45 protein-coding genes, 1 rRNA gene and 1 pseudogene (1 of these 47 running past the window's edge) are annotated in these 57671 nt (G+C 66.5%); 25 read left to right on the forward strand and 22 right to left on the reverse strand.

The annotated features are described in order from the left end of the window. Window positions 1-210: 210 nt before the first annotated feature. Together rrf and mrdA are read left to right on the forward strand one after the other, a co-directional pair. Window positions 211-326: ribosomal RNA gene (gene rrf, locus BLS75_RS31030) — 5S ribosomal RNA — on the forward strand. 221 nt (window positions 327-547) lie between these two features. Then, a complete protein-coding gene (gene mrdA / locus BLS75_RS31035; protein ID WP_011062421.1) occupies window positions 548-2440 on the forward strand; it encodes a penicillin-binding protein 2 in 1893 nt (630 codons plus the stop codon). Window position 2441: 1 nt separating this feature from the next. Here mrdA and BLS75_RS31040 read toward each other — a convergent pair whose 3' ends face one another. Beyond that, window positions 2442-3407, reverse strand: coding sequence for a LysR family transcriptional regulator (locus BLS75_RS31040; RefSeq protein ID WP_072453108.1), 966 nt, complete (start codon window positions 3405-3407; stop codon window positions 2442-2444). A gap of 178 nt (window positions 3408-3585) precedes the next feature. On the opposite strand from BLS75_RS31040, the gene BLS75_RS31045 reads away from it, so the two are divergent. From BLS75_RS31045 to BLS75_RS31075, 7 genes are all read left to right on the forward strand, one after another. After that, entirely contained in the window at window positions 3586-4899 is a 1314-nt protein-coding gene (locus tag BLS75_RS31045) for an MFS transporter (RefSeq protein WP_072453106.1), read from the forward strand. Between the two features lie 19 nt (window positions 4900-4918). Continuing rightward, a complete protein-coding gene (locus tag BLS75_RS31050) occupies window positions 4919-6148 on the forward strand; it encodes a Zn-dependent hydrolase (protein WP_072453111.1) in 1230 nt (409 codons plus the stop codon). A gap of 10 nt (window positions 6149-6158) precedes the next feature. Beyond that, window positions 6159-7184: a histone deacetylase family protein gene (locus BLS75_RS31055; protein WP_072453103.1), complete on the forward strand. Its 1026-nt coding sequence runs from the start codon at window positions 6159-6161 to the stop codon at window positions 7182-7184. A gap of 455 nt (window positions 7185-7639) precedes the next feature. Next, window positions 7640-9544: a sigma-54-dependent Fis family transcriptional regulator gene (locus BLS75_RS31060; RefSeq protein WP_072453101.1), complete on the forward strand. Its 1905-nt coding sequence runs from the start codon at window positions 7640-7642 to the stop codon at window positions 9542-9544. Beyond that, window positions 9544-11262, forward strand: coding sequence for an ABC transporter ATP-binding protein (locus tag BLS75_RS31065; protein ID WP_072453099.1), 1719 nt, complete (start codon window positions 9544-9546; stop codon window positions 11260-11262). The genes BLS75_RS31060 and BLS75_RS31065 overlap by 1 nt, the downstream gene beginning before the upstream one ends. Then, entirely contained in the window at window positions 11252-11935 is a 684-nt protein-coding gene (locus BLS75_RS31070; RefSeq protein ID WP_072453096.1) for a subtilisin-like serine protease QhpE, read from the forward strand. Before BLS75_RS31065 ends, BLS75_RS31070 begins: the two co-directional genes overlap by 11 nt. After that, window positions 11920-13239 (forward strand): flavin-dependent monooxygenase QhpG, encoded by a 1320-nt coding sequence (locus tag BLS75_RS31075; RefSeq protein WP_072453094.1) that lies wholly within the window; start codon window positions 11920-11922, stop codon window positions 13237-13239. The genes BLS75_RS31070 and BLS75_RS31075 overlap by 16 nt, the downstream gene beginning before the upstream one ends. A 137-nt stretch (window positions 13240-13376) precedes the next feature. On the opposite strand, the gene BLS75_RS31080 is transcribed toward BLS75_RS31075, so the two are convergent. From BLS75_RS31080 to BLS75_RS31090, 3 genes are all read right to left on the reverse strand, one after another. Further along, complete coding sequence (locus BLS75_RS31080; protein WP_072453091.1) at window positions 13377-15296, reverse strand: amidohydrolase; 1920 nt, start codon at window positions 15294-15296, stop codon at window positions 13377-13379. 184 nt (window positions 15297-15480) lie between these two features. Next, on the reverse strand, window positions 15481-16971 hold the full coding sequence (locus BLS75_RS31085) for an aldehyde dehydrogenase family protein (protein WP_072453089.1): 1491 nt from the start codon (window positions 16969-16971) through the stop codon (window positions 15481-15483). Window positions 16972-17171: 200 nt separating this feature from the next. Then, window positions 17172-17750 carry a DUF4337 domain-containing protein gene (locus BLS75_RS31090; protein WP_041774389.1) on the reverse strand — a complete coding sequence of 193 codons (579 nt, stop codon included), beginning with the start codon at window positions 17748-17750 and terminating at the stop codon, window positions 17172-17174. A gap of 236 nt (window positions 17751-17986) precedes the next feature. On the opposite strand from BLS75_RS31090, the gene BLS75_RS31095 reads away from it, so the two are divergent. The 3 genes from BLS75_RS31095 to BLS75_RS31105 are packed head-to-tail and all read left to right on the forward strand — an operon-like array spanning window position 17987 to window position 22153. Next, window positions 17987-19465, forward strand: a complete 1479-nt coding sequence (locus tag BLS75_RS31095; protein ID WP_072453086.1) for an efflux transporter outer membrane subunit — start codon at window positions 17987-17989, stop codon at window positions 19463-19465. Next, window positions 19462-20571, forward strand: a complete 1110-nt coding sequence (locus BLS75_RS31100) for an HlyD family secretion protein (protein WP_015636447.1) — start codon at window positions 19462-19464, stop codon at window positions 20569-20571. Before BLS75_RS31095 ends, BLS75_RS31100 begins: the two co-directional genes overlap by 4 nt. Next, complete coding sequence (locus BLS75_RS31105; RefSeq protein ID WP_072453084.1) at window positions 20564-22153, forward strand: DHA2 family efflux MFS transporter permease subunit; 1590 nt, start codon at window positions 20564-20566, stop codon at window positions 22151-22153. The genes BLS75_RS31100 and BLS75_RS31105 overlap by 8 nt, the downstream gene beginning before the upstream one ends. Window positions 22154-22157: 4 nt before the next feature. Here the strand turns inward: BLS75_RS31105 and BLS75_RS31110 are convergent, their stop codons facing one another. Then, on the reverse strand, window positions 22158-22988 hold the full coding sequence (locus BLS75_RS31110) for an AraC family transcriptional regulator (RefSeq protein ID WP_011062405.1): 831 nt from the start codon (window positions 22986-22988) through the stop codon (window positions 22158-22160). 275 nt (window positions 22989-23263) lie between these two features. Between BLS75_RS31110 and BLS75_RS31115 the strand changes: the two genes are divergently transcribed. Beyond that, entirely contained in the window at window positions 23264-24979 is a 1716-nt protein-coding gene (locus BLS75_RS31115) for a 2-isopropylmalate synthase (protein ID WP_072453081.1), read from the forward strand. Window positions 24980-25367: 388 nt separating this feature from the next. Here BLS75_RS31115 and BLS75_RS31120 read toward each other — a convergent pair whose 3' ends face one another. Both BLS75_RS31120 and BLS75_RS31125 read right to left on the reverse strand, forming a co-directional pair. Further along, window positions 25368-26033: an HAD family hydrolase gene (locus tag BLS75_RS31120; RefSeq protein WP_072453079.1), complete on the reverse strand. Its 666-nt coding sequence runs from the start codon at window positions 26031-26033 to the stop codon at window positions 25368-25370. Window positions 26034-26134: 101 nt separating this feature from the next. Beyond that, window positions 26135-27790 carry a WG repeat-containing protein gene (locus BLS75_RS31125; protein ID WP_065363161.1) on the reverse strand — a complete coding sequence of 552 codons (1656 nt, stop codon included), beginning with the start codon at window positions 27788-27790 and terminating at the stop codon, window positions 26135-26137. Between the two features lie 412 nt (window positions 27791-28202). On the opposite strand from BLS75_RS31125, the gene peaA reads away from it, so the two are divergent. The 4 genes from peaA to peaD all read left to right on the forward strand — a co-directional run bounded on the left by peaA (window position 28203) and on the right by peaD (window position 32763). Continuing rightward, window positions 28203-29783: a quinohemoprotein amine dehydrogenase subunit alpha gene (gene peaA / locus BLS75_RS31130; RefSeq protein ID WP_072453076.1), complete on the forward strand. Its 1581-nt coding sequence runs from the start codon at window positions 28203-28205 to the stop codon at window positions 29781-29783. Window positions 29784-29862: 79 nt separating this feature from the next. After that, window positions 29863-31296, forward strand: coding sequence for a quinohemoprotein amine dehydrogenase maturation protein (gene peaB / locus BLS75_RS31135; protein ID WP_015636440.1), 1434 nt, complete (start codon window positions 29863-29865; stop codon window positions 31294-31296). A 1-nt stretch (window position 31297) separates the two neighbouring features. Then, window positions 31298-31621 (forward strand): quinohemoprotein amine dehydrogenase subunit gamma, encoded by a 324-nt coding sequence (qhpC, locus tag BLS75_RS31140; protein WP_011062399.1) that lies wholly within the window; start codon window positions 31298-31300, stop codon window positions 31619-31621. 23 nt (window positions 31622-31644) lie between these two features. Beyond that, window positions 31645-32763: a quinohemoprotein amine dehydrogenase subunit beta gene (gene peaD / locus BLS75_RS31145; protein WP_065363163.1), complete on the forward strand. Its 1119-nt coding sequence runs from the start codon at window positions 31645-31647 to the stop codon at window positions 32761-32763. Between the two features lie 102 nt (window positions 32764-32865). Here peaD and BLS75_RS31150 read toward each other — a convergent pair whose 3' ends face one another. The 3 genes and pseudogenes from BLS75_RS31150 to BLS75_RS31155 all read right to left on the reverse strand — a co-directional run. After that, entirely contained in the window at window positions 32866-33264 is a 399-nt protein-coding gene (locus tag BLS75_RS31150) for a lysozyme inhibitor LprI family protein (protein ID WP_072453073.1), read from the reverse strand. A 37-nt stretch (window positions 33265-33301) separates the two neighbouring features. Next, window positions 33302-33751 (reverse strand): GFA family protein, encoded by a 450-nt coding sequence (locus tag BLS75_RS32675; protein ID WP_239690439.1) that lies wholly within the window; start codon window positions 33749-33751, stop codon window positions 33302-33304. Further along, window positions 33725-34624: pseudogene (locus BLS75_RS31155) on the reverse strand (ADP-ribosylglycohydrolase family protein); the annotation flags it as partial. The pseudogene BLS75_RS31155 and the gene BLS75_RS32675, both read right to left, overlap by 27 nt. A 133-nt stretch (window positions 34625-34757) precedes the next feature. On the opposite strand from BLS75_RS31155, the gene BLS75_RS31160 reads away from it, so the two are divergent. Next, a complete protein-coding gene (locus BLS75_RS31160) occupies window positions 34758-35216 on the forward strand; it encodes an SRPBCC family protein (protein WP_011062395.1) in 459 nt (152 codons plus the stop codon). A 78-nt stretch (window positions 35217-35294) separates the two neighbouring features. After that, window positions 35295-36098 carry an aminoglycoside phosphotransferase family protein gene (locus BLS75_RS31165; RefSeq protein ID WP_011062394.1) on the forward strand — a complete coding sequence of 268 codons (804 nt, stop codon included), beginning with the start codon at window positions 35295-35297 and terminating at the stop codon, window positions 36096-36098. Between the two features lie 334 nt (window positions 36099-36432). On the opposite strand, the gene BLS75_RS31170 is transcribed toward BLS75_RS31165, so the two are convergent. After that, window positions 36433-37758 carry an aminotransferase-like domain-containing protein gene (locus tag BLS75_RS31170; protein WP_072453070.1) on the reverse strand — a complete coding sequence of 442 codons (1326 nt, stop codon included), beginning with the start codon at window positions 37756-37758 and terminating at the stop codon, window positions 36433-36435. An 87-nt stretch (window positions 37759-37845) separates the two neighbouring features. Between BLS75_RS31170 and BLS75_RS31175 the strand changes: the two genes are divergently transcribed. Continuing rightward, window positions 37846-38478, forward strand: coding sequence for a LysE family translocator (locus BLS75_RS31175; RefSeq protein ID WP_072453067.1), 633 nt, complete (start codon window positions 37846-37848; stop codon window positions 38476-38478). Window positions 38479-38502: 24 nt separating this feature from the next. Continuing rightward, a complete protein-coding gene (locus tag BLS75_RS31180; protein ID WP_011062391.1) occupies window positions 38503-38847 on the forward strand; it encodes an antibiotic biosynthesis monooxygenase family protein in 345 nt (114 codons plus the stop codon). A gap of 4 nt (window positions 38848-38851) precedes the next feature. On the opposite strand, the gene inhA is transcribed toward BLS75_RS31180, so the two are convergent. Further along, on the reverse strand, window positions 38852-39538 hold the full coding sequence (inhA, locus tag BLS75_RS31185; RefSeq protein WP_072453065.1) for an isonitrile hydratase: 687 nt from the start codon (window positions 39536-39538) through the stop codon (window positions 38852-38854). 92 nt (window positions 39539-39630) lie between these two features. Here inhA and BLS75_RS31190 point away from each other — a divergent pair, with 92 nt between their 5' ends. Next, complete coding sequence (locus BLS75_RS31190) at window positions 39631-40614, forward strand: GlxA family transcriptional regulator (protein WP_072453064.1); 984 nt, start codon at window positions 39631-39633, stop codon at window positions 40612-40614. Between the two features lie 9 nt (window positions 40615-40623). Here the strand turns inward: BLS75_RS31190 and BLS75_RS31195 are convergent, their stop codons facing one another. From BLS75_RS31195 to BLS75_RS31235, 9 genes are all read right to left on the reverse strand, one after another. Beyond that, window positions 40624-43062, reverse strand: coding sequence for an alpha/beta fold hydrolase (locus BLS75_RS31195; protein WP_072453061.1), 2439 nt, complete (start codon window positions 43060-43062; stop codon window positions 40624-40626). A 14-nt stretch (window positions 43063-43076) separates the two neighbouring features. Beyond that, window positions 43077-44519 (reverse strand): TIGR01777 family oxidoreductase, encoded by a 1443-nt coding sequence (locus tag BLS75_RS31200; RefSeq protein WP_072453059.1) that lies wholly within the window; start codon window positions 44517-44519, stop codon window positions 43077-43079. 15 nt (window positions 44520-44534) lie between these two features. Beyond that, window positions 44535-45008: a hypothetical protein gene (locus tag BLS75_RS31205; RefSeq protein ID WP_065363168.1), complete on the reverse strand. Its 474-nt coding sequence runs from the start codon at window positions 45006-45008 to the stop codon at window positions 44535-44537. A 76-nt stretch (window positions 45009-45084) separates the two neighbouring features. After that, window positions 45085-45990 (reverse strand): alpha/beta fold hydrolase, encoded by a 906-nt coding sequence (locus BLS75_RS31210; protein WP_072453056.1) that lies wholly within the window; start codon window positions 45988-45990, stop codon window positions 45085-45087. Between the two features lie 263 nt (window positions 45991-46253). Continuing rightward, window positions 46254-46715, reverse strand: a complete 462-nt coding sequence (locus BLS75_RS31215) for a cysteine hydrolase family protein (RefSeq protein ID WP_011062384.1) — start codon at window positions 46713-46715, stop codon at window positions 46254-46256. Further along, on the reverse strand, window positions 46712-47089 hold the full coding sequence (locus tag BLS75_RS31220; protein WP_011062383.1) for a VOC family protein: 378 nt from the start codon (window positions 47087-47089) through the stop codon (window positions 46712-46714). Before BLS75_RS31220 ends, BLS75_RS31215 begins: the two co-directional genes overlap by 4 nt. Before the next feature lie 66 nt (window positions 47090-47155). Next, window positions 47156-48982 carry a glycoside hydrolase family 15 protein gene (locus BLS75_RS31225; RefSeq protein WP_065363171.1) on the reverse strand — a complete coding sequence of 609 codons (1827 nt, stop codon included), beginning with the start codon at window positions 48980-48982 and terminating at the stop codon, window positions 47156-47158. Next, window positions 48975-49775, reverse strand: coding sequence for a glucose 1-dehydrogenase (locus tag BLS75_RS31230; RefSeq protein ID WP_011062381.1), 801 nt, complete (start codon window positions 49773-49775; stop codon window positions 48975-48977). The genes BLS75_RS31225 and BLS75_RS31230 overlap by 8 nt, the downstream gene beginning before the upstream one ends. A 112-nt stretch (window positions 49776-49887) precedes the next feature. After that, window positions 49888-50475, reverse strand: coding sequence for a TetR/AcrR family transcriptional regulator (locus tag BLS75_RS31235; RefSeq protein ID WP_011062380.1), 588 nt, complete (start codon window positions 50473-50475; stop codon window positions 49888-49890). 135 nt (window positions 50476-50610) lie between these two features. On the opposite strand from BLS75_RS31235, the gene BLS75_RS31240 reads away from it, so the two are divergent. Both BLS75_RS31240 and BLS75_RS31245 read left to right on the forward strand, forming a co-directional pair. Continuing rightward, window positions 50611-51783 (forward strand): MFS transporter, encoded by a 1173-nt coding sequence (locus BLS75_RS31240; RefSeq protein WP_011062379.1) that lies wholly within the window; start codon window positions 50611-50613, stop codon window positions 51781-51783. Between the two features lie 70 nt (window positions 51784-51853). Further along, window positions 51854-52594 carry a thioesterase II family protein gene (locus tag BLS75_RS31245; protein WP_015636428.1) on the forward strand — a complete coding sequence of 247 codons (741 nt, stop codon included), beginning with the start codon at window positions 51854-51856 and terminating at the stop codon, window positions 52592-52594. Between the two features lie 181 nt (window positions 52595-52775). On the opposite strand, the gene BLS75_RS31250 is transcribed toward BLS75_RS31245, so the two are convergent. Next, window positions 52776-53744, reverse strand: a complete 969-nt coding sequence (locus tag BLS75_RS31250; protein WP_011062377.1) for a siderophore-interacting protein — start codon at window positions 53742-53744, stop codon at window positions 52776-52778. 212 nt (window positions 53745-53956) lie between these two features. On the opposite strand from BLS75_RS31250, the gene BLS75_RS31255 reads away from it, so the two are divergent. Then, the coding region annotated (locus tag BLS75_RS31255) for a non-ribosomal peptide synthetase (RefSeq protein WP_143031449.1) crosses the window boundary (this coding region is incomplete at its 3' end): on the forward strand, window positions 53957-57671 show 3715 of its 6232 nt. The annotated region continues 2517 nt past the right edge of the window.

Genomic DNA, 57671 nt, shown 5'->3' on the forward strand with positions numbered 1-57671 from the left:
TGATAGGTTGGGTGTGTAAGCGCTGTGAGGCGTTGAGCTAACCAATACTAATTGCCCGTGAGGCTTGACCATATAACACCCAAGCAATTTGCTTAAGAAGCGAGTTGCGGTGTGTGAAGACGATACAAACCGAAAGTTTGCGAACACACAAACCTATTACATACCCATTCGCTGGCACGTTGCACAAGCAACGGACTGGCTACCGAATTTCTTGACGACCATAGAGCGTTGGAACCACCTGATCCCATCCCGAACTCAGAAGTGAAACGATGCATCGCCGATGGTAGTGTGGGGTTTCCCCATGTGAGAGTAGGTCATCGTCAAGATTAAATTCCGAAACCCCAACTGCACATGCAGTTGGGGTTTTGTTTTTGCGCGTTGAAAAACTTGCGGTATACAAGTAGCCGCCAAGTCGCCATTGATCAGCCGCGATGGAAATCCCCTCAAAGTCCGTGGGTGGTTTTTGGTATGGTGCAGCTCTTTTTAAAGGACTTGAGTTCATCCGCACGGAACAGCGTCGACCTCTATTCATCGAGAAGCTGTAGCAATGCCCGAAGCGATTCCGATCAAGGACCACGAGAAAGAAAGCCGCCTGGTCAACAAACGGCTGCTGGCCTGTGCCGTATTGGTGGTGGCCATCACCTGCGCCCTGGTGGCGCGGATGTATTTTCTGCAAGTGGTGGAGTTCGACTACCACTCCACCGTTTCCGAGAACAACCGCGTTCATGTGCTGCCGATCACTCCCACCCGTGGGTTGATCTACGACCGCAATGGCGTGGTCCTGGCGGACAACCGCCCCAGCTTCAACCTGACGATCACCCGCGAACGCACCACCGACCTCAAGGGCGAGCTGGACACCGTGGTCGATCTGCTGCACTTGCCCCCGGAAGACCGCACGCTGTTCGACAAGGAGATGAAGCAGGCCCGTCATCCCTTCGTCCCTGTGACCCTGTTCTACGAGCTCACCGAAGAGCAGATCGCCGTGCTCGCGGTCAACGAATACCGGTTGCCCGGCCTGGACGTGGAGGCCCAGTTCGTCCGCCACTATCCCCTAGGCGCACACTTTGCCCACTCCATCGGTTACGTCGGGCGGATCAACGAGAAAGAAGCCAAGACCCTGGACTCGGTGGAGTACCGTGGCACCCAATCCATCGGCAAGACCGGCATCGAGAAATTCTACGAAGCCGAACTGCACGGTCATGTCGGCTATGAGGAAGTAGAAACCAACGCCCAGGGCCGGGTGATGAGAGTACTCAAGCACACCGATCCGATCCCTGGAAAGAGCATCGTCCTGAGCCTGGATATCAAGCTCCAGGAAGCTGCTGAGGAGGCCCTGGGCGATCGCCGTGGTTCCGTGGTGGCTCTGGACCCGGCCACCGGCGAAGTTCTGGCCATGGTCAGCAAGCCAAGTTTCGACCCCAACCTGTTCGTCACCGGCATCAGCTTTAAGGAATACGCTGCGCTGCACGACTCCATCGACCGGCCCCTGTTCAACCGAGTGCTGCGGGGCCTCTACGCGCCGGGCTCCACCATCAAGCCGGAAGTGGCGATTGCCGGCCTCGATAGCGGCGTGGTTACCGCTTCGACCCGAGTCTTCGATCCGGGCTATTACCAACTGCCGGACTTCGACCACAAGTACCGCAACTGGAACCACAGCGGCGATGGCTGGGTGGACATGGACGCAGCGATCATGCGTTCCAACGACACCTACTTCTATGACCTGGCGCACAAGCTCGGCATCGACCGCCTGCACGACTACATGGCGATGTTCGGTCTGGGCGAGAAGGTCTCTCTGGACATGTTCGAAGAGTCTCCCGGCCTGATGCCCTCCCAGGCCTGGAAACGCGCCACCCGTCGCCAGCCATGGTTCCCGGGGGAAACCGTGATCCTCGGCATCGGCCAGGGCTATATGCAAGTCACGCCGCTGCAACTGGCCCAGGCCACCGCGCTGATTGCCAACAAGGGCGTGTGGAACCGTCCGCACCTGGCCAAGACCATCGATGGCGTGGCCCCGGTGGACGAGCATCCGATGCCCAACATCCTGCTGAAGAATCCCCGTGACTGGGATCAGGTCAACCACGGCATGCAGATGGTGATGCACGATCCCCGCGGTATCGCCCGCGCCGCGGCAGCCGGGGCGCAGTACCGCATCGCCGGCAAGAGTGGTACGGCCCAGGTGGTGGCGATCAAGCAGGGCGAGCGCTATGACCGTCTCAAGACCCGCGAGCGCAACCGTGACAACGCCCTGTTCGTGGGCTTCGCCCCGGCGGAGCATCCACAGATCGTGATTTCGGTGATGATCGAGAACGGCGAAGCCGGTGGTCGGGTGGCCGGCCCCGTAGTGCGGCAGATCATGGACGCCTGGCTACTGGACCAGAACGGCCACCTCAAGCCGCAGTACGCAGCCCCGGCCAAGGCCCCTGGCGATCCCCACGTCTGAATCATTTCAACATCAGGCTACCCGGCGCCGGCTCATGCTGACTGAGCATGTGCTGGATGCTCTGCAGAAACAGTACCTCGGCCCGGCTCATGCGCTGCTCGCGGTTCCACAGCAGGTGAATGTCGACATCGGCAGTGCCTTCGTGTGGCGGCAGGCGCCACAGCAGCCCGGCTTCGGTATCGGCGGCCACCACATGTTCCGGCAGGCAGCCGATGCCGAAGCCGGCGATCACCAGGCGTCGTACTTCCTCCAGGCTCGGCGAGGAGGCGACGATGCGTCCGCTGAAGCCCTGCTGGTCACGGAAGATGGTCAGCGGCGAGAGCATGCCGCCGATCTGGTCGCTGGTGAAACTGACGAAGTTCTCCCGTTGCAGATCGCCCTCGGCCACATCCCCACGGCCGAACAGCGGGTGGTGCTTGCCGCAGAAAAACGCATAGCGCTGACGCAGGAACAGCCGCTGTTCCAGGCGCGGCTGTGGCCGGCGGTTAAGGCTCAAGCCCAGGGTCGCGGTCTTTTCCTGCAGGGCGCTGACGATGTCCGAGCTGCGCATCACTTCCACCTCCAGATCGACCCGCGGGTGCTGACGATGGAAGTCGGCCAGGAAGTCATCGAAGCGTTCGCTGAAGATCCGGCTGATGATCAACAGCCGCACTTTGCCGATCACCTCGTCGGCGGGCTGTTCCAGCATGCTGCTGACCTGGGACATCTGGCCGTAGATCTCTCCGGCCAGTGCGAAGATCTGCTCACCCACTTCGGTCAGGGCAAAGCGTGGGCCGCGCCGGGCGATCAACTGCCGGCCCAGTTGTTCTTCCAGGCGCTTGAGGGCCTGGCTGACCGCCGGCTGGGTCAAGTGCAGGCGCGCCGCTGCACGGCTGATGCTCAGCTCCTGGCCAATCACCCGAAAGGTGCGCAACAGGTTCCAGTCGAGGCGGTCGTTGAGCAGGCGGCGGGCATCGCGGTCGGACATGGCAGGGGCTCTGGTTCGGGCGGTAGCTGAATAATAAGCCAGGATAATAATCGAGATAACCAATAGAAAATTGACTAATTATCCCCCGGAACGGATAAATCCACCCCAGACAGGTGCCAGCAGAAGCCCCTGCGCCCGACCCTTCCTCCTGCCAAAAAAATAATCAAGGGAGCCAACCATGAAGCCTTCCGCTTCGCCTCAGCCTCGCCGGGCTGCGGCCGCCGCCTTTATCGGCACCATGATCGAATGGTACGACTTTTACATCTACGCCACTGCCGCGGCGCTGGTGTTCGGTACCTTGTTCTTCCCCTCCGACGACAAGCTGTTCAGCACCATGGCCGCCTTCGGCACCTTTGCCGTGGGCTTCTTCGCCCGACCTTTAGGGGGCATCATCTTTGGCCATATCGGCGACCGCATCGGCCGCAAGAAATCCCTGGTCATCACCCTGCTGATGATGGGCGTGGTCACGGTCTGCATCGGCCTGCTGCCAACTTATGCACAGATCGGTGCCCTGGCGCCGGTGCTGCTGATCCTGCTGCGCATCGTCCAGGGCATTGCCGTGGGCGGTGAGTGGGGCGGGGCGGTGTTGATGGCCGGCGAGCACGCGCCCAAGGGCCGGCGCAACTTCTTCGCGTCTTTCGCCCAACTGGGCAGCCCCGCGGGGCTGATCCTTTCGCTGCTGGCCTTCAGCGCCGTGACCCGCCTGCCCGAGGACGCCCTGATGAGCTGGGGCTGGCGCCTGCCGTTCCTGGCCAGTGCGCTGTTGCTGCTGGTGGGCCTGGCGATTCGCCTGGGGGTCAACGAGTCGCCGGAGTTCCTCGCCAGTCGCGAGCTGGCGGCCAGGTCGCTACGCAAGGAGCAGGCTCCGGTAATGGAGGTGCTGCGCACCGCCTGGCGTCCCTTGCTACTGTGCATCGGCGCCAACACCCTGGGGATTGCCGGGGTGTATTTCACCAACACCTTCATGATTGCCTACACCACCCAGCAGTTGGAGATACCCCGTTCACTGATCCTTGAATGCCTGTTCGTGGTGGCGCTCATCCAGTTCTGCATTCAGCCCCTGGCCGCCTGGACCGCCGAGAAAATCGGCGCCACGCGCTTTCTCTGCCTGGTGTCGCTGCTGGCCATGGCATCGCCCTATCCGATGTTCGTGCTGGTGAGTTCCGGGCAGGCGCCGCTGATGATCCTCGGCATTGCCCTGGCGGTGGTGTGCATGGCTTCCTTCTATGCGGTGATCGCCGGTTACGTCAGCGGCATGTTCGAGACCCGGGTGCGCTACACCGCGATCTCCCTGGCCTATCAGGTATGCGGTGCCCTGGCCGGAGGCCTGACCCCGCTGATCGGCACCTGGCTGGCCCATCGGTTCATTGGCCAATGGTGGCCGATGGCAGTGTTCTACAGCCTGATCGCTGCCGTTTCGCTGATCTGCGTGCTGGCCCTGGCACGCCGGCACGCTCACGCCCATCGCCTGGAAATGGCATCCCACGCCTGATTGTCTGGAGAATCTGATGATGTTGAAAATCAATGGCCAGCGCCTCTGGACGAGCCTGATGGCCATGGCCGAAATCGGTGCCACGGCCCGTGGCGGCAGCTGCCGCCTGGCCTTGAGCGATGAAGACCGGGCCGGTCGCGAACTGTTTGCCCACTGGTGCACCGAGGCCGGCATGAGCCTGAGCGTCGACCCCATTGGCAACCTGTTTGCCCGGCGCCCAGGTAGCGACCCGGACGCTGCCCCGGTAATGATGGGCAGCCATCTGGACACCCAGCCCGAAGGCGGGCGCTTTGATGGGGTCTACGGTGTGCTGGCCGGATTGGAAGTGGTACGCACGCTCAATGACCTAGGGATCCAGACCCGCAAGCCCCTGGAAGTGGCGGTCTGGACCAACGAGGAGGGCGCGCGTTTCACCCCGGCGATGTTCGGCTCGGCGGTGTTCACCGGGGTCATGGCCCTGGACGCCGCCCTGGCGGTGCGTGACGCCGATGGCATCAGCGTCGCCCAGGCCCTGCAGCGCACCGGTTATGCCGGCAGCCGGCCCCTGGGCGCAGCGGTGGATGCCTACTTCGAAGCCCATATCGAACAGGGCCCGATCCTTGAAGACAACGCCAAGAGCATCGGCGTGGTCAGCGGCGGCCAGGCCATCCGCTGGCTCGATGTGCAGGTCGAAGGCCTGGCGGCTCACGCCGGCACCACGCCGATGCCGCTACGCAAGGATGCGCTGTACGGCGCGGCGCAGATGATTCTTGCAGTGGAGCAGTTGGCAGCGGATTTTGCCCCCCAGGGCCTGACCACCGTGGGTGAGCTGAGCATCGCCAAGTCGTCGCGCAATACCATTCCCGGCCTGTTGAGCTTCACCGTCGACCTGCGCCACCACCAGGATCGGCAGATCGCCGCCATGGAGCAGCAGGTCGAGGAACGCCTGCAGGCCATCGCCGGCCAGCGCGGGCTCAAGGTCAGTATCAGCCGGCACTGGGTCAGCCCGGCCACGCCATTTGATGCCGAGTGCGTGGCGGCGGTGCAGCAGGCGGTGGATGGCCTGGGCTACGCTCAGCAGTCCATCGTCAGCGGCGCTGGCCACGACGCCATCTTGCTGGCCCGCTATTGCCCGACGGCCATGGTGTTCATTCCCTGTGTCGGTGGCCTGAGCCACAACGAAGCCGAAGACGTGTTGCCCGAGGACGTGCGCCAGGGCGCCGATGTATTGCTTAACGCCGTGCTGGCCCGTGCCGGCCAGGTTGAATAAGGAGAAGGTCATGCGCAGTTTTTTCCACCCCGAACAGTTGCTCCACCATCCACGCAGCTACTACTCGCGCGGCCAGATGCGCATACCCCAGGAGGTGCCGGAGCGCGCCCAGCGCCTGGTGCAGGCCGCACACTCCCTGGGTTTTGCCGTCGAGCAGCCACGGGATGCCGGGATGGCACCGTTGCTGGCGGTACACGGCGCACCGTACTTGGCGTTCCTGCAGGATGCGCACCAGGGCTGGAAGGACATCCCCGAAGACTGGGGCGATGAGGTGATGTCCAACATCTTCGTGCGTGAGCCCAATGCCCTGCGCGGGGTCCTGGCCCAGGCCGCGTGCTACCTGGCCGACGGCAGTTGCCCGGTGGGTGAGTCGACTTGGCGTGCAGCCTACTGGTCGGCGCAAAGTGCCGTCGCCGGGGCCCAGGCGTTGCTCGACGGTGAGCCGGCGGCCTACGCCTTGTGCCGCCCGCCGGGCCACCACGCCCGGTCCGAGGCGGCCGGGGGCTTCTGCTACCTGAACAATGCGGCGATCGCCGCCCAGGTCCTGCGGGACAAATACGCCCGGGTGGCGGTGCTGGACACCGACATGCACCACGGCCAGGGCATCCAGGAAATCTTCTACGAGCGTGCCGATGTGCTGTATGTCTCGGTGCACGGCGACCCGACCAACTTCTACCCGGGGGTGGCCGGGTTCGCCGAAGAGCGTGGCGCCGGGGCGGGGGAGGGCTACAACCTCAACCTGCCGATGGCCCATGGCGCCAGCGAAGGGGATTTCCTCGCCCTTCTGGAACAGGCCCTGGAGGCGGTGAAGGCGTTCGATGCCGAGGTGCTGGTGCTGTCTTTGGGGTTCGATATCTATGAACTCGACCCGCAGAGCAAGGTGGCAGTGACCCGGGACGGCTTCGCCATCCTTGGCCAGCGAATCCGCAGCCTGGGCCTGCCGTGCCTGATCGTCCAGGAAGGCGGCTATCACCTGGAAAGCCTGGAAGACAACGCCCGCGCCTTCTTCGCAGACTCTGGCGCCTGGGCCCTGTAGGCACCACCAGCCCCGCCCGCTCGCAGGAGCCGGCTTGCCCGCGAAAGGGTCCTTACGTCTTGCACCCGACTAAAGGCCCTCGTTCGCTGGCAAGCCAGCTCCTGCACAAGCTGGCATGCATTCGTCTTAGGAGCCGGCCTGCCGGCATAGGGGGCTCAAGCCCTGCGCTCGTCTCGGGGCCTCTTCGCTGGCAGGCCAGTGCCAACGGGAGGGGGCGTGCGGTACTTGCCATTTGCTTTACGTTAACGTCAAGATGCTCGAGCGCCCGTTCCACTGGCGCAGGTTTTGCTTGATCTCCAATGACAGGGTAAGCAATTCAGGGCTGCCCGATGATCCGGGCAAAGCCCCTTTACTGCCCCCTGAACCCGGTGTAGACATTGACCACGGCTTGCGTGCTTCGCGCAATCCAAGGGAGTGGAGCGGGATGCAGCGGGCGGACCGATTCGGAGCGCTTGATGACTCTTATAAAAACAATAAAGGGTGAGCAGCAACACGAAGCCCGGCTGGCCCGGGAACGGCTGCACCTGGAAGGCCAGATCCCCGACGGGGTTCTGCGTGCGGAAATCGATGCCTCATGGCGGCGCAGCCTCAGCCATGGCGTGCACTTTGGCAGCCAGCACCAACTGACCCTGGAATCCAGCGCCAGCCTCGAAGTGCTGCTGGCCAGCAACCGCCTGTTGCTGGACGCGGCGATCCCGGCCATCGACTACCTGAGCCAGCATCAGGGCAAGGACGGGATGATCATCCTGGCCAATGCCGACGCCACCATCCTGGCCATCGAAGGCCGCGCCGACCGTCTCAAGGACAGCGGCGTGCAGGACATCACCCTTGGCGCCTGCTGGAGCGAAGCCACCCGCGGCACCAACGCCCTGGGCACGGCCCTGGTGGAGGCCCGGCCGACCCTGATCGACTGCGGCGAGCACTACCTGGACCGTCTCAGCCATTTCTCCTGCACCTCGGTGCCCATCCAGTGCCCCCAGGGCGAGATTCTGGGCGTGCTCGACCTGACCCGCGAAGGCCCCCTGGGCCGGGCCCAGGACAGCACCGCGCTGCTGGCCATGGCGGTCAGCCAGATCGAAGCCCGGGTGTTCCATGCCACCTACCCGGAGCAGATCGTCCTGGCCTTCCACAGCCGCCGGCAATACCTCGAATCACCGTGGCAGGGGCTGCTGGCCCTGAGCCTGGGCGGGCAGATCCTCGCGGTCAGCGGCCAGGCCTGCCAGTTGCTCAACACCCCGCGCGCAGCCCTGGTGGGCCGGCGCTGCGAAGAGTTCCTCGGGGTCGATGGCCTGCAACTGCTCGCACGCCTGCAACAGGGCGCCGTGGGCAGCCTGCAAACCGCCAAGGGCGAGCTGTTCTACAAGGCCCTGCGGGCGCCGCAGCCAGCGCTCAACCTGCATCGTGCGCCACGCAGCGCTCCGAAAGCCGCAGCCATGCCCCAGGACCTGGAAGCCCTGGCCGGGGGCAACAGCCGTTACGCCCGCACCTTGCGCATGGCCCGTCAGGGCCTGGCCAATGACCTGCCGGTGTTGCTACTGGGAGAAACCGGCACCGGCAAGGAAGTCCTGGCCCGGGCCCTGCACCGCGCCGGCAGCCGCGCCGAGAAACCCTTTGTCGCGGTCAACTGCGCGGCGATCCCCGAAGGCCTGATCGAGTCGGAACTGTTCGGCTATCGCGAAGGCGCCTTCACCGGCTCGCGTCGTGGCGGCATGATCGGGCGCCTGCAACAGGCCCACGGTGGCACCCTGTTCCTCGATGAGATCGGCGACATGCCCCTGGCCCTGCAAGCCCGCCTGCTGCGCGTGCTGCAGGACCGCAAGGTGGCGCCCCTGGGGGCCGGCGAAGAACAGGACATCGACATCGCCCTGATCTGCGCCACCCACCGCGACCTCAAGCAGCAGGTGCAGGACAAGGCTTTTCGCGAAGACCTGTACTACCGGGTCAACGGCATCAGCGTGCTGTTGCCGGCCCTGCGCGAACGCGAAGACCTGCAGCCCCTGGTGGACAGCTTGCTGGCCAAGCTCGGTGGCGCCCAGGTGATCCTCAGCGATGAGCTGCGTCGGCTGCTGGCGGACTACCACTGGCCGGGCAATATCCGCCAGCTGGAGATGGTCCTGCGCACAGCCCTGGCCCTGCGCGAAGACGGTGAGTGCCACATCGGCCTGGAGCACCTGCCCGACAGCATGCTCGATGACCTCAATGCCAGTGCCCGACCGCAGACCGGGAGCATCCGCGAGAACGAGCTGGAGCTGATCCGCAGTGCCCTGGACACCCACCAGGGCAATGTCTCGGCGGCAGCGGACGCTCTGGGCATCAGCCGCGCGACCCTGTACCGCAAGCTCAAACAGTTGCGCGCCTGATGCGGCGCCTGATCACCCGGCTGGTGGACAGCCGCGACCCCCAGGCCCTGAGTGCCGCCCTGGGCTGGCTCTACAGTTTCGTGCGGCCCCACCGGCTGGCCATCGGCGGCCTGCTGGGGCTGTCGGTGTGCGCTTCCCTGCTGGTGCTGGTGCAGCCCTGGCTGACCAAGCTGCTGATCGACGACGGCCTGCTGGCCCGGGACTTCTCGCGGCTGGTGCTGATCGCCGCGCTGATGATCGGTGCCGGGCTGCTGGGCACCGTGCTCTCCGGGGTCAACCGCTACCTGCATACGCGGCTGTCCGGGCGCATCCTGTTCGCCCTGCGCGACGACCTCTATCGGCATCTGCAGCGCCTGTCGCCGAGCTTCTACGGCCAGCGGCGGATCGGCGACCTGATGTCGCGCCTGGATGGCGATGTGGCGGAGATCCAGCGCTTTGCCGTGGATTCATTGTTCTCCGCCGTGTCCAGCGTGATCGGCCTGGTGGTGGCCCTGGCCATGCTCCTGACCCTGTCCTGGCAACTCTCGCTGCTGGCCCTGGTGCTGATTCCCCTGGACGTGCTCTGGCTGCGCTGGATGCGGCGCAAGGTGGAGCGCGATGTGCGCCAGTTGCGCGAGCGTTCGGCGGACATGTCCTCGTTCATGGTGGAAACCCTGCCGGTGATGAAGTTCATCCAGAGCGCCGGCCAGCAGCAGCGCGAGGCCCGGCGCCTGGATGGCCTTGGCCAGGGCTACCTGCAACAGCTGCTGAAACTGCAAGTCACCGAGTTCTTCACCCAGGCGGTGCCCGGTACCCTGACCTCCTTGTCCCGGGCCTGCGCCTTCCTGATTGGCGGTTACTGGGTGGTGCAGGGCACCTGGCAACTGGGGGCGCTGATTGCCTTTTCCACCTACCTGGGCATGGCGGTGGGCCCGGTGCAGAGCCTGTTGGGCCTGTATGTGGCAATCCAGCGCATGACCGTGAGCCTCGGCCGGGTCATGGAACTGCGTGGCGAGGAACCGGGCATCAGCAACCCCGAGGCGCCGCTGCCGGTGCCGGAGCAGGGCGAGCTGCATTTTCACGCAGTGCACTTTTGCCACCCGGGCCGCGGCTCGACCCTGCAGGGCATCGAGGCGCGTATTCCCTACGGCCGCAAAGTGGCCCTCAGCGGCACCTCGGGCGCAGGCAAAAGCACGCTCATCGACCTGTTGCAGCGCCATCACGATCCGCAGTCCGGGCAGGTGCTGCTGGGCGGCGTCGACCTGCGCCAGCTGGACCTGGCGCAGTTGCGCCGGCGGGTGGCGGTGGTCAGCCAGGATATCGTGCTGTTTCGCGGCAGCCTGGCGGACAACCTGGCCTACAGCGTGCCCGATGCCAGCCGCGAAGCCGTGGCCGAAGTGGCGCGGCTGGCGCAGTTGCAAGGGCTGATCGAGTCCCTGCCCGAAGGCCTGGACAGCCCCCTGGGGGAACGCGGCCAGCAATTGTCCGGCGGGCAGAAACAACGCATCGCCATTGCCCGGGCCCTGCTCCAGGACCCGATGATCCTGGTGCTGGACGAAGCCACTTCGGCGGTGGACGAGGCCACCGAGCGCGAGGTGATCGAGGCCATCGACCACCTGTTCGCCGGGCGCACGCGGATCCTCATCAGCCACCGACCCTCGACCCTGGCCGATGCCGAACTGCGCTTCGAATTGCGCGATGGCGTACTGCATGCGCTGGAGGTGGCCCATGAAGCCTGAGCTGCGCATCGGCGTGATCGACAGCGGCCATGCCGCCCATCAGCGGGTGGCGGGCGGACGACGCTTCTTCCTGCAGCCCGAAGGGATAGGCCAGGGCCCCTTGCAGGAAGACGCCCTGGGCCATGGCAGCGCGATCATCGAGGCCATCGGCCAGCGCGCGCCGACGGCGCAGGTTTATGTGGCCCAGGTGTTCGACCGGCGCGCAGTCACCAGCGCCGCGCAAGTCAGCGCCGCGCTGCACTGGTTGCTTGCGCAGGACGTGCGCCTGATCAACCTGAGCCTGGGCCTGCGCCAGGATCGCGACCTGCTGCGCCAGGCCTGTGCCGCGGCCGAGGCCCGCGGGGTGCTGTTGTGCGCATCCAGCCCGGCCCAGGGCGAGGCGGTGTTTCCGGCCAGTTACCCCGGGGTGCTGCGCGTCACCGGCGATGCGCGATGCAGCGCGCAGCAGTGGTCATGGCTGAACACCGCCCAGGCTGATTTCGCCGCCTGCGTGCGCGGCAGCAGCCCGGGGCAATCCGGCGCCAGCCTGGGGTGCGCGTCCCTGAGCGGGCATATCGCGGCCTACCTGGGTGCCCACCCGCAAGCCGACAAGGCACAGGTCCGGCAGTGGCTGCAGGACAACGCCCACTACCAGGGGCCGGAACGCCGGCAACAGCCATGCACACCATCCTGATCCTCGGCGCGGGGCCGGCCGGGGCCGCAGTGGCCCTGGGGCTGCGCCGCCTCGGCTACCCGGTGACCCTGGTCAGCGACTGGCGACGCTTTCCGGCCCTGGAAGGGGTCTCGCTGCGGGTGCTTGAAGCCTTGCGCGGTGCCGGCCTGGAACAGGCGCTGGCTCAGGCCCTGCAACCGTCCCAGCGGCAGGTGGCATGGAACGGTACAGAACATGCGCAGAATATCGAATACCTGCTGGATCGCCCGGCCTTCGACCGCGGCCTGCGGGAGGCCTTGCGCGAAGCGCAGGTCAAGCTGATCGAGGGCCGGGTGCTGGGGGTGCAGTCCAGCGAGGCCGGGCATCGGGTCCAGGTGCAAGGGCAGGGCGAGGTGCGCGGCGAGTTCCTGGTGGAGGCCCGTGGCCGGCAGGCGCCGGTGCTGGACAAAGCCTTGCGCCAGGGGGGCGGTAAGGGCCTGCGCGGCCCGGAAACCGTCAGCCTGCTCAACCGCTGGCAGGGCCCTGGCGGCAGCGCCGCCAGCGCGGTGCACAGCCTGGAGGACGGCTGGGCCTGGATGGCCCGGCGCGAGGACGGCCAGTGCTACTGGCAGCTGACCCTGGATGTGGAGAGCGCCGGGCTGCCGGGCAAGGCGCAGTTGCTGGAGTACTGTCGCCAGCGCCGCCTGGGCTCGGCCATGGCCCGGGAATTCTTTGCCGGTGGCCAGGAGCAGCAATTGCACCTGCATGCCCGCAGCAGCACGGCGATCCTCAACCCCCAGGCCTGTGGCGCGAACTGGCTGCGGGTCGGCGATGCGGCCATGGCCGTGGACCCTTTATCCGGCAACGGCATTTTCCAATCCCTGTCCTCGGCGTTGCAGGCCCCGGCGGTGATCAACACCTTGCTGCAGCAGCCGCAACGTGCAGCGCTGGCGCAGCGTTTTCACGGGCAGCGGGTGGAACAGTTGTTCCTGCGTTTTGCGCGCATCGGCCGGGACTTCTACGCCGACGAGCAACGCTGGCCCGAGCAGTCGTTCTGGCAGGCCCGCCGGCAGTGGCCGGATTGCCAGCCGGCGCACCATGCCGTGGACTTTTCGGCCTTGCGCATCGAGCGCGCCCCGGTGCTGCGCGACGGCCTGGTGGATGAAGCCGAAGTGGTGATCACCCCGGACCAGCCCCTGGGCATCTGGCATGTACAGGGCGTGGAACTGGCGCCGCTGTTGCGCCGTTTGCGCAGCCAGGGGGCGGCCCAGGCCCTGGCGCAACTGAGCCCGGACCAGAATCGGCTGATACGCAGCTGGTTGCTGGCCCAAGGCTACCGCCCCTGAACGGGGATCGTAGGAGCGAGCTTGCTCGCGAACCGCGCAGCGGCCATCCACCGGAGTGAACCTGCGGTCTTTTTCGCCGGCAAGCCGGCTCCTACAGGGGGCACCGGGAGCTGGCGCAGCCCCCGGGCTTGCACTGGTCAGCTACGGGGGTTGAGGTACACCCGCTGGCCGCCTTTCCAGGTTTCGCAGACCTTGATGTCGCGAATCCGGGTGGCCGGGAACTTCTCGTCCAGTGGGTCCTGCTCGAGGATCACGAAGTCGGCGAAGTTCTGGTCCTGCAGGGAGCCGGTCCAGGCCTCGGCATGGCACTGCCAGGCAGCGTCGTAGGTGATGGCTTTCAGCGCCTGCTTGCGGGTCAGGCACTGGCCCTCATTGAGGATGGGTTGCAGGCGCGGGTCATGGACGAACAGGTTGTCATGATTGCGGATGCCTTCCATCTTGCGGGTCACCGCCTGCTCCATCGAACGCAGGGGCCCCAGTGGGGTCACCGAATAGTCGCTGTGCAGGGAAATCCGCAGCTCGTGGTCCAGGGCCGACTTGCAGAGGTCGAGCATGTTGTGTGCCTTCTTTTCGAAAATGGCTTTATCGAAGGCGTAGCCCCAGTAGCCGACATGGCCAATCAAAAAGCTCGGTGACAGGCCCAGGCGCTGCATGGTTTCCAGGGTGCTTTTGCTCAGCAGCGAGCAGTGTTCGATGCGATGGCGCTTGCCCAGGCCGCTCTGGCCCTGCAGGGCCAGGTCATAGGCCTGCAGAGTGAATTCGATGGCCTGGTCGCCGTTGGCATGGATCATCAGCGGCCAGCCTTTTTTCACCGCCGCGTGGATAAATTCCTGGTATTTGACCGGGAGTGTTTTCGGGGTGTCCTCGCCCTCGTCGCACAGATTGAAGTTGCCCACCGGGCGGGCGGTCTCGCAGCAGTAGGGCGCGACCTGATAGCCGGTCAACCCCTGGTTGGACCCGTCCGAGATCACCTTGATCGAGCCCTGATACATGTGCCTGGCCTCTTCCCGCGTGGCCGGCCGATAGTCCGGCAGCAGCTTGAGGGCTTCGAGCGAGTTGTTGCAGGCGGCGGCGTAGCCGATCCGCAGCGTTCTGGGGTGGGACAGGAAGTAGGCGTTCAATACCAGCTTCGACAAGGGGTCCATCATCGCGTCGTACAGCAGGGTGATCCCGCGGCTGGCCGCGGTGGTGAAGAAGGTGTCCAGGCGCTCGAAGATCTTCAGCATTGCAAGCTTCTGCCTGGCGGGAATCGACAGGATCCCGGCCACTATCTGGGTTTCCTGCAGCACGCCATTCTCGACCATGACCCCGGTTCTTTCATGCACCAGATCCCGGGCCGCCGTGTTCATGTAGGCGGTGTGCATGGAGGCACTGATCAGCAGCATCGGCCGCTTGGCCTCGATGGTGTCCAGGTAGCCCTCTTCGGGCGTGTCGCCACATTGCAGGGTCATGAGTTGGTTCAGGCCGCCCGGCATCACCTTGAACGGCATCAGCGCCGGGTCGACCAGGTGCCCGAGGACCCAGCTCGTGCTGTCTTCGGGGAGGTTGTTCTGGATGGTTTCCTTCAGCCAGCCCCAGGTATAGAGCGGCCGCAGGCGCTGGCTGTTTTTCTCTGGCGCCTGCTGGGTATCGCCGTCGTCGGGCTCGATGGCGCCCAGGTTCAGCCAGCCATCCATGGCGCAGCTCTGCACGATGTGGGCGTGGGGCTCGACCAGGCCGGGCAGCAGGGTCTTGCCGTGCAGCGACTGCTTCTTGTAGTCGATGCCCAGGGCCTGCATGCGGGCTTCGACGGCGGCCAGGGTGCCCGCGGCGACCACGTCGCCGGCATGGATGCCCAGGGCTTCGACCCGCTCATCCATGTTGCCGTCGCGCAAGGGGTAGATGATGCCGTCATGAAACACCAGGGACTCGCCGTTCGCGTCCCTGGCCGGGCCCTGTGCCGCGTTGGGGTGGCTGGCGATATAGCTGGCGGGGTCGAGGGTGTCTTTCAAGGCTTCCCAGACGGGGTTGTGGCAGCCGCACTGGATGTAATCGTGATCATTTCCATTTGATCCCATGATGCTTTCCTCGGGTTTTCGGTGGTGATGAGGCGTTGTGGGGGGATGAGCCCAGGCTCTTCAAACGAGGTGGCCAGCCGGCTCGGGCTGAGCGTAGCAGCGCTTTGCACGGCGAACAGGACGGTCGTCGGGGGGCGCCGGACCACCTCCGGCGCCCCGGGTGGGGCGGTTGGCGCGGGGCGGATCAGAGCTTGATCAGCACTGATTTCAACTCGGTGTAGTGCTCGATGGCCGCGTGCCCCATTTCCCGACCAAGCCCGGACATCTTGTAGCCGCCAAACGGCAGTGCCGGGTCCAGGGCACTGTGGCAGTTGACCCACACCGAACCGGACTTGATCCGCGGAATCATCCGGTGCACCGCCGCCAGGTCGTTGGACCAGATGCTCGCGCCCAGGCCGTAGGGGCTGTCGTTGGCCATGCGCAGGGCGTCGGCCTCATCGTCGAAAGGAATGGCCACCAGCACCGGGCCGAAGATCTCTTCCTGCACCAGCGAATGCTTCTGGTCCACATCCACTATCACCGTCGGCTTGACGAAATACCCCGGGCCGAACTGTTCGCCGCCGCAGGCGATGGTGGCGCCGCTTTCGCGGCCCATCTCGATGTAGCGATAGACCCGCTCCTGCTGGCGCGCGGAAATCAGCGGGCCCATCTCGACGCTGGTGTCCAGGCCATTGCCCAGCTTCATGGCATTGGCGATGCCGGCGATGTCGGCTACCACCTTGTCGAAATGCTTGCGCTGCACATACAGCCGGGAGCCGGCGCAGCAGACCTGGCCCTGGTTGAAGAAGATCGCGCTGGCAGCCCCGGCCGCGGCGCTGGCCAGATCGGCGTCGGCCATGACGATGGTTGGCGACTTGCCCCCCAGTTCCAGGGTTACCCGGGTCATGGAGTCCATGGCGATCTTGCCGATTTCCTTGCCCACGGCGGTGGAGCCGGTGAAGGTCAGCTTGTCCACCAGGGGGTTGCGGGTCAGGGCACTGCCGGCGGTGATGCCGGTGCCGGTGACTACGTTGAACACGCCGTCGGGGTAGCCGGCTTCCTGCACCAGCTCGGCCAGTTTCAGGGCGCTGAGCGGAGTTTCATCGGCGGGCTTGAGCACCAGGGTGCAACCGGTGGCCAGGGCCGGGCCGAGTTTCCAGCAGGCCAGCAGCAGCGGGAAGTTCCAGGCGACGATGGCGCCGACCACGCCCACGGCTTCGCGGCGGATAAAACTGTGGAACTGATCGTCAGGCATCAGGGGCAGCGAGACCTCGACGCTTGAACCCTCGATCTTGGTCGCCCAGCCGGCCATGTAGCGCAAGAAATCGATGGACAGTTGCACGTCCATGGCCTGGGCCACGGCGGCGCTCTTGCCGTTGTTCAGGCATTCCAGCTGGGCCAGCAGTTCGGCGTCGCGCTGCATCAGGTCGGCGAGTTTCCACAGCAGGTTCTGCCGCTCCCGGGGGCGGGTGCGGGTCCAGGGCGAATCGTCGAAGGCCTGGCGCGCTGCCAGCACCGCGCGGTCCACATCGTCCACCGTGGCCCGGGGCACCAGGCACAGCTGTTCGCCGGTGGCGGGGTTGCGCAGGGGCATGGTCTGGCCGTCGCCGGCCTCGGTCCAGTGAGCACCGATCAGCATGCGCGGGGCGCGCTGGATAAAGGCCGTGGTAGCGGCGAGCAGTGGGGCAATAGCCATGGCGAAGCCTCTTGTTGTAGGTGAGGCAGGGGCTTTCGCAATGGCTGTGCCAGTTCCACCCAGGCGCCGCGGCCCCGCTATGGCGGGGCCTGGGGCGCAGCACCGGGGCTTGCGCGGCGGCAGTTTTTCGCAAACTGCGACAGCCCGGTGAGATTCAAGAGACGCATCGGCTGGCAGGTTCCGGGGGCCGGTAGGGGGCTCTAGATGTGCAGCCAGGCCAGGGTGCCCAGCAGCACGCTGCCGCCGGCCGCGCCGTAGGCGAGCTTCTTCAGCCATTCCTTGCGGGTCAGCAGGGTGATGGCCGCCATCGAGATGGCGATCTGGATCGCCATCATCGCCTGGGCCCAGCGATGGTGCTGGTGCAGCGCGGCTTCCGATTGCTCGTCCCAGTCCCGGGCCTCGGCTTCCAGGGCCTCGGCCTTGAGGCGCACCGCTTCCTTTTCCTTCTGGTAGCGCTGGGCTTCGATGCCGTAGTGCGCGGCATCGACTCCGGGAATGTGGGTCGCCAGCTCCGCCAGGTTCTGCCGGCTGGATTTGGCCTGGTAGTAGCTCCACTGGTTGGCGGCTTCGGTCTTTTTCATCGCGGCATTGTTCTTGTCCATCGCCGCCAGGCTTTCCGAGGAGCCGGCCTGATAGCTCAGGAGCGCTCCCAGGGTGGCCATGATCGCCGTCATCACCGCGATCTTGCTGGCGAAGCGGTCACTGCGCGCGTGGGCTTGTTCGCTCACGTGTTCCAGGTGCTTTTCGTGGGGGCTGGGCACATCGAAGTCTTCGGTCATGGCGATCCGATCGGCTGGGTAGGGGGTGTTTCAAATTGTATCCATGGCCACTGGCGCCAGCAGGGCCAGTGTGAGTTCGTTCAGCTGGCCGACAGCCTGGAGCTGTGGGCCCAGGCCGGAAGGGCCGCGCTTGGGATCAAGGTTGACCATTTCGCGATAATCGAAAAGAAATTCTCGTTAGACGGTCGCAAGCTGGCCTTTCTAAAGTAGGCGCTTCGAATCCGTGAGTACTTCCCATGCCCATTTACCCGAGGCCTGCATGGGCCCTGTGCGCCCTGTTGGCCGGTTGCACCCTGGGGCCGGAACGGCCGCCCGGCAGCACTGTGCCCCTGCCCGTGAGCCACCTGGACGCAACGGCCGAGCAGGGGCTCGACCAGTGGTGGCAGCTCTACCGTGACCCTGGGCTCAATGCCGCGGTACAGGAAGCCCTGAGCCAGAACCGCGACTTGCGGATGGCCGCGGCCAACCTGCTGCAGGCCCGGGCGCTGCTGCGCGAAACCGATACCCTGCGCCAGCCTTCCACCCAGGTGACGGCCCGCGCCGGCTACGGCAGTACCGCCGACGACCAGCTGGAAGCCGCCTTGCAGGACAGCCAGCACATCCGCACCGGCAGCCGCTATGGGGTCGGCCTGGATGTGCAGTGGGAGGCCGACCTGTTCGGCCGCCTGCACGGCCTGGCCGATGCCGCCCGGGCCGATGCCGAGGCGGCCCGGGCCGCCGAAGATGGGCTGCGGGTGGTGGTGGCCGCGGAAACCACCCGTGCCTGGTTGCAGGCCTGCAGCTACGGCCAGCGCCTGCAGGTGGCCGGCGAGTCCCTGGCGCTGGTGGAGCAGGGCCGCACCCTGAGCGGCCGGCTGTATCGGGCCGGCGCCGCGGTGACCCTGGATGTGGTGCGCGCCGAAGGCCTGGTGGGCCAGGTGCAGGCCAGCCTGCCGCCGCTGCAGGCCGGACGGCAACGGGCCCTGGCCGAACTGGCCGTCTTGCTGGGGCGCCCCCCGGGTGATGCACCGGCGGCGGCCCAGGCTTGTCGCCAGGCCCCGACCCTGGGGTCGCCCATGCCCCAGAGCGATGCCCTGGCCATGTTGCGTCGGCGCCCCGACGTGAGCCAGGCCGAGCGCCGGCTGGCGGCGGCCACGGCGCGCATCGGCGTGGCTCGGGCCGACCTCTATCCAAGGGTCAGCCTGGGGGCCGGGGTCTTCACGTCGGCGCACCAGCCCTCGGGTTTCGACGAGCGTGACGCGTCGGTCTGGCAACTGGGGCCGCTGTTGTCCTGGAGCTTGCCCAACCTCAATGCCGCCCGCGCCCGCATCGCCCAGGCCAGCGCCGGAGAAAGCGCGGCGCTGGCGGATTTCGACCGCAGCATCCTGGCGGCCCTGAAGGAGCAGCAACAGGCCCTGAGCGACTACCAGGCCGCGTTGCAGCGCCAGCAAGCCCTGCACCTGGCAGCCGAACGTGACCACCAGGCCTTGCGCCTGGCCGGGCTAGCCAGGGCCGCCGGTGCCTCCACGGCCCTGGATTACCTCGATGCCCAGCGCACCGATGTACGTACCCGGGCCGCGGCAGCGCAGGCCGATGCCGCCGTCATCGATACCCAGGTGCTGGTGTTCAAGGCCCTGGGCGGCGGCTGGCGCAGCGCGCCGCCGATTGTCCTGCCGCAGCCGAGCCGGGCTGCGGCCAACCCTTTCCCGCGAACCCCCAACGAGCCTTTGCAATGACCCAGACCCCTGTTCCCGCTTTCCCGGCGCAAGCCGTCACCCGCCGTCGCTTACTCGGTTATGCCGGGCTGGCGCTGGTGTTGCTGCTGGTTCTGGCCTGGGGCCTGCGCTGGTGGTTCAACGGGCGTTTCCTGGTGGAGACCGACGATGCCTACCTGCGCTCGGACATCGTCACCATCGCGCCCCGGGTCGCCGGCTACCTGGTGGCGGTCGAGGTCCGGGACAACCAGCCGCTCAAGGCTGGCGACCTGCTGGCGCGGATCGACGACAGCGACTACCGGGCCCGGGTCGAACAGGCGGAAGCGGCGCTGCGCGAGGCCCAGGCCGAACAGCGTGCCGGGCAGGCGCGGCTGGCCAATCTGGCCGCCCGCCAGCAACAGCAGCAGAGCCTGATCGCCGAAGCCCAGGCCCGGGTCGGCGCCGCCGAGGCCGAGGCACAACGGGCCGGCCAGGAAGGGCGGCGGCAGCAACACCTGGCCAGCCAGCAAGTCAGCAGCGTGCAGCAACTGGAAAACGCCGCCGCCCTGGCCCGTCAGGCCGATGCCGCCCTGGGCGCGGCCCGCGCCAGCCTGGCCGCGCGGCGCCAACAGGTACAGGTGCTCGATACCGAACAGCAAAGCGCCCGGGCGCAACTGGACAAGCTCGAAGCGGGCGTGGCCCGGGTCACGGCCCAGCGGCAACTGGCCCGCATCGATCTGGCTCGCACCTTGATCCGCAGCCCGGTGGACGGTATCGCCGGCCAGCGGCGCCTGCGCCTGGGGCAGTACGTCGAAGTCGGCGCGCCGCTGTTGGCGGTGGTGCCTGAGGACGCCTATGTGGTGGCCAACTACAAGGAAACCCAGGTCGACGGCATGCGGCCCGGGCAAGCGGCGCGGGTCGAGGTCGACGCCCTGGGTGGCCATGTACTGGAGGGACGGGTGGAGAGTTTCGCCCCGGCTTCCGGCGCCGAATTCGCCCTGCTGCCGGCGGACAACGCCACCGGCAACTTCACCAAGATCGTGCAGCGCATGCCGGTGCGCATCCGCCTCGATCCGGGGCAGCCGCGACAGGCGCAGCTGCGCCCCGGTATGTCGGTGGTGGTGACCGTGGACACTCGTCATGACTAGTGCCCAGGCCGTATCGGAAGGCACCGGCGAGGCCGCCGCACAGGCAATCTCCCTGCGCACCTGGGTGGCGGTGCTGGGCAGCGTGGTGGGCTGCTTCATGGCCGGGATGAACGTGCACGTGACCAACGCTTCCCTGCCGGACGTGCGTGGTTCCCTGGGGGCGACTTTCGAGGAGGGGTCGTGGATCACCACCGCCTACCTGGTGGCGGAGATCATCATCATTCCCATGACCGGCTGGCTGGTCTCGGTGTTTTCCATGCGCCGGGTGCTGATGGTCGGCACCGCCGGTTTCGTGCTGTTTTCGATCGCCTGTTCCCTGGCGCCGAACATCCACAGCCTGATCTTCGCCCGGGTGCTGCAAGGGGCCTTTGGCGGGGTGCTGATTCCCCTGTCGTTCCAGCTGATTGTCACCGAGCTGCCGGCGGCCCGGCATCCCATGGGCATGGCCCTGTTCGCCGTGGCCAACAATGTCGCCCAGGCCGCGGGACCGTCCCTGGGCGGCTGGCTCACCGATGCCTATTCGTGGCGCTGGATCTTCTACCTGCAAGTGCCGCCGGGGCTGTTGCTGCTGGCGGCCATCGGCTGGTCGGTACGGCCCCAGCCCATGGTCCTGGCAAAGTTGCGCCAGGGTGACTGGGGCGGCATCGCCAGCATGGCCGTGGGCCTCTCGGCGTTGCAGATCATGCTGGAGGAGGGTGGCCGTTACGACTGGTTCGCCTCAAGCTTCATCAGCCATTGCGCGATCCTGGCCACGGTCGGCCTGCTGGCCTTCGTGGCCATCGAACTGCGTCGCGAGCAGCCGTTGATCAACCTGCGCCTCTTGGGGCGCTACAACTTCGGCATTGCCAGCCTGATGCAATTCACCTTCGGTGCGGTGGTGTTCGGCGTGGTGTTCCTGGTGCCCAACTACTTTGCCCAGATCCACGGCTACAACGCCCGGCAGATCGGCCTGATGATGATTCCCTACGGCCTGATCCAGTTCGTCATGTCGTTCGCCACCCCGCGGCTGATGCGCTGGACCAGCGCCCGCACCATCATCATTGCCGGGTTCGCCATCACTGGCATCGGCTGCCTGATGAACATCCACCTCAACCCCGATGCCTCGGTGAACGTCATCGTGCCCTCGCTGGTGGTGCGTGGTATCGGCCAGTCGCTGGTAGTGGTGGCGCTGGGGGTGATGGCGATCCAGGGGCTGGAAAAGGACCAGGTGGGCTCGGCCTCCGGACTGTTCTCCATGGTGCGTAACGTCGGCGGGGCCATCGGTATCGCGCTGTCCAGCCAGATCGTGGTGGAGCGCGAGAAACTCCACGCCCAGCGCATTGGCGAATCCGTCAGCCTGTTCGCCCAGGCCACCCAGGAGCGCCTGGTGGAACTGGTGCGCCTGCTGGCCCAGGCACCGGTGGAGTACGCAACGGCCCTGCATTCGGCGGCGCTGGCGCCCCTGCGCCAGCAAGCCCTGGGCATGGTGGACAAGGTGCTGCACCGCGACACCCTGCTGCTGGCCTACAGCGATGCCTTCTTGCTGGCGGGGCTGGCCATGCTGTTGTGCGTGGTGGCCGGTGTGCTGCTGCGCCGGGCCTGAGCCCTCAGCGGTAGAACTCCGAAGGCGGCGTGCCGAACTGGCGCTTGAAGGCGGCGGCGAAGGCGCTCTGGCTGTCGTAGCCGTGCTGCAGCGCCACTTGCACCACCGGCATGCCCTCGGCCAGGCACTCCAGGGACATCAGCAACCGCGCCTGCTGGCGCCAACGGCCAAAGGTGATGCCGGTGTGGCGTTGGAACTGGCGATGGAAGGTCTTGGCGCTCATGGCCAGGCAGTCGCCCCATTGTTCGGCGGTGCGGTTGTCCGAAGGGTCGTCCGCCAGCGCCTGGCACACCCGCAGCATGCGCGGCTCATGGGGCCAGGGCAGGCTGAACGGCAGCACCGGCAGCGAGCGCATCTCATCGAGGATCAGGCGCATCAGGCGGCCGTCGCGGCTGTCCGGCGAATAGTGCGTGCCGACCTGGGCGGCGGCCAGGATCAGCTCGCGCAGCAACGGCGAGACCTCGATCACGCAGTCATGCTCGGGCAGGCCGGCAATGGCATCGACATTGATGAACAGGCTGCGCATGCGCACCGCGCCGCGCATGCGTACCCGGTGCTCGACGCCGGCCTGCAACCACACCCCGCGGCTGGGCGGCACCACCCAGCGGCCGGACTCGGTGTCGATCACCAGCACGCCCTCGATGGCATAGGCCAGCTGCGAGCGTGGATGGCTGTGGGCAGGTATTTCATGGCCGTTGGGGTAATCCACGGCGATGCTGGTAACCGGCATGGACAGGCAGTCGATGGACGAGACAACAAGCAGATCGGACATGCAGCGCAGCGCCTCCGTCCTGGAAGGGATCATGGGGCGCTTATCATAGGTGAAAATGTCCATTTTGCGATAATCAAAGGGCGTTTAGCGCATTACATTCAGAAGATCGCTACCTAGACTACAGATCACTCCTTGCCCGCCGACGGTTGCAACCGCCCATGAACCCCCTGTTCCTGACCCTGCTACTAGCGCTACCCCTGCCTTACGGCCGGGGTCTGCCGGTGCTGCCAGGAACCTGGCACCCAGGCTGATCTCCCCCAGACTCCGGCCTCGAAGCGCTTTCCATGATGAAAGCAGGGGAGATCCATCGCGTTCTCCATTGTGCTTTCGAGGTCAGTATGCTCGCCCATCCCCATACCAAATACCGTGCCTTTGCTCCCGTGGACCTGGACTCGCGCCAGTGGCCGTCACGTACCATCACCCAGGCTCCGATCTGGCTGTCCACCGACCTGCGCGATGGCAACCAGGCGCTGTTCGAGCCGATGAACCGCGAGCGCAAGCTGCGCCTGTTCGAGGAACTGGTGCGCCTGGGCTTCAAGGAAATCGAAGTGGGATTCCCCGCCGCCTCGCGCACCGATTTCGAGGTGGTCCGCGAGCTTGTGGAACAGCAGCGGATTCCCGCCGACGTCACGCCCATGGTGATGACCCAACTGCGCGAGGACCTGATCCGCGAAACCGTACGCAGTGTGCAGGGTGCGCGCCGGGTCATCGTCCACCTGTACAACGCCATCGCCCCGGTCTGGCGGCGCGTGGTCTTCGGGCTTTCGGTGGACGAGGTCGAGTCCCTGGTAGAGCGCCATGTCAGGCTGTTGCGCGAGTTGACCGACCAGCATCCGGAAACCGAATGGGTGTTGCAGTATTCCCCCGAAACCTTCTGCATGGCGGAGCTCGAGGTGTCTCTGCGCATGTGCAACACCGCGATCCGTACCTGGGACGCCGGCCCGGGGCGCCCGATCATCATCAACCTGCCGACCACCGTCGAGGTGGCCACCGCCAACGTCTTTGCCGACCAGATCGAATGGATGCACAAGCGCCTGGAGCGCCGCGACCAGGTCACGCTGTCAGTGCACCCGCACAACGACCGGGGCACCGGCGTGGCCTGTGCCGAACAGGCGTTGCTGGCGGGCGCCCAGCGGGTGGAGGGCTGCCTGTTCGGCAACGGCGAGCGCAGTGGCAACCTGGATCTGGTGACCCTGGCCCTGAATCTCTATACCCAGGGCATCAGCCCCGGGCTGGATTTCTCCGATATCGCAGCGGTGGCCCGGGTTGCCGAGGAGTGCACGGCGCTGCCGATCCATCCGCGCCATCCCTATGTCGGCGACCTGGTGTTCACCGCCTTTTCCGGCTCGCACCAGGACGCCATCGCCAAGGGCTTTGCCGCCCAGGCGGCCGACGGTTTCTGGGAGGTACCCTACCTGCCCATTGATCCGCAGGACCTGGGGCGGACCTACGACAGCATCGTGCGGGTCAACAGCCAGTCCGGCAAAGGCGGGATCGCTTTCCTGCTGCAGCGTGACCACGGCATCGTCATGCCCCGGCGCATGCAGATCGAGTTCAGCGCCATTGTGCAGAAGCTGGCTGATGCCAGTGACGCCGAGTTGAGCAGCGACGCTTTATGGGAGGTGTTCCAGCGCACCTATCTGGCGTGCTCAGAGGGCACGGCCGGCCTGCGGTATCTCGCTCATCGGTTGTTCGATGCCCCCGAGGGGCAGGGGATCGAGCTGCGGGTCGCCACCCCCGGGAACCAGGAGGCGTGCTTGCATGGCGTGGGCAACGGACCTGTCGCGGCGGCCCTGGCCGCCCTGGGCTTGCCGCTGCGCATCGACAGTTTTGAAGAGCGCAACCTGGGGGCGGGGGCCGATGCGCAGGCGCTGGCAATCGTCGAAGCAGTGTGGCCGGGCATTGCCGGGTCACGTTTTGGCGCCGGCTGTCACGCCAATATCGTCACCGCCTCGGTGCAGGCCGTGATCAATGCCGCGGCGCGGTTTTATCCCGAGCAGGCGCCGGCATTCGTCCCCACCCAGGCATCGCTTGCGGAGCGGGTGGCTCCCTGAGTGACCCGCACCAGCAGTCGGCGCCCCAGGGGGCCGACCGCTGGAGCCCGGGCAAAAAAAAGCCCGCTGTAGCGCGGGCCAAATGGGATTCGTTAAGGAGTGATTGGCAATATAGGGGCGGCGAGGTGAAAGCACCGTGAAAAAAAAGTCGTGCAGGGATAAACCTCCAGCATCTTTGCCCAAGTCGTAGGGTGTTTTCGGATATGTCCGATATTACTGCCCCTGGAGCCCGCGTATATTCCCTCCTGCTCGCCCAGCCAAAGGGGGTACTTCGGTCTGGATGCCACTGCCGAAGTGATGGGCGAGCACCTTTTTCCCTCCTGCCGTTTCTTTCTCCCTGGCTGTTTCCTTCCCGCTTGGCCTGGCCAATATTCTCATCCCATTCCCTTCAGGGCAGATCGAGCCGGCGCCGGATTTCGGCCCACAGTTGCGCGTCGTCGAAGTCGTTGATCACGCGGTGGGCGCCGGCATCCAGCAGGGTTTGCGGGCGCTGGCTGGTGGCCAGGCCGAACGTGCAGATCCCGGCTTTTACCGCGGCTGTCAGCCCGGGTACCGAGTCTTCGAAGGCCAGGGCCTGGTCGGCGGTGGCCTGCAGGCATTCCAGGCCGCTCAAGTAGGGCAGGGGATCGGGCTTGGCACGAGGCAACTCCTCGGCCACCAGCACCGTCTGGAAGCGCTGCCGCAGGCCCAGCACCTCGAGCATGTGCTCGGCATTGGCCCGGGGCGCGTTGGTGACCACGCACACGCCGATGCCGTGCTCCTGGGCAAAATCCAGCAGGCGCAGCAGGCCGGGCATGGGCATCAGTTGCGGGGAGAGTTGGCGAAAGCGCACTTCCTTGCGCTCGGCAAAGGCTTCATGTTCCGCCACGCTGCGCTCGGGGAACAGGTAGCGGCACATGTTGGCATTGGCCTGGCCGCTGACATGGGCTTCGAATTCTTCCTGGGTGAAGGTCCGGCCCTCTTCTTCCAGCAGCAGTTGCTGCAGGGCCAGCAGGTGCAGGGCGTCGGTGTCGGTCAGGGTGCCATCAAGGTCGAAGAGCAGAGCATTGAGCATGGGACAGTTCCTGTCGGGCCCCATCCGGGCCGGTTGGCTGAATCGATCAAGCCCGCATCCTAGCAGGCTTGATCCCAACCGTGACCGGTTCGCTCGGGGCCTCAGCCCTGTGCGTTGTCGCCTTCGCCCTGGTCTTCCACTTCGTCAGGCTGCGGGCAGTAGTCCTGGGGGTTGGCCGGCCACAGCACCTGGTCATGGCTGTCGTGCACCTGTTCGGCGCCGCAATCGACCTGGCTGACCTGGAAGCTCGGAGTGCCGTCCAGGCGATACAGGGCCTTGAGGCTGCGGGACTGGTCGTCGCCCATGCCTTCCACGGCATAGCCGAAGATGGCGCCGCGGGTTTCGTCCACCACCAGTTCCTGCCACTTGCCGGGGATCAGCCGCTTGCCCTTGAGGTCGTACAGCGCCGAGGTGGCCAGGGCCGAGGTGTCGTCGGTGGCCAGCAGGTAGTGGCCGCTGTTGTCCAGGTGGATGTCGACGTACTGGCCCGGCTCCAGCAGCACCTTGCCGCTGGCGTCCATCAGGCCCACGGTACGCACCTGGGTGGCCTGGCCGAACAGGGTGGCCTGCTTGGTCGGGCTGTTGGCGGTGCTGAAGACGAACAGGTCGGCATTGATCGCGCCGATCTGGGCGTAGGTGGGCTTGAACAGCTCGACGCCCTTGTCCACATCGAAGATACCGAAGGTGGCGCTGAACACGTTCTGCAGCACCGCGACCTGGTTCAGCCCCGGTACCTGCCGGAACATTCCCAGGGGGCTGAAGCCGGCCGGGTCCGCCGAGTCGTAGACCGGCTGCACCTTCCATTGGCCCTGGCGGTCGATCAGCCCGGCCTTGCCGGAGCTGCCGTCGGCATTCTTGGCGGTGACCAGCGCGCCCTGCTTGCCGAATACCTGGCAGGTGCCGAACTGGGCCTGGATCACGGTCTTGCCCTGGAAATCCATGTAGCCGCAGGGGCTGTCGTATTTTTCCCGGAAGGCCACCAGGCCGTCACCCGGTTCGCCCATCCAGTTGTAGGTGGCGGCGCTGATCAACTGGGCCTGGGCATCGGCCAGGGCCTTGCCCTGTTCGGTGCTGACCACCAGATGCTGGTTGGCAAAGTAGTCGATGCTGTCGAAGTCGATCTTCTTCTGCTCGCCGGTCTTGAGGTTCAGCGCCCACTTGTCGTTGCCGCGTTCGGCGATCATCCACCAGCCGCGCTTGGCGAAGTCATCGCGGACCATGCTGCTGTCATACAGGGCTTCGGTCACCACCTCGCCCTTGGCACTGAGAATGCCGCGCTTGCCGCCGATCTCGTAGACGATGAAGTCGTCGTTGCCGCCCACGTACAGATCGTCGAAGCGCGGTGGCTGAATCTGTTTGCCGCTCTGGTCGATGATGCCCAGCTTGCCGTCCTGGCCGAAGCCGAAGTAGCCCGGGGTCAGCAGCCGCAGGTCATCGGTGAAGGCGGCCTTGAGGGTCTGCTTGCCATCGGCGCTGCTGAGGTTCCAGGTACCGTCCTTGGCGAACAGGAAGGTCTTGTCCAGGGGCAGGGCGACCACGGCGTCGTAGTCGTTGTCGGCGCTGACCAGCACCTTGCCGTCCTGGTCCAGCACCGCGCATTCGCCATTGGCGCAGATCGGCATGACCATGGCCGCCGGCGCGGGGGCCGCAGCGACGGCTGCAGTCTTGGGACTGGTTTCTTCCTTGCATCCGACCAGGGTCAGGGCAGACAACGAGAGGATCAGCGAGCCGAGACGGGCACAGGCGCTTCTATCCATGAACTTCAGGTTCCTTGTAAGAGGGGAGGTGCGGCACACCCCATGGGACGGGGCAGGCAAAGCGGGGGTGATTCTGCGGCGCCGCCGGATAAATGCAAGATCCAATTGCAAAGAAAACCAGCGGTACAGCCTCGTCGCCGGCCTTGAGAGCTGTTCTGGCGCTGGCTAATCGCTGTCTCAGACTGAGACGTTTGTCTCGAAATTGAACGTCGGGTAACACCCGCAAGCCCGCCAGGGACCGGCGTCTTCGCCCAAGTCGTTGATTCCGGGTTCTTTTATAAGCTGGCACGCTCCGTGTATTGCATATCAGCAGACGTTTCTCTTGCCTCCATGACCGGGCGTGCCGGGCATGGCAGAAACCATAAAAACGACTCGCTAAAAATAAGAAAGCACCGTGGGAGGTTTGACGTTGATGAAGAGAAGACTGCGCCTGAGGCTCAGTGCCAGCCTGCTGGCCATTGCCACCTGTACCGCCTTGCATGCCCCTTCGAGTTTCGCCGCGCGGGATGCACAGAGCATCCTCAAGGAAACCTGCCAGGGTTGCCACACCCCCGAGGCCGGGGAAGCCCTGAGCCGCATCAGCCACCAGCGCAAGACCCCGGAAGGCTGGCTGATGAGCATTGCCCGCATGCAGACCATGCACGGGCTGCAAATCAGCGATGACGAGCGCCGCACCCTGGTCAAGTACCTGGCCGATACCCAGGGCCTGGCGCCCAGCGAGACCGACGGCGTGCGCTACGCCCTGGAGCGACGGCTGAACACCGTCGAGCATTTCGACGAACAGACCACCCAGATGTGCGCCCGCTGCCACTCCGGCGCGCGGATCGCCCTGCAACGCCGGCCGGCCCAGGAATGGGAGCGGCTGGTGAATTTCCACCTTGGGCAATGGCCATCCCTGGAGTACCAGGCGCTGTCCCGGGACCGGGAATGGCTGCCCACCGCCCTCAAGGAAATGGTGCCGCTGCTGGCCCAGCGTTATCCCCTCGACAACCCCGCCTGGACAGCCTGGCAACAGGCCCGCCCGCAAGCGGCGGCGCTGGCGGGGGACTGGAGCTTCAGCGGCCACCTGCCGGGCAAGGGCGAACTGGCCGGGGTGATGAGCGTCAGCGCCGGGGAAGGCGATCAGTTCAAGCTCAGCGTCAAGGGCCAGTACGCCGATGGCAGCCCGTTCAATGGCGAGGGCAGCGCGATCCTCTACAACGGTTATGAATGGCGCGGCAATGTCACCGTGGATGGCGTGGTCATGCGCCAGGTGCTGGCGGCCCAGGGCAATGCACTGCAAGGGCGGATGTTCGAGGCCGAGCACGACGAGCGCGGCCTGGACTTCATCGCCGCCCGGCAAGGCAGCCAGCGGTTGCTGGCGGTGCAGCCGGGTTACCTGAAGGCCGGTGAGGAGGCCGAGGTGACCCTGGTGGGCGCGGGCCTTGCGGGCACTCCGAGCTTCGGCAAAGGGGTGGAGGTCGTGCAGGTGCTGGAGCAGAGCCCCGAACGCATCCGCGTCAGGCTCAAGGCGGCGGCCAGCGCCCAGCCGGGGCTGCGGGAAGTCAGCGTCGGCAGCCTCAAGGGCGCGACGCTGGCGGTGTACCAGCGCATCGCCGAGGTCAAGGTGGTGCCGGCATTTGCCGTGGCGCGGATCGGTGACGGCGGCGGTTCGACGCCCAAGGTCCAGGGCCGCTTCGATGCCGAAGCCTGGGGCAAGGGGGCCGACGGCAAGGCCTACCGCATCGGCGTGATGCCGGCGCAGTGGAAGGTCGAGGCCTTCGATGCCCAGGCGGCCAAGGATGAAGACGTCAAGTACGCCGGCAGCATGCAGGCCGACAGTGGCGTGTTCACCCCGGGGGATGCCGGGCCCAACCCGCTGCGCAAGATGTCCACCAACAACGCCGGCAACCTCAAGGTGATCGCTGCGGTGGAGGAGGGGGGCAAGGCCCTGACCGGTGAAGGCCAGCTGATCGTCACCGTGCAACGCTGGAACAATCCACCCATTCCCTGAGGGGCGTCGAGCGATACCGACAGACACTTTCAGGCAATGACCGCAGGCCCCGAACGCGGGGCAGGCACAGGAGGTTGTAATGGGCGCAATTCTGAATCTGGTGGAGCGCAACCTGCATGAAGTGCAGGTGGACGCCAACCGCATGCTGTTCCATATCCCCAGCAGTTCGCTGTTTGCCAGCGATGCCTTGACCGGCAGCATCATCGATGCGCTGCGCGGCCCGGGCTGTACCCCGGAAGACTTGATCCAGCGTCTGGCCGGCGCCTATGACGGTGCCGACGTCAGCGACACCCTGCGCGAGCTGATGGCCCTGGAACTGGTTAGCGACGGCTCGCCCCTGACCCCGGAAATCGGCGTCAAACGGGTCGAACGCACGGCGATCAATACCGTGGTGCTCAACGTCAATACCGGCTGCAACCTGAGCTGCACCTACTGCTACAAGGAGGACCTGGACAAGCCCTCGGCGGGCAAGAAGATGGGCCTGGACACGGCCATTGCCTCGGTGGAAATGCTGCTCCAGGAGTCCCCGGACGAGGAGCGCTACACCGTGGTGTTCTTCGGCGGCGAACCCTTGAGCAACCGGCCGCTGATCGAGGCCATGGTGGACTACTGCGAACAGCGCTTTGCCGCGGCCGGCAAGTTCGTCGAGTTCGTCATGACCACCAACGCCACCCTGCTCACCGAAGAGGTGGTGGACTACCTCAACGCCCACCGCTTCGGGCTTTCGGTGAGCATCGACGGGCCCAAGACCGTGCACGACCGCAACCGCATCACCGTGGGCGGGCAGGGCACCTATGACGTGGTGCGGCGCAAGGCGCAGATGCTTCTGGAACGCTACGACAGCCGGCCGGTGGGGGCGCGGGTGACCCTGACCACCGGGGTCACCGACCTTGAGACCATCTGGGATCACCTGTTCAACGAGCTGGGGTTCGCCGAAGTGGGGTTCGCCCCGGTGACCTCGGGGGACATCAGCAGCTTCAACCTCAGCAGCGAGGAGCTGATCGAAGTCTTCGCCAGCATGAAGCGCCTGGGCCGGCGTTACCTGGCGGCGGCACTGGAGCACCGCAATATCGGCTTCTCCAACCTGCACCAGCTGATCACCGATATCCACGAGGGCCACAAGAAGGCGCTGCCCTGCGGCGCCGGGCTGAAGATGCTGGCGGTGGACCACAAGGGCGAGCTGAACCTGTGTCACCGCTTCACCGGCTCATCCCTGCCGACCTTCGGCAATGTGCATGACGGTGGGGTCAAGCAGATGGAGCTCAATGACTTCCTGTCCCAGCGCCTGGACCGCACCAACACCGGCTGCGACAGCTGCCGCATCCGCAACCTGTGTTCCGGCGGCTGCTACCACGAGAGCTATGCCCGCTACGGCGACCCGGCGCATCCGACTTATCACTATTGCGAACTGATGCGTGACTGGGTGGATTTCGGCATCGAAGTCTACAGCCGGATCATGGCGCACAACCCTGCGTTCATCAGCAGCTACATCACTCCGCGCAAGGCCCACTGACATGAAACATCTCAAGCCGATCAACAACAAAGCTCAGAAACTGACCGAGGCCGCGGCCCAGGACCGTATCGAAGAAGTGCTGGCGATGAACTCCGTGGCCGGCTGCGCCTCGACCACCGACCCGGGCTGGGAAATCGATGCCTTTGGCGGCGTCTCGTCGCTGTGCCAGCCGATGGAGGCCGACCTCTACGGCTGCTCCGACCCTTGCTGGTGGCCGGCCCAGGTGCCGGACATGATGAGCACCTACCCCGACTGGAACAAGGACGCCCAGGCCTCCAACGACAACTGGCGCAACCTCGGCACCGTCTTCCCCAAAGACAAGTAACCGGACAGCACAAGGATTCCAGCATGCGAGCTATCACAGTGTGCGGCCTGGCCGCCGGCGCGGTTCTCAGCGCCTGTTCTTTCACCGCCCTGGCCGACGAAGGCCTGGCCCTCAACAGCGGTCACGAGTACATGGTGACCACCAATTACCCGAACAACCTGCACGTTCTCGATCTGGCCACCGACAGCCTGTACAAGACCTGCAAGATGCCCGACGCCTTCGGCCCCGGCACCGTGCAACTGTCGCCGGACCGCAAGATCGCCTACGTGCTGAACAACCACTATGCGGATGTCTACGGCGTCGAGCTCGATAGCTGCAAGCAGGTGTTCCACGCCAGCATCACCCAGCATCCGGGGGAGAAGGCGCGCTCGATGTTCGCCTTCACCGTCAGCCACGACGGCAAGGAGCTATACACCGTGGCCAACCCGACCCTGTTGCTCAATGACCGCTATGAGGTCAAGGAGCCGCGGCTGGATGTCTACGCCACCGACGCCGGGCTCAATGCCAAGCCGCTGCGCAGCTTTCCCGCGCCGCGCCAGCTGACCATCATGCAGAGCGGCGACGACGGCACCCTGTATGTGGCCGGGCCGGACCTGTACAAGGTCGACGTCAAGACCGGCAAGTTCGAGGTACTGATCCCCAGCCGCCACTGGAAACGCCCCAACTACAGCGCGCCGGACGTGCTCTACGTGTGGAACCAGCAGACCTTCCGCCATGACTTCTCGCTGCTCTACACCGCGGCGAAGTTCAAGGACAAGAAGCAGGACCCGGCTACCGCCGAGCCGCTGTACGGGCTGTTCAGCGTCGATCTTGCGACCGGCAAGACCGAGACCACCGACTTCGGCCCGCTGACCGAGATCTACTTCAGCGGCATGCGCTCGCCCACGGACCCCAACCTGATGTTCGGCGTGCTCAACCGCCTGGCCAAGTACGACATCAAGCAGAAGAAACTGCTCCAGGCCGCGACCCTGGAACACTCCTACTACTGCATCTCGTTCAACCGGGCCGGGACCAAGATCTACCTGGCGGGGACCTTCAACGACGTGGCGATCTTCGATGTCCAGAGCATGAAGCAGATCGGCAAGATCACCCTGCCGGGCGGCGACATGGCCATCACCACGGCGCAGATCTTCGTCCGCTGACCCCGCCGCCAGCCACCGGCTCCTGTAGGAGCCGGCTTGCCGGCGAACAGGCCGGCAAGCCGTGCAGGGCCCTCGCCGACGCCTTCGTGGGCAAGCCCGCTCCTACCGTGCGGGGACCGGGCAGCTCAAGTCGCCTTCCTTGCACTGCAGGTACTGTTTGAAACTCTCCACGCGGGTCTTGGTCAGGGCCGTGATGCAGTTGCTGTAGGCCACCGGATACAGGCTGCCACCTTCCACGCCCGAGGTGGAAAAACTGCACTCGGCATCGCGGAACGCCACCCAGGCGCGCTGGGCGCTGACCAGCAGCTTTTTGCTGTGTGGCTGGTCTTTCAGGCGCTGGTTGATCTGTTGGTAAAGGGCGTTCAGCTCCTTGTCCGCGGCCTTGTGCTGGACGTTGGCGCACAGGCTCATATCGGTCTGGGTGGTGTTGTTGCACTCATAGGCCTGGGCCAGTGGAGCAAGCAGCAGCGGCGCAAGGGCCAGCAACAGGATCGGACGCATGGAAAGTCTCGCAATCGGTCAATGAGGAAGAAACAGTCTAGCCGCGGCTGGGTTGCCACTCGGGCCAGCGTTGCAGCGCTTCGTCGGCCAGCCAGGGCACATCGTGGGAGGTCCAGATATGCACCTGTGGCGTCTGCCCCGGATCATCGTCCAGGGTCGCCACCCGCAGGATCACGTGGGGCTGCCCCGGGCGCTCCGCCAGCAGGTGAGAACCGCAGACCGAGCAGAAGTGCCGCAGCTTGCCCGGGGACGATTCGTAGGTGCTCAGCCGTTCCTGGCCCTGGGTCCACTGGAAGTGTTCGCGCATGACTCCGGCGGTCGAGGCAAAGGCCGCGGCGTGGGCCTTGCGGCAGGTCTGGCAATGGCAGTGGCCGATGGGCATGTCCAGGCGCTCGACCCGGTATTGCACCGCCTTGCACAGGCAACTGCCATGCAGCGGCCGGGCAGGCGCGCGACGCCGGGCGGCGGCCAGCAGGTCGTCGGCCATGGCCTGGATCTCCTCGCCCATGTGCAGCTTGGCCAGCCAGTGCGGCGGTATGCCCTGGGCCCCGTAGAAGGCTCCGGCCAACTGGCCGACGATGGCGGCGGTGGTGTCGGCGTCGTCCCCCAGGTTGGCGGCGGCCAGCACTGCTTCGGCATAGCTGTCGCTGTGCTGGAAGCACCAGAGCGCGGCCTCCAGGGAGTCGACGCAATAGCCGTTGCCGCGAATCTGGTCGCGGGTTTTATCCAGGTAATTGCCCTGGGCCAGGGCCGCGACCTTGCTCTCGCGAAAGCCCTGGGCGTCGAGCCGTTGCAGTTGCTGCTTGCTGGCACCGTCCAGGGCCTTGGCGATCAGCCCGGCCAACAGCTGGCAGCATTCGATGGCTTCGGCGGCGCCGTGGGTGGTACGCGAACTGGCCCCGGCAAACTCGCGGACCTGGGCCAGGTCGGGGTAATGGAACAGCACCACCGGCGCCAGGCGCATCAGCGAGCCATTGCCGGCGGTCTGCGGGTCGCTGGAGCCCGCCAAGGGCTGGCCGTGTTCCTGATAGTCGGCCAGGGCCTGGCGCACCGTCATGCCGATATCGAAGCATTCGCCGGTGGCGCTCAGGTAGCCCCATTGCCACCAGTTGAGGTAGCGGCCCATCTGGTCGGCGGGGTCGAAACCGTCCTTGCGCAACAGGCTTTCCCCCAGGCACAGGGCCATGGAGGTGTCGTCGGTCCACTGTCCGGCCTTGAGGTTGAACGGGCCGCCGCCCAAGAGATCGGTGACCGGGGGGAAACTGCCCCGTGGCTTGAATTCCACACTGGTGCCCAGGGCATCGCCACAGGCCAGGCCCAGCAGGCTGCCACGGTAGCGGTCGGTGAGGGTGAGGGGCATGGCAGGTCCTTTGCAGAGGTATTGGCGCCGGCGACAGTAGCATTTTTCGTTCTGGGCAATCAGTGGGTCCTTCGGCCAGATAAAGGTTGCGCTCGATTCAGAGAGGTCTAGTGTTCATCACTGGAGGTGGCCCATGAATTCTTCAGATCGCATCGAACGCAAGATCCTGCTCAAGGCCGACCCGGCCCAGGTCTGGCAGGCGCTGAGCGAGGCCGAACGCTTCGGCCGCTGGTTTGGCGTGGCCCTGGCCGGCCAGCAGTTCATACCCGGCCAGCGGGCCCGGGGCGCGGTGACCTACCCAGGCTATGAGCACCTGACCTGGGATGTCCTGGTGGAGCAGATGCTGCCCCAGGAGCTGTTCTCCTTCCGCTGGCACCCCTACGCCATCGATCCCGCTCAGGACTATTCGGCAGAGCCCAGCACCCTGGTCCGGTTCGAACTGGAAGAGCACGCCGGTGGTACCTTGCTGCGGGTCACCGAGTCGGGCTTCGACGGCATTCCCGCCGAGCGCCGGCTCAAGGCCTTTCGCATGAACAGCCGGGGCTGGGACGAGCAGATGAGCAATATCGAGAACTACCTGCAGCAGGGTTGAAACAGGCAGTTGCAAGCGGCACGTTGCAGAGCCAGGCCTGTCGCCTGAAACTGGCCGCTTCCCGTCTGGAGCAGCCCCTTGTTCGAAACCTATATGAAACGCTGGCGCCTGACGCCCGATGGCGATCCCATCGTCACCCCGGGCAGCCGCCTGTTGCCGGTGCGTCTGCAAGACGGTGCGCCGGCCATGTTGAAGATTGCCCTGGATGAACACGAGCAGGCCGGCAACCGGCTGATGGCCTGGTGGGCCGGGGAGGGGGCGGCGCGGGTTCATGCCCAGCAAGGCGATGCCCTGCTGATGGAGCGCGCCATGGGCAAGGGTTCGCTGATGCGCATGGCCCTGGCGGGCCAGCACGATGAGGTCAGCCATATCGTCTGCGCCACCCTGCAACAGTTGCACCGGCCACGGGCACAACCGCGGCCGCCGCTGGTGTCGCTGGATCGCTGGTTTGCCGACCTGCGCGAGGCGGCGCCGCAGCAGGGCGGGTTGTTCCTGCGCTGCCTGGCCGAAGCCGAGCACCTGTTGGCCACGCCCCGGGAACCGGTGGTGCTGCATGGCGATATACACCACGACAATGTGCTGGACTTCGCCGAGCGCGGCTGGCGGGTGATCGACCCCAAGCGGGTCCATGGCGAGCGCACCTTCGATTTCGCCAACCTGATCTGCAACCCGGACCTGCCCAGCGCCACCGACCCTGTGCGCTTTGCCCGCCAGGTGCAGGTGATTGCCCGGGCGGCGCAGCTGGAGCCGCGCCGGCTGGTGCAGTGGGTGCTGGCCTTCAGTGGTTTGTCCGCTGCCTGGTTTCTCCAGGACGATCATCAGCCCGGGGCGCAGCACCAGCTCAAGCTCGCGGCTTTGGCCGCCCAGGCACTGGAGGGGTGAACTAGGGGTTTGCGTAAGTGCGGTATAGCGAATTTCCTACACGCGCTGTAATTCAATGCGCCTTCTGCGCACCGGGCTTTGTGTTTAATCTTCTTTCCCACAACTGCAGCGCAGGAAGCGCTCAGGATCAGGGAAGGTCGACCATTAGCACGGATGCTGCAGACAGGAAGTCATGATGGTCTTGGAAAAAACCCGCTTCGGCGGGTTTTTTTTCGTCCGGCATTTCGTGCCTGCAGCCTGGGTGTGGTGGCCGCTTTGATACTTCACGCAGCGGAACATGAACGTGGCAGGTTCTTTTCAGCCCGACGCTAAGCGCGGGCTTCTGCAGGTGTGCTTAGCGGGTGATTTCGTTGCGGACCTTTTCCAGAGCCTGCTCCAGCAGCGGCAGGCCGATGGAGCCCAGGGCCAGGCGCAAGGCCTGGGGCACATGGGCGGTGGTGGCGAAGGGCTCGGCCGAGGTCACCGTTACCCCCTGATGTTCCAGGGCCGCCACCACGGCATCGGCCCGCCGTCCTTCCGGCAGTTTCAGCCAGAGAAAATACGATGAGCCATAGGCCTGGTAATCGCAGCCCTTGAGCACCCTCCGGGCCAGTTGCTGGCGGCTGCGGGCATCGTTGCGCTTCTGTTCTTCCAGGCTGTCCACCAGCCCCGACTCGATCCAGCGACAGCCCAGGGTCACGGTCAGCGACGGGGTGCTCCAGGTGGACACGCGGATCGCCCGTTCCAGGGCCGGGATCATCTCCAGGGGCGCGACGATAAACCCCAGGCGCAAGCCCGAGGCGACGCTTTTCGACAGCCCGGAAATATACAGCGTGCGCTCCGGGGCCAGGGTCTGCAGCGGCGGCGGGGCCGGTTCGGCGAGGAAGGCGTAGGCGCCGTCCTCGATCAGCAGCAGGTCATGCTCGCGGGCCAGTTGCGCCAGGCGCCGGCGTTCGGCCAGGGGCATCACCGTGCCCAGGGGGTTGTGCAGGGTCGGCATGCAGTACAGCGCCCGCACTGGGCGCCGGCGGCACAGGGCCTGCAGGGCGTCGAGGTCCATCTGGCCGTTGTGCTGGGGCAGCGCTTCGAGGTCCAGGCGATGGACCTGGGCCAGGGTCTTGAGGCCGGGGTAGGTCAGGGCGTCCACTGCCAGGATGTCCCCGGGCTGGAGTAGCGCCAGCAGGCTCACCGCCAGCCCCTGCTGGGCGCCGTTGACGATCAGCACCTGCTCGGCGGCGACGCGGATCTCGCGGTTGCGCAGGTGCCGCGCCGCGGTCTGGCGCTCATGGGGGCGGCCGCCCTGGGGCGAGGAATGCAGCAGGGCATCCAGGTCGCCGGAGGCGGCTATCGCCCGCAGCCCCTCGCGCAGGCTTTCCGCCTGGCCGGGCAGGGACGGGTAGTTGAACGCCAGGTCCACCGAGGCGGCACTGGCCGGGTGCTGTTCCAGGCCCATGCCCCGGGGCAGGCTGGTGTCGCGGACAAAGGTGCCGCGCCCGGGCTCGCCCACCACCAGGCCGATGGCTTCCAGCTCGTGATACACCCGCAGCGCCGTGGCCAGCGCCACCTGCTCGCTGGCCATCAGCGCCCGCACCGTCGGTAGCTGAGTGCCTGGGCACAGCTGGCCGGCGCGGATGCGCTGGGCGAAGTGATCGACGATGGTTTTGTAGCGGGTACGGCGCATGCTCGGCCACCTTGTGTATCTAGAACACTTTTTTGTTTGTATCAGATAGGGCGCCTAATCTAGCGGCTTTTGCGCAGGAGCGCTCACATGCCGGACCTTTCCACCCTGTCGATCTTCCTCGGCGCCGTGCTGCTGTTGCTGCTGTCGCCGGGACCCAACATGGCTTTCGTCATCAGCCACGGCGCAGTCTATGGCTGGCGCGGTGGGGTGGCATCGGGGCTGGGGATCGGCGCAGCGGATATCGGCCTGACCCTGCTCACGGCCACGGGCGTCACCGCCGTGGTGGCCAGCTGGCCGCCGGCGTTCGACCTGATCCGCTATGCCGGGGTTGCCTACTTGCTGTGGCTGGCCTGGAAGGCCCTGGGCCAGCGGGGGGGGCTGGACCTTGCCGATACACCCCGGGTGCCGCTGGCCACGGTGTTTGTCCGGGCCCTGTGCAACAGCCTGCTGAATCCCAAGGCGCTGCTGTTCTTCATGGTGTTCCTGCCGCAGTTCGTGCGCCCCGAGCACGGCAGCATCGCTGTGCAACTGGTGGTCCTGGGCTTGCTGCTGACCCTGGTCAGCGGGGTCTTCCATACCAGCCTGGGGATCTTCGGCGCGGCCTTGCGTCGTGGCTTGCCCGGCAGCGATTCGCGGCTGGCCCGCTGGCAATCCTGGCTGCTGGCGGCGGTGCTGCTGGCCCTGGCCCTGCGCCTGGCGCTGCTGGCGCGTCCGTTCTGATTCATCAGCCAATGGAGTTTGACCATGTACATCGCCGCCTTTATCTACCAGCCGGGCCAGCGCGACGAGGAGTTCCACCGCCTCAGCGCGCTGATCGACGAAATTGCCATCAGCCTGCCGGGCTTCGTCGGCGCCCAATCCTGGACCAGCGCCGACCAGGGGCTGATCAACGCCAGCTATTACTGGGAGGACGAAGCCTCGATCCAGGCCTTTGCCAGCCACCCCAGGCACATCGAAGCCAAGCGCCAGTACCGGCGCTGGTACGCCGGTTATCAGGTGGTGATTTCCAGGGTCGAGCGCACCTATGGCGATGGTGCCATCACCCAGTTGCTGGGCAATGCCCGCCAGGGCCCGGTGCGCCGTGCCTGAAGGCTCAGCCGGCTGCCAGCCGTGCGGCCGCGCGCAGGGTGATTTCCCGGCGCTTGTGCAGCGAATCCGCGGCGCGCTGGCGGGCCTGCTGCACCACGCTGGCGGGGGCGGTATCCGGGCTGCCGGCATTGAACGGTGGCGCCGGGGCGTACTCCAGTTGCAGCTGTACCCGCTGCGCGGTGGCGGCGTCGAACAGTTCGGCGGCCAGGGTCAGGGCGAAGTCGATGCCGGCGGTGATACCGCCGCCGGTCAGCAGGTTGCCGTCACGCACCACCCGCTCATGCACCGGTATCGCCCCCAGTGGCGCCAGCAGTTCGTGGTAGGCCCAGTGGGTGGTGGCGCGCTTGCCCTGGAGCAGGCCCGCGGCGCCGAGCACCAGGGAGCCGGTGCACACCGAGGTCACGTAGCGCGCCCGGGCGGCCTGTTGGCGGATGAACGCCAGGGCCTGCGGGTCTTCCATCAGCGCCCCGACCCCGGTACCGCCGGGGATGCAGATCACATCCAGCGGCGGGCAGTCGGCGAAGCTTGTGGTGGCCTGCAGCACCAGCCCCGAGCTGGCCACCACCGGCCCCGGCTCCTTCCAGATCAGGTGCACCTGCACATCCGGCAGCGAGGCCAGTACGTCGTGGGGGCCGGTCAGGTCCAGTTGCTGGACTTTGGGGAACAACAGAAAACCTATCTGCACTGCCATTGCCTGTTCCTTGTGTCGATAAAGTGGACGGCTTGACTCTAGCGCTCTAGGATTTGGCGCATACGCCAACCAGCCCTCGATTTACGCCAACCATGCCCACTGCGCCGAAAAACGTGTTTGTCCTGGCCTTCGCCAATGCCCAGTTGCTGGATGTCAGCGGGCCGCTGCAGGTGTTCGCCTCGGCCAATGACCGGGCCCGCGGCCTGGGCCTGCCCTTGCCCTACCACCCGCGGGTGATTGCCAGCCCGGGCGGGGCGACCCTGAGCTCCTCGGGGCTGGCGCTGCTGGCCGAGCCGCTGCCGCTGCCGCAAGAGCCCTGCGACACCTTGATCGTTGCCGGTGGCTGGGGCGTCTACGAGGCGGCCCGTGATCCTGAACTGGTGGCCTGGGTGGCGGCCCGGGCTGCGGCGTCACGGCGGGTGGCGTCGGTCTGCACCGGGGCCTTTCTGCTGGCCGCCAGCGGCTGGCTGGACGGGCGCCGGGTGGTCACCCACTGGACCCGCTGCGAGCAGTTGGCCGAGCAATATCCGCAATTGCAGGTGGAGGCCAATCCGATCTTCATCAACGATGGCCCGGTGTGGACCTCGGCCGGGGTCACCGCCGGCATCGACCTGGCCCTGGCCCTGGTGGAGGCCGACCTGGGGCGCGCAGTGGCGCTGGAAGTGGCGCGGCAACTGGTGGTGTTTCTCAAGCGCCCGGGGGGCCAGTCGCAGTTCAGCGTAACCCTGTCGCTGCAGAACCAGGGTGGGCGTTTCGACCGGCTGCACGCCTGGATCGCCGAGCACCTGGACCGCGAACTGACGGTGCCAGTGCTGGCCGAGCAGGCGGGAATGAGCGAGCGCAGTTTCGTCCGTCACTACCGCGCCGACACCGGCCAGACCCCGGCCCGGGCCATTGAACTGATCCGTGTGGAATGCGCCAGGCGCCTGTTGGCCGACAGCACCCTGCCGATCAAGCGCATCGCCGCCCAGTGCGGTTTCGGTAGCGAGGAAACCCTGCGTCGCAGCGTGCTGCGGGCCCTGGGCGTGACGCCCCAGGCCTACCGCGAACGCTTCGCCAGCATTGTGCAGCCCTGAGCGCGGGTTTCAGCCTTCTACCAGGCTTAGTTGGCCGTCGGCATACAGCACTTCGCGACCGATCCAGGTCGGGTCTACCTGGGGCAGTACCGCCGAGGGCTTGCGCAGTTCGCGCAACAGGGTCGAACCGTGGGACAGGCGCCCGCCCATGCGTGCGATCACTGCCCGGGCCTGCTGATAGTGGGCATGGCGCCCGGGGTCGAGGGTGTCCTCCAGCAGAATGTCGACCCCCAGCACGCCCTGGACCTGGCCCGGGTAGATCATGAACCCCGCCGCCTGCTCGCTGCCTTCGCGGCCGTCCTGCCAGAAGCTGCCGCCACGGTTGCGCACCTGCTCATGGGGGGCGAACCAGTAGCCGCGATCAGCCTCGGGCACGGCGTGGTGCAGGCGGAAGAAGATCCGCATCAGGTTGTCCCGGTACCACTCGCGCACTTGCAGGTAATAGCCGCGCATGCCCGGCAAGCCCAGGCGGTGGACCAGGGTGATGGCCGGGCTCCAGTGCGGGAAGGCTTGCAACGGCAACTCGGCGCACTGCGGGCGCGGGGTGCCGGGGTCGGTTTCCCAGGGCAGGCGATGGGGGCTGTTGTCCAGGTTGTCGTAGGCGGTGGGCGGACGCCCCAGCAGCGCGCCGCCACTGCTGGCCAGGGCGGTGGCGATGCACAGGTTGCCCTGCACCACGAACACATAGAAGCGGCTGAACCAGTCTGCCAGTTGCTGGCCGTCGGCCCCGGCGGCGTGCAACTGCGCCAGTTCCCGGTCGAAGCGCCGCAGGCCCGGCTCCAGGCTCAGCAGGTGGCCGCGGGCGATGTGCTGCATGCGCAGGAACCGTGGCAGCGAGCGCAACAGGCGCAGGGGCCGCAAGGGCAGCTGCGGGGTGGCGCCGCCCACCTCGCCGGCATAGCTGGAGGAGGGCAGGCCCCAGTCGGCCAGCCGCGCCAGGAACAGGTCATTGTTGATATAGGAAGCACCGCCGAACACTGCGGTGAAGGGCTCGTTGTCCTGCAGTACACGGGCGTCCCAGCGCGCCATGATCGCCGGAATGCTCGCCGCCGCGCGGCGCTGGCCGTACTCGACGAAACGGCTGGGTTGCGGTGGCAGGATCTCGGCGATATTGGCCGCGGTCAGGTGCCGGCGCCAGCCGTAGTCGCTGATGGGGCGGTACTGCAGCAGCCACAGTTGCTGGCCGTCCCAGGCCCATTCCACATCACCGGGCACGTAGTGGAAGGTCTTGAGCACCCCTTGCAGGAAGTCCCACAGGGCGCTGGCGCTCAGGCCTCGGGTGGTGGCGAAATGGCCGCTTTCCCAGGCCGCGCCCAGGCGTGAAAGGATCGCCCGCTGCGGGCTGACCTGACCGTCGGCAAGGCTTTCCAGATGGCCCTCGACCCACTCCAGTTCCACCGCCAGGTGACGGACGAAGGCGATCCCCGACAGGGTCGGCTGGATAAAGCGCTGCACCACCACTTCCTCGACCCCGGCATCGCGCAGTTCGCTGATGCGCCCGGGCACTTGCTCGCTGGGCACCCGCAGGTAAGTGGTGCTCAAGCCGGCATTGGCAGAGTCGGCCTGGTCCTCGCCGTAGCTGGAGGAACGCACCGCCCACAGCGCCGCAGGCTGGCTGGCGAGCAGGACCGGCAGATGCGGGTCGCTGGCGCTGTCCAGGGACAGGGCGCTGGGCACCGGCTGGCCGGCCAGCTCCGCCAGGCGCAGGCGGCCGCCCTTGGTGTGGGCGACGAAGCCGTTGTCGGCGGATTCCAGCCAGGCGACGAACTCGGCGGGGTGGTCGATCCAGGGGTAATGGCCCCAGCCCGGCCGCAGGCTGACCCGCAGGTCGGCCCGGGCCAGGATGGCCGACCAGGCTGCGGCCTGGGCAATCCCCAGCAGCCGGTCCTGGTCGCCCCAGACCAGTTGCACCGGGTCCTTGATCCACTCCAGCAGCGGCAGCGCGGTATCGGCCCGCAGTTGCTCCCACAGCGGTACGAAGGCCCGGCACCGACCATAGCCGGCGCCCATGCGCCGGTACTGCTGGGCCGACCACGGCTGGCGCGAGAACTTGCCAGCGAACAGGGTCGGTTTATGGCTGAGCAAGCCATGAATCAGCAAGCGCGCGGGCAGCGGCGACATCAGCGCCGGCAAGCGCCGTTGCCAGAGAAAGGCCCCCACCGGCGACAACAGCACACTGCGGCAGAAGTGCCCCGGGCGGCGCTGCATGGCGTGCAGCACGATCAGCGCGCTGACCCCCACCGCGACAATCCCCTGGCCCGGCTCGGTCATGCCCAGCAGGGCCTCGGCGTATTCACCCAGGTCCTGGCAGGGCGGCAGCGGGTTGTCGCCAAACCCCGGCAGCTCCAGGGGCTGCACCTGATAGCGCTGGAAGTGCGGCAGGGCATCGTCCCACCAGTCGGCGGCGCTGCCATTGCCCGCCAGCAGGTACAACAGGGGCTTGCTCATGGGCATTCCTCAGCTCAGGTCAGGTCGCGCAGGGCGGCGTCCAGGGTTGGGTAACGGAAGCGGTAGCCGGCCTGCAGCAGGCGCGCCGGCACTACCTTCTGGCCATCGAAGAACAGCTCGGCCATCTCCCCGGCCAGGGCCCGTACCGGCGCAGCCGGCACGTGCAGCCACACCGGGCGCTTGAGCACCTTGCCGACAGTAGTGGCGAAGGTGCCCTGGCTCACCGCTTCCGGCGCCACCATGTTGTAGGTGCCGGACAGGGACGGGTCGTTCATGGCCCGGGCCATCACCTGCAACACGTCGTCGCGGTGTACCCAGCTCATGATCTGCCGGCCATCGCCCATGCGTCCGCCAAAGCCGAAATGGAAGGGCATCAGCAATGGCTTCAGGGCGCCGCCGGGACCGAAGACGATCCCCAGGCGCAGCACCACCTGGCGCACGCCGAAGCGGGTGGCCGGTTCCGCCGATGATTCCCAGCGCGCGCACAGGTCGGCCATGAAGCCCTCGCCGCGCTCGGCGTTTTCATCCAGGCTCTGGCTGGCGTCGCGCACGCCATAGAAGCCGATGGCCGAAGCCTGGATCCACAGCTCCGGCTTGTGCTGGACGTGTTGCAGCCAGTTGAGCAGGGCTTCGGTGGTGCCGACCCGGCTGGCCAGCAGTTGCGCCTGGCGCTTGGCCGACCAGCGCGGCCCGGCCACCGGGGCACCGGCCAGGTTGATGATCACGTCGAAGGCTTCGCCGTGGCCCAGCTTGCTCAGCGAGCGCAGGCAACGGGCACGACCGTCGAACAGGTAGGCGGCGCGCAGCGGGTCCCGGGCCAGCACGCTGACCGTGTGCCCGGCATCCAGCAGTTGGTTGACCAGGGTCTCGCCGATAAAACCGGTGCCACCGGTGACCAGCACCCGCTTGCCGCTGCCACCGGCAAAGGGGTTGGCGCCCTGGCCCTGGCGTTGCAGGCGCAGCGCCGCCAGGCCGTCGCGGATGCCCGAGGCGGTGACGCCCACGGCGAACAGGCTCAGGGCCCAGCCCTGCCAGCCCAGGTCGATGGGATTCAAGGCACTGGGCAGGCGTGACCATTCCAGCAGTTGCAGGCCGTACAGGGCGAAGAAGGCCCCGGCGTTGATCGCCAGCACGGTGTGCATGATGCGTTCGATGGCCGGCAGCTTGCGGCTGCGATCCTCGACCACGAAGTCCCACAGGGTCAGGCCGATTTCCAGGGCGAACAGCAGGGCGATCACCAGGGCCCAGATGCCCTGGAACGCCAGGTGGGCGATGCCCATGAACAGCACGCCGTAGAAGCACGAGCGCAGGGCATGGATGCTGAGCTCCTTGCGGGCGCTGTGACGCTGCGGCAGAGCCACGGTGAGTTCGTGATGGTAGAGAGTATCCAGGGCGCCGAGCACGCCCTGGGCGAGCAACAGGGCGATAGCCCACTGCAGGATTGGCAAATCAGCCACGATGGTGAAGTCCTTTTACGAGGGAAGACGAGAGGTACGGCGGTCGTGGCGCTGCAGCCACAGTAACGGCGGCAGCAGCACCAGCAGGGCGAAGCTGTCGATCCACAGGTGGGCGGTCATGTTCATCTGCCAGGACAGCCACATGTCCTGGGGCGCCCACAGCACAATCCCGGCCATCAGACAGGCCCAGGCGGCAGGGGCCCGCAGGCGGTTGCCCAGGTGCACCAGCCCCAGCAGGAACAGCGAATAGCTTTGCAGGGTGGCGCCGAACAGCCCCAGCCACCAGATCTGCTGGGCCCGCGCCGGTGCCGGCGCGGCGGCGCCCCAGAAGGCCTGTTCGATGCCCGCGAGGTAATCGTTGAACAGGCCACTGTGGCCGGCCCAGGTCAGCAGCAGCCCGGCCAGCAGGTGGCCGGCGCCGACGGCATACAGCCAGAGCACCAGGGCCCGGCGCAGGCCGGGTCGGGGAGAAGCGGCGACAGATAACATTCCATGTCCTGTGGGGGGATCGAGGCCGCGAAGTGTACCGATTTTTTCCGGCCCATGGCGTGCGCCGGTGCCCATCTCAGGGCTTGCCGAGCAACTCCAGCAGCGCGTCGAGGGTGGCTTGCGGCGCTTCCTGGGGCAGGTTGTGGCCGATCCCCGGGAGGATCCGCCGCTGATAGGGCCCACTGAACAGACCGACATCGGGGTCCGGCTCGGTGGCCGGGCCGACGCCGTCGTCAGCGCCGCACAGGGCGATGGTCGGCACCCGGATCGGCGGTTGCGCCTCCAGCGCCCGCTCGATGCTTTCCAGGCCCGGGTCGCCCGGCACATAGCCGAAGCGATGGCGGTAGGAATGGATCACCACCGCGACGAAGTCCGGGTTGTCGAAAGAGGGCGCGCTCAGGCCATAGAGCCCCGGCCCTTGTTTCCAGGTTGGCGACCACAGGCGCCACAACAGCTCGCAGAATTCCCGGCGGTTGGCCGTCAGGCCGTCCACCCCGCGCTGGGTATTGAAGTAGTACTGGTACCACAGCCGCAGCTCGGTCTCCGGCGCCCGGGGCTCGATGGCCCGGGGAATGTCCTGGATGTTGTAGCCGTCGGCGCTCATCAGGCCCTTGACCCGCTGCGGCCACAGCGCCGCGACGATGCACGCGGCGCGCCCACCCCAGTCGTAGCCGGCGAGGGTGGCCTGGGGCAGGTGCAGGGCGTCCATCAGCTCCAGCAGGTCCCGGGCCAGGGCCGCCTGCTGCCCGGAGCGCATGATCTGCTCGCTGACAAAGCGCGTCGGGCCGTAGCCCCGCAGGTAGGGAACGATGACCCGATAGCCGCGCTCGGCCAGCGGCGGGGCGATCTCGTCGTAGGCCCGCGGGTCGTAGGGAAACCCGTGGAGCAGGATCACCGGTTCGGCGCTGCGCGGGCCATGTTCCTCATAGGCGATATGCAGGCTGGGGGTGCTGACCTGGTGCAGGGAGGCTGGGCTGGGCATGACGACTCCGGATCCGGTGGGCCGGGAAAAGCTAGCGCAAAACTTGCGTGCTGTCCTCAAGCCTTAGCGGCATGCAGCCCGTGGGCGTCGCGCCAGCAGCCGGCGGATGTCTTCCAGGGAACTGTGGCCCTACGGTTCGGGGTTGATGTGCACGTAGCAGCGCAGGCCGCCGGTGAAGCTCATGAGGGGCCTGGTGAAGGAGCGCGAGTGCGGACTCTAGCGCTGTGTGGCCCGCAAGATCGCCTTCGCCGGCAAGCCAGCCCCTAGAGTTCGTCGCTGCGGGCCAGGTGCTTGAAGTGATGCCGCCACAGGTCGATGCCCAGGCCGCCGCTGCGGTCCAGGGACGAACCAACGGTCAGGTCGGTGAGCAGGGTCGGCTGCAAGCCGGCATCGAACAGGGCAAAACCTGCGGCCAGCACGCAGGTGTCGGTCTGGATACCGCACACCAGCACGCGCTCGGGGGCGAGGCTTTTGAGGTGCTCGAGAATCTCCGTCGTCGGCCCGTAGCCGTGCTTGATGAAGACCTTGTCGGCGGCCACCAGGCTCTGGTCATCCACCGCCGGCTGCCAGCCCAGTTGCCGGGCGAAGGGCGTGCGGCTTTCATCATGGCGCTCCACCGTGGCCACCGAGGGCATGCGCCCGAGCAGGCGGTTGATGCCGTCCACCAGCCACTGCGGAGGGTTGAAGCAGGGTTGCACGTCGATGATCAGCAGCACCTGGTTCATGACGCTTGCCCCAAACGGGCCGGCTGGCGCAGGCCGATGCAGTTGCCCCAGGGGTCCTGCACCTGGCAGATCGAGTCGCCGCCTTCAATGACCATGGGCCCGCGATACAGGCGCCCACCCAGCCCGGTCAGGCGCTGCACCTGGCCGGGCAGATCGGCGACCTGCCAGTACACCACCGTGCCCGCCGGCCCCTGGCCGACCTTGGCGTCGCAGGGGACGATTTCCAGGGACAGGCCCGCGAGCTGCAAATGGCCGAAATCATCCGGCTCGTGCAGCACCCGGCGGGCCTGGGGAAAGGCCTGGGCGTACCAATGGGTGGCGGCACGCCAGTCGGCGGCATGGATCATCACGGCGATGATCGGCGAGTCGGGCATGGGGCGAGTTCCATTTCTGTCGGGCACCAAGGGAAGAGCGCCCCGGTCTCAGCACCGGGGCCGGGCTCAAGGTTGCCAGACGCTCTTGTCGCCACTCAAGCGCCGGTCGAGAAAACTTGCCGCGCTGATCAGCGCCAGGTGCGTCAGGGCCTGGGGCGTGTTGCCCAGGTGGCGGCCGTGGCTGTCGAACTCCTCGGCGTACAGGCCCAGGGGGTTGGCGTAGCGCAGCAGTTGCTCGAACTCCAGGTGCGCCTGCTCCAGGCGCCCGGCCCGGGCCAGGCATTCGACGTACCAGAACGAGCAGGCGGCGAAGGCGCCTTCGGTGCCGGCCAGGCCGTCGATCTGGCTGTCGTCATTGCGGTAGCGGTAGACCATGCCGTCACGCACCAGGCTCTTTTCGATGGCATCCAGGGTCGCCAGCCAGCGCGGGTCCTTGGCGCTGACAAAGCGCACCAGGGGCATCAGCAGCATCGAACCGTCCAGGGCGGTACTGCCGATGTGCTGGACAAAATGCCCGTGCTCCTGGTTCCAGAACCGGCTCCAGATATCGTCGTAGATGGCTTGCCGGGTCTGGTCCCAGCGGGCGAAGGGGGCCGGCAGCGAACGCTTGGAGGCCAGGCGGATGGCGCGGTCCACCGCCACCCAGCACATCAGCCGCGAGTGCAGGAAGTGGTGCTGCTCGCCGCGCATCTCCCAGATGCCCACATCCTTGCTCTGCCAGCTGTCACAGACCTGGTCCACCACCTGTACCGTGTGTTTCCAGCCTTCGTGGGAGATGGCCTCGCCGTACTTGTTCACTAGGTACACCGCATCCAGCAGCTCGCCGAAGATATCCAGCTGCACCTGGTCGTAGGCCTGGTTGCCGATGCGCACCGGTTGCGCGCCGCCGTGCCCGGAGAGGTGCCCAAGCTCGGTCTCCGGCAACTCCTGGCGGCCGTCGATGCCGTACAGGATATTGAGCTTCATCGGTTGCCCATGGCAGTCGCTGACCCGGCCCCGCAGCCAGCCCATGTAGGCGTTGGCCTCCTCGACGAAGCCCAGGCGCATGAAGGCGTAGACGGTGAACGAGGCGTCGCGTACCCAGGTGTAGCGGTAGTCCCAGTTGCGTTCGCCGCCGGGGCTTTCCGGCAGGCCGAAGGTGGCCGCCGCGAGGATCGCGCCATGGCGCCTGGAGGTCAGCAGTTTCAGCGCCAGGGCCGAACGGTTGACCATCTCGCGCCAGCGGCCGCGGTAGTTGGACTGGCCGATCCAGTCGCGCCAGAACTTCAGGGTGCGCGTAAGGTGCAGCTCGCTATCGCCGTGCCGCACCCGCAGATCGTCGACGCCACCGAGGATGAATTCGGCGCCCTGGCCCTGTTGCAGCACGAACTCGGCCCGCGCCGAGTCCCGTTCAAGGTAAAGCGGCTGGTCGCCCAGCAGGCGCAGCCCGGGCTGCCCGGGGGCTTCGAAGCACACCGAGTCGCCTTCCTGTCGTGCCCCGGTGGCGGCCCGCCCATAGTCCAGGCGCGGCGCACAGTGCAGGCGCAGGGTGGCCTGGCCGCTGACCACCCGTACCCGGCGGATCAGCAGCGGCAGCTGCTCGGGGTCGTCGTCGATGGTCAGCAGGTCGGTGACTTCCACCACCGCCTCGGTTCCCAGCCAGCGGGTCTGCAGGACGTTGCTGTCGGGCAGGTAGATCTGCTGGCGCCGGGCGTCGGCCAGCACCGGTGCCAGTTCGAAGATCCCGGCGGCGGGGGAGTCCAGCAGCGAGCAGAAGATGCTCGGGCTGTCGAACTCCGGCCAGCAGAAGAAATCGATGCTGCCCTGGTCGTCGACCAGGGCGGCGCTGCGCATGTCGCCGATGATGCCGTGGGCGTCGATGGGGCGTTGTGCCGTGGGATGCTGCTCAGCCATTGCCGCGAAACTCCGGATAGAGGCTCATGCCGCCGTCGATGAACAGGGTGCTGCCGACCACATAGTCGGAGGCGTCCGAGGCCAGCCATAGCGCGGCATTGGCCACATCCTCGGGGTCGCCGACCCGGCCGTAGGGAATCAGCTTGAGCAGTTCCTGCTCTGCCGCGCCCTCGGTGGCGGTGCGGTTGATGGCGGTGCGGATCGCCCCCGGGGCGATGCCATTGATGCGGATCCGCTGCTGGCTGACTTCCTGGGCCAGGGTGCGCATCAGCATGTCCACGCCGCCCTTGGAAGCCGCGTAATTCACGTGCCCGGCCCAGGGAATCAACTGGTGCACCGAACTCATGTGGATGATCTTGCCCGCCGCCTTGGACACCCCGGCGCGCACCCCCTGGCGCTGGAAGATGTTCAGCGCCGCGCGAGCGCAGAGGAACTGCCCGGTGAGATTGACGCCGATCACCCGGTTCCAGTCGTCCAGGCTCAGGCTGGCGGCCGGCCCATCCTTTTGCAGGCCGGAATTGGCCACCAGGATGTCGAGAAAACCAAAGGCCTCGATGGCCTGGGCGAACAGCGCCTCGACCTGGGCCTCATCGGCTACATCGGCGCCAATGGCAATGGCCCGGCCGCCTTCGGCATTGATCCGCGCGGCCAACTGCTCGGCCGGCGCGGCCTGGGAGTTGTAGTTGAGCACCACGCTGGCACCGGCCGCCGCCAGGGCGATTGCGGTGGCGGCGCCAATGCCGGAGCTGGCGCCAGTGACCAGGGCTACCTGCTGGTCGAGGGATATCTGCATGCACTGCACTCCTGTCGCCGCTGTCGAAGGCCGGGGCTGATGCGCCCATGCGACACGCAACGCATCAGTGGCCCCTGTTGTGCTGACCCCGGACGCGGTTCAGGAGTTCAGTTCAGCGCGGTGGTTGCAACCCGCGCAGTAGCAGCTCAAGCGCTTGCAGGGCTTGTTGCAGGCGTTGCCCGGGCTGCTCGGCGGCGGCGATCCACAGCGCCGCGTCCACCAGGCTGCCATTGATCAGGCGCGCCAGGGCCTGGCTCGGCGCGGGCGTGATCAGCCCGGCTTCGACCAGCGCTTGCAGGCGGCGGCTGAGGGAGTCGATGCAGTGTTCCTCGGCTGGCTGCCGTTGCCCCAGCACGGCCCGGGCATCCTGCAGGACGATGCGGCGGATTTCGGCTTCCTGGGCCATTTCCAGGTAGGCCCGGCAGCGCTGGGCAAAGCCTTGCCAGGGATCACTGGCCGCTGCGGAAATGGCCTCCAGGCGCTCATCCATTTCACTGTCGATCTGCTCCACCACCGCCGCCAGCAACCCCTGCTTGTCACCGAAGTGGTGATACAGCGCGCCTCGTGTCAGCCCGGCTTCGGCGGTCAGGTCGTCCATCGAGGTCTTGGCGTAGCCCAGGCGGGCAAAGGCCTGGCGCGCGCTGGCAATCAGCCTGGCGCGGGTTTGCTCGATCATCGCGGCGCGTGGGCGGCTGCTCATGGACACAGTTCTCCAACAAATGGCGGGTTGACATACGAGGCGTATGTTTACATGATTTTTAACATACGAGGCGTATGTGTTTCTGCTGTGCCTGCCCTTTGTGGCAAGTTGCAGCCCCCCAAGGAGTCGTTGTAAATGGCAAACCCCTACCGCGAACTGTTCAAGGCCCCCGGCAGCCGGGCCTTTGTGCTGGCCGGGATGATCGCGCGCATGCCGATCTCCATGACCGGCATCGGCCTGATCACCATGCTGGCTCAACTGCACGGCGGGTACGCCCTGGCCGGCTCGGTGGCGGCGACGTTCGCCCTGGCCACGGCGTTCTGCGCGCCCCAGGTATCGCGCCTGGTGGACCGTTACGGCCAGAGCCGGATATTGCCCCTGGCCGCCGGCCTGGGGGGCGGGGCGCTGCTGGCCCTGCTGCTGTGCACCCGCTTGCAGGCCCCGCATTGGACCCTGTTCCTCTGCGCTGCCCTGGCCGGCTGCATGCCCAGCATGTCGGCCATGGTTCGTGCCCGCTGGACCGAGCTGTACCGCGGCCAGCCGCAGCTGCAGACCGCCTATGCCCTGGAGTCGGTGCTCGATGAGGTCTGCTTCATTGTCGGCCCGCCCTTGTCGGTGGGCCTCAGCGTCGGCCTGTTTCCCGAAGCCGGGCCCCTGGCGGCGCTGCTGATGCTGGTGCTGGGGGTCAGTGTGTTCGTCATGCAGAAAAGCACCGAACCGCCGGTCCATCCCCATGAGGAAGGGCACGCTGGCTCGATCATTCGTTCGGTGGAAATCCGCCTGCTGCTGTTGCTGATGACCGCCATGGGCACCATCGTCGGGGTGGTGGACGTGGTCAGCGTGGCCTTCGCCCAGCAACAGGGGCAGCCGGCGGCAGCGAGCATTGTGCTCTCGGTGTACGCCATCGGCTCATGCCTGGCGGGCATCGCCTTTGGCGCCCTGAAACTGGCCACGCCCTTGCCCCGGCTGTTCATGTACGGCGGCATCGCCACGGCGCTGACCACCTTGCCGCTGCTGCTGGCGAGCAACATCCTCGGCCTGTCCCTGGCGGTGTTCGTTGCCGGACTGTTTTTCTCGCCGACCCTGATCGTCGCCATGGCCCTGGTGGAACGCAGCGTGCCGCCGGCCAAGCTCACCGAGGGCCTGACCTGGCTGGTCACCGGCCTGAGCATCGGCGTGGCCCTGGGGGCCGCGGGGTCCGGAGCGCTGGTGGACCAGTTCGGCGCCCGCAGCGGCTTTTGGCTGGCCCTGGCGGGCGGCGCGGTGGTACTGGGGGCGGCGTTGCAGAGCTATCGGCGCATGCGCTGAGCTGATCGGTGGACTAATTTGTTCCCCTCGTGCTGCGTTTCTTTAGCGTCCATCCGTCGAGGGAATAACCGTGACTCAGTTGAACCTGCTGTGCCTGCCGTATTCCGGCGCCAGCGCCATGGTCTACAGCCGCTGGCGCCGCAAGCTGCCGCAGTGGCTGCACCTGCAACCGCTGGAGCTGCCCGGGCGTGGCGCCCGTTATGCCGAGCCGCTGCACACCGACATGCGCGAGCTGGCGCGGCAGCTTGCCCTGGAAATCCGGGGCACGCTGCGCACGCCTTACGCCCTGTTCGGCCACAGCCTGGGCGCTTTGCTGGCCTGCGAACTGGCCCATGCCCTACGCGCCCTGGGGTGCCCGGAGCCGGTGGCGCTGTTCGCCTCGGGCACTGCTGCGCCGACCCTGCGCACCGAATACGACCGGGGGTTTGCCGAGCCCAAGACCGATGAGCAACTGATCGAACAGTTGCGCACCCTCAACGGCACCAGTGAAGAAGTGCTGGCCAACCAGGAACTGATGAGCCTGACCTTGCCGATCCTGCGGGCCGACTTTCTCTTGTGCGGGCGCTTTCGTCCGGTGCAACGGCCACTGCTCAATTGCCCGGTGCATGTGCTGGGCGGCAAGACGGATCGCGCCACCACCGAGCAACTGATCGGCTGGAGCAAGGAAACCCACGGCAGTTTTTCGGTGGACATGCTGGCGGGCGGGCACTTCTTCATCCACGAGCACGAGGCCAAGGTGCTGAGCCTGCTCAAGGGCCATCTGGAGGTGCATCGCCGCCGCCACCTGCAACCGGTAGCCGCGGTTTCCTAGCGGCTACACACTTGCTTGCTGTAGCCACTGGCGCAGGCTGCGCACGGCCCGCAGGGAGGCAAGAATCCCGAGCTCGCCAGGGGTTCGGCTGGCGATCGCCAAGCAAGGTCCGGCGGGCCTTTGTGCAGCTTCGCGGCCTCGGCAGCGGCTACAGGGAAGAGGGTGGGGCGGTTGGTGGGGCTCAACCCAGGGAGCTGCCCAGGCGCCAGTAGCCCATCAGGGTCAGGTTGCGACGCTCCTGGCCGCGCTCGTTGATCAGGTGGCGGCGAATGTTCATCACCGTGGCCGACTCGCCGGCCACCCAGGCGTAGAAATCGTTGTCCGCCGGTTGGGCGGTTTCCCAGAGGCGTTGTTCGTCGTTGCGTTCGGAAACCTTGATCGGCCGGCGCTGGCTGTTGGCCGGCGGCAGTTCGGCCAGCTCCCGGGCGGCATGGATCAGGGTTTCGCCATGGCGTGCGCCCAGCAGGTCCCGGGGCAACCAGTTGATCCGCGCCAGCGGGTGGCAGCGCAGGTCGATGCAATCGCTTTCATAGGGCACTTCGATAAACGCCTGCACATCCGGATGGTCCGGATAACCCTGCAGTTCTTCCAGAATGCCGGCAATCGCCGGCAGCGCGGTTTCATCGCCCATCAACAGCACCTTGCGGATCCCCGCCGGCGGCAGCCATTCATAACCACCGGGGTCGCCGCTGTAGGCCTTGTTCGGCACCACCATCTGCAGGCGGTCGCCGGGCCGGGCATGGGTGGCCCAGGCGGAGGCCGGGCCGTTGACCCCGTGCAGGACGAAATCCACATCCATTTGCGCAGGGTGCAGGCGCAGGGCGCGAATGGTGTAGGTGCGCATCGGCGGTTGCTGCTCGGCCGGCAGCTTGCGCCGGGCCGCCTGCCAGTCGCCTTCCACCGGCAGTTGCGAGGGCGTGCCATCGGCCCCGGGAAACAGCAGCTTGATGCGCTGGTCCGGTGCCAGGGTGCGCGCTTGGGCGATGTCCTCGCCGGTAAACACCAGGCGGGCCATGGACGGGCTGAGGTGGATGCGCTGCTTGAGCTCGACGTTGATTACCCGGTAGCCCTTTGGCCTGGACCGGTCGATGCCGGTCAGTTTGCGCAAGCCTTGGGTGAGGAGGCCGGTCAGCGATTGAGCGGAGGACATGGGCGGGTACCTGCTGCAAGGGGAGGATAAGGAAGGAACGAAGGATGAGCGGGGTGATTTACTGCCGGCGGCGCCTGCCCAATCACCCTGAGGGGCCCGCAAGCGGGTTGTTCTGGCGCTGTGCGGGGTTAATTTTCCCCGGCCTTCATCCGTTCCGTAGGGATGACCGAGCCAATGCTCGATACCCAACAAGTAAGTACGGATGACTCCCGATGAATGCAGAAGACTCCTTGAAGCTCGCCCGCAGATTCATTGAACTGCCGCTGGAAAAGCGCCGGCTGTTCTTGAAGGCTCTGGACAAGGAAGGCGTCGACTTCTCTCTGCTGCCGATTCCGGCGGGGGTTGCGGTGCCTGATCGCCAGGCCCTGTCCTATGCGCAGCAGCGCATGTGGTTTCTCTGGCAACTGGATCCGCAGAGCGCGGCCTACAACCTGCCCAACGCGGTCCGCCTGAGCGGGCCGCTGGACCGGGCAGTGCTGGCGCAGGCCTTCGACTGGCTGCTGGAGCGGCATGAGAGCCTGCGCACGGTCTTTGCCCTGGAGGACGATGAGCCTCGGCAGGTGATCCAGGAGGCGCGGGTCGACATCGATTATCGCGAGCTCTGCGACCTCGACCCGGCGCAGCGCGAAACCAGGGTGCAACACCTGGCCGACGCCGAAGCGCGCCGGCCCTTCGATCTGCAACAGGGGCCTTTGCTGCGGGTCTGCGTACTGGGCCTGGGCGAGCAGGAGCACGTGATGCTGCTGACCCTGCACCATATCGTCGCGGATGGCTGGTCGATGGGGGTCTTGATCGAAGAGTTCCTGCACGCCTACGACAGCCTGCTCCAGGGTGAGGTGCCGAACGTCCCGGCGCTGCCGATCCAGTACCGCGACTACGCCCTGTGGCAGCGCAGCTGGCTGGAGGCAGGGGAGCAGGAGCGGCAACTGGACTACTGGCGCGCCAAGCTGGGTGACGAGCATCCGCCGCTGAAACTGCCCACCGACCATCCGCGGCCGGCCCATTCCAGCCGCCAGGGGCACCGCCTGGATTTTGCCCTGGAACAACCCCTGGCCCAGCAACTGGGCGCCCTGGCGCGCCAGCAGGGGGTGACCCTGTTTGCCGTGCTGTTGGCCGGCTTCAAGCTGCTGCTATCGCGCTACAGCGGCCAGCAGGACATCCGGGTCGGCGTGCCCATCGCCAACCGCACGCGCCAGGAAGCCGAGGGGCTGATCGGTTTCTTCGTCAACACCCAGGTACTGCGTACCGAACTGAGCCCGCAATTGACAGTGCAGCAACTGCTGGCCGATATCCGCGAGACTACCCTGGGCGCCCAGGCCCATCAGGACCTGCCCTTCGAGCGCCTGGTGGAAGCCCTGCACCTGGAGCGCAGCCTGAGCCACAGCCCGCTGTTCCAGGTGCTGTACAACCACCAGCCCCAGGTCACCGAACTGACCACCTTGCACAGCCGCTCCGGGCTGCAAGTGCAGGCCTTGCCGCGCAACGAGCGCACGGTGCAGTTCGACTTGACCCTGGACACTTTCGAACGCGGTGGCCAGTTGCAGGCCGCCTTCACCTACGACTGCCAGTTGTTCGAAGCGCAGACCATCGAGCGCATGGCCGGCCACTGGCAGAACCTGTTGTGGGCGATGGTGCGCGAGCCGCAGTCGGCGCTTGCCGAACTGCCGCTGCTCAGTGCCCAGCAGCACCGGGGCTTCCTGGCCCAGGGGGCTGGCGCAGAAGAGGTGTTCAGCGCCGAATCGGTGCTCGAACTCTTTGCCCGCCAGGTCGCCGCGCAGCCCGAAGCACCGGCCCTGGTATTCGCCGGGCAGTGCCTGAGCTACCGCGAACTGGACCTGCGTGCCAGCCGTCTGGCCGCAGCGCTGGTGGCGCGCGGCGTGGGGCCGGAAGTGCCGGTGGGTATCGCTGTGGAGCGTTCCCTGGAGATGGTGCTGGGCCTGTTGGCGGTGCTCAAGGCCGGCGGTGCCTATGTGCCCCTGGACCCGCAATACCCCGAACAGCGCTTGAGCTACATGCTTGAAGACAGCGGCGTACGCCTGCTGCTGAGCGAGACGGCGGTGCAGCCGCGGCTGCCGGTGGCGGCCCGGGTCGAGGTGCTGTTGCTGGATCAGGCACAGGCCTGGGCGCCGGACAGCGATCCGCTGGCAGCCTTGCCCGGGATGGCTGCCGGGAACCTGGCCTATTCGATCTACACCTCCGGCTCCACCGGTGCCGCCAAAGGCGTGAGCATCACCCACGGAGCCCTGGCCAACTATGTGCAGGCGATCATCCAGCGCCTGCCGCTGGGGGCTGCGCGCACTATGGCCGTGGTCTCGACCATCGCCGCGGATCTTGGTCACACCACGCTGTTCGGCGCCTTGTGCTCCGGCAGTTGCCTGCACGTGATCGACCTGGATACCGGGTTGGACGCCGACGCCTTCGGCGCCTACCTGCACACCCACCAGATTGATGTATTGAAGATCGTCCCGTCGCATTTGCAGGCGCTGATGAGTGGCGAAGAACCGGCCCGTTCCCTGCCGCGCCAGTGCCTGGTGCTGGGCGGCGAGGCCTGCCCGGCGGCTCTGGTCCGCAGGATCGCGACCCTGGCACCGGAGTGCGCGGTGTTCAACCACTACGGCCCCACGGAAACCACGGTCGGCGCCCTGACCATGGCCGCCGCCACGCTGGCGGCCGAGCGGGCGGTGGTGCCCCTGGGCCTGCCGCTGGCCAACGTCCGTGCGCGGGTGCTGGATGCATCCTTGCAACCGGTGGCGCCCGGCACTCCGGCCGAGCTGTACCTGGGTGGCGCCGGCCTGGCGCGGGGTTACCACCAGCGCGCGGCCTTGACCGCCGAGCGCTTTGTGCCGGACCCCTTCAGCGGCGACGGGCAGCGCCTGTACCGCACCGGTGACCTGGCGCGCTATCTGGACGGCGGGGTTATCGACTACCTGGGCCGCATCGACCATCAGGTGAAGATCCGCGGTTACCGTATCGAGCTGGGGGAAATCACCGCGGCCCTCAAGCAGTTGCCCCAGGTCGAAGACGCCGTGGCACAGGTGGTCAGTGTGGCGGGCGAGTCGCAAGTGGCGGCCTATGTGGTACTGGCCAAGGCTCAGGAACCGGAGGCGGCGTGGCAGGAGATCCGCCGGCAACTGGCGGTGGCCTTGCCCGACTACATGCTGCCCATGCATTTCCTGGCGTTGGCCGGCATGCCCTTGACCCCCAACGGCAAGCTCGACCTGCGGGCCCTGCCGCCATTGCAGCAGCAGGCGCCGGTGGAAGCCTTTGTGGCCCCGGTCAGCGAGCTGCAGCAGGGCATCGCGGCGATCTGGCAGGCGGTGCTCAAGGTCGAGCGGGTGGGCCTGGGCGACAACTTCTTCGCCCTGGGTGGCCATTCATTGCTGGCAACCCAGATCATGTCCCGGGTGCGTCGCCTGCTGGGGGCGGACGTGCCGCTGCGGGTGCTGTTCGAAACCTCGCGCCTGGACGAATTCGTCGAACAGGTACAGGCCTGCGCGGGCGCCGCGGCACTGCCGCAGATCGAGGTGCTGGAGCGTGATGGGCCCTTGCCGGCCTCCCATGCCCAGCAGCGGCAATGGCTGTTCTGGCAGATGCATCCGCAGAGCACCGCCTACCACACGCCGATCGTGGTCCGTTTGCAGGGGGAACTGGACCAGGCTGCCTTGCAGCAGACCTTCGATGCCCTGGCCCAGCGCCATGAAGCGTTCCGCACCACCTTCACCCAGCATCAGGAACGCCTGTGCCAGGTGGTGCATGCACAGGGCGCGATCAGCGTGGCCTGGGAGCGATTGACGCCGGGCCTGCCCCGCGAAGCCGTCCAGGCCCGCGCCCTGGAGGAGACCCAGCAACTGTTCGATCTGGAGCGCGGGCCCCTTTGCCGGGCCCGGGTGCTGCAGATCGCCGAGCGCGATTACCTGCTGGTGGTGA

Origin of the sequence: Pseudomonas sp. NFPP12 (genome assembly GCF_900103205.1) — a bacterium.
GTDB classification, from domain to species: Bacteria; Pseudomonadota; Gammaproteobacteria; order Pseudomonadales; family Pseudomonadaceae; genus Aquipseudomonas; species Aquipseudomonas protegens.

Excerpts from the sequence above, each read along its gene's own strand:
- BLS75_RS31220 (WP_011062383.1), bottom strand. The coding sequence starts at position 47,089 with ATGCCCGACTCGCCGATCATCGCCGTGATGATCCATGCCGCCGACTGG.
- BLS75_RS31050 (WP_072453111.1), top strand. The coding sequence starts at position 4,919 with ATGTTGAAAATCAATGGCCAGCGCCTCTGGACGAGCCTGATGGCCATG.
- BLS75_RS31190 (WP_072453064.1), top strand. The coding sequence starts at position 39,631 with ATGCCCACTGCGCCGAAAAACGTGTTTGTCCTGGCCTTCGCCAATGCC.
- BLS75_RS31065 (WP_072453099.1), top strand. The coding sequence starts at position 9,544 with ATGCGGCGCCTGATCACCCGGCTGGTGGACAGCCGCGACCCCCAGGCC.
- peaA (WP_072453076.1), top strand. The coding sequence starts at position 28,203 with ATGAAGAGAAGACTGCGCCTGAGGCTCAGTGCCAGCCTGCTGGCCATT.
- BLS75_RS31110 (WP_011062405.1), bottom strand. The coding sequence starts at position 22,988 with ATGGACATTTTCACCTATGATAAGCGCCCCATGATCCCTTCCAGGACG.
- BLS75_RS31115 (WP_072453081.1), top strand. The coding sequence starts at position 23,264 with ATGCTCGCCCATCCCCATACCAAATACCGTGCCTTTGCTCCCGTGGAC.
- BLS75_RS31125 (WP_065363161.1), bottom strand. The coding sequence starts at position 27,790 with ATGGATAGAAGCGCCTGTGCCCGTCTCGGCTCGCTGATCCTCTCGTTG.
- BLS75_RS31040 (WP_072453108.1), bottom strand. The coding sequence starts at position 3,407 with ATGTCCGACCGCGATGCCCGCCGCCTGCTCAACGACCGCCTCGACTGG.
- BLS75_RS31060 (WP_072453101.1), top strand. The coding sequence starts at position 7,640 with ATGACTCTTATAAAAACAATAAAGGGTGAGCAGCAACACGAAGCCCGG.
- mrdA (WP_011062421.1), top strand. The coding sequence starts at position 548 with ATGCCCGAAGCGATTCCGATCAAGGACCACGAGAAAGAAAGCCGCCTG.
- BLS75_RS31210 (WP_072453056.1), bottom strand. The coding sequence starts at position 45,990 with ATGCCCAGCCCAGCCTCCCTGCACCAGGTCAGCACCCCCAGCCTGCAT.
- qhpC (WP_011062399.1), top strand. The coding sequence starts at position 31,298 with ATGAAACATCTCAAGCCGATCAACAACAAAGCTCAGAAACTGACCGAG.
- BLS75_RS31070 (WP_072453096.1), top strand. The coding sequence starts at position 11,252 with ATGAAGCCTGAGCTGCGCATCGGCGTGATCGACAGCGGCCATGCCGCC.
- BLS75_RS31235 (WP_011062380.1), bottom strand. The coding sequence starts at position 50,475 with ATGAGCAGCCGCCCACGCGCCGCGATGATCGAGCAAACCCGCGCCAGG.
- peaD (WP_065363163.1), top strand. The coding sequence starts at position 31,645 with ATGCGAGCTATCACAGTGTGCGGCCTGGCCGCCGGCGCGGTTCTCAGC.
- BLS75_RS31090 (WP_041774389.1), bottom strand. The coding sequence starts at position 17,750 with ATGACCGAAGACTTCGATGTGCCCAGCCCCCACGAAAAGCACCTGGAA.
- BLS75_RS31160 (WP_011062395.1), top strand. The coding sequence starts at position 34,758 with ATGAATTCTTCAGATCGCATCGAACGCAAGATCCTGCTCAAGGCCGAC.
- BLS75_RS31230 (WP_011062381.1), bottom strand. The coding sequence starts at position 49,775 with ATGCAGATATCCCTCGACCAGCAGGTAGCCCTGGTCACTGGCGCCAGC.
- BLS75_RS31205 (WP_065363168.1), bottom strand. The coding sequence starts at position 45,008 with ATGTTATCTGTCGCCGCTTCTCCCCGACCCGGCCTGCGCCGGGCCCTG.
- BLS75_RS31120 (WP_072453079.1), bottom strand. The coding sequence starts at position 26,033 with ATGCTCAATGCTCTGCTCTTCGACCTTGATGGCACCCTGACCGACACC.
- BLS75_RS31225 (WP_065363171.1), bottom strand. The coding sequence starts at position 48,982 with ATGGCTGAGCAGCATCCCACGGCACAACGCCCCATCGACGCCCACGGC.
- inhA (WP_072453065.1), bottom strand. The coding sequence starts at position 39,538 with ATGGCAGTGCAGATAGGTTTTCTGTTGTTCCCCAAAGTCCAGCAACTG.
- BLS75_RS31080 (WP_072453091.1), bottom strand. The coding sequence starts at position 15,296 with ATGGGATCAAATGGAAATGATCACGATTACATCCAGTGCGGCTGCCAC.
- peaB (WP_015636440.1), top strand. The coding sequence starts at position 29,863 with ATGGGCGCAATTCTGAATCTGGTGGAGCGCAACCTGCATGAAGTGCAG.
- BLS75_RS31175 (WP_072453067.1), top strand. The coding sequence starts at position 37,846 with ATGCCGGACCTTTCCACCCTGTCGATCTTCCTCGGCGCCGTGCTGCTG.
- BLS75_RS31100 (WP_015636447.1), top strand. The coding sequence starts at position 19,462 with ATGACCCAGACCCCTGTTCCCGCTTTCCCGGCGCAAGCCGTCACCCGC.
- BLS75_RS31240 (WP_011062379.1), top strand. The coding sequence starts at position 50,611 with ATGGCAAACCCCTACCGCGAACTGTTCAAGGCCCCCGGCAGCCGGGCC.
- BLS75_RS31095 (WP_072453086.1), top strand. The coding sequence starts at position 17,987 with ATGCCCATTTACCCGAGGCCTGCATGGGCCCTGTGCGCCCTGTTGGCC.
- BLS75_RS31055 (WP_072453103.1), top strand. The coding sequence starts at position 6,159 with ATGCGCAGTTTTTTCCACCCCGAACAGTTGCTCCACCATCCACGCAGC.
- BLS75_RS31180 (WP_011062391.1), top strand. The coding sequence starts at position 38,503 with ATGTACATCGCCGCCTTTATCTACCAGCCGGGCCAGCGCGACGAGGAG.
- BLS75_RS31250 (WP_011062377.1), bottom strand. The coding sequence starts at position 53,744 with ATGTCCTCCGCTCAATCGCTGACCGGCCTCCTCACCCAAGGCTTGCGC.
- BLS75_RS31075 (WP_072453094.1), top strand. The coding sequence starts at position 11,920 with ATGCACACCATCCTGATCCTCGGCGCGGGGCCGGCCGGGGCCGCAGTG.
- BLS75_RS31195 (WP_072453061.1), bottom strand. The coding sequence starts at position 43,062 with ATGAGCAAGCCCCTGTTGTACCTGCTGGCGGGCAATGGCAGCGCCGCC.
- BLS75_RS31150 (WP_072453073.1), bottom strand. The coding sequence starts at position 33,264 with ATGCGTCCGATCCTGTTGCTGGCCCTTGCGCCGCTGCTGCTTGCTCCA.
- BLS75_RS31215 (WP_011062384.1), bottom strand. The coding sequence starts at position 46,715 with ATGAACCAGGTGCTGCTGATCATCGACGTGCAACCCTGCTTCAACCCT.
- BLS75_RS31045 (WP_072453106.1), top strand. The coding sequence starts at position 3,586 with ATGAAGCCTTCCGCTTCGCCTCAGCCTCGCCGGGCTGCGGCCGCCGCC.
- BLS75_RS32675 (WP_239690439.1), bottom strand. The coding sequence starts at position 33,751 with ATGGCCGACGACCTGCTGGCCGCCGCCCGGCGTCGCGCGCCTGCCCGG.
- BLS75_RS31105 (WP_072453084.1), top strand. The coding sequence starts at position 20,564 with ATGACTAGTGCCCAGGCCGTATCGGAAGGCACCGGCGAGGCCGCCGCA.
- BLS75_RS31085 (WP_072453089.1), bottom strand. The coding sequence starts at position 16,971 with ATGGCTATTGCCCCACTGCTCGCCGCTACCACGGCCTTTATCCAGCGC.
- BLS75_RS31170 (WP_072453070.1), bottom strand. The coding sequence starts at position 37,758 with ATGCGCCGTACCCGCTACAAAACCATCGTCGATCACTTCGCCCAGCGC.